The sequence below is a fragment of the Neorhizobium galegae genome (genome assembly GCF_021391675.1).
GTDB lineage: Bacteria > Pseudomonadota > Alphaproteobacteria > Rhizobiales > Rhizobiaceae > Neorhizobium > Neorhizobium galegae_B.
This window is the reverse complement of the sequence record NZ_CP090096.1, coordinates 57672-115342: the sequence shown is the minus strand read 5'-3', so window position 1 is coordinate 115342 and position 57671 is coordinate 57672. Positions and strand designations below refer to the sequence as shown.

General features: G+C 61.2%; 47 protein-coding genes and 2 pseudogenes (2 of these 49 cut by a window edge). 24 read left to right on the top strand and 25 right to left on the bottom strand.

What is annotated here, in order from left to right; all coding sequences use genetic code 11:
- From LZK81_RS23375 to LZK81_RS23340, 8 genes are all read right to left on the bottom strand, one after another.
- Positions 1 to 1045, bottom strand: partial view of a hydantoinase/oxoprolinase family protein gene (locus tag LZK81_RS23375; protein ID WP_233957462.1) — the 5' portion only. 1004 nt of this gene lie to the left of the window's left edge; 1045 of the gene's 2049 nt are visible here — the first part of the coding sequence; its start codon is at positions 1043 to 1045; its stop codon lies beyond the left edge, outside the window.
- Positions 1032 to 2918, bottom strand: a complete 1887-nt coding sequence (locus LZK81_RS23370; protein WP_233957461.1) for a hydantoinase B/oxoprolinase family protein — start codon at positions 2916 to 2918, stop codon at positions 1032 to 1034. Before LZK81_RS23370 ends, LZK81_RS23375 begins: the two co-directional genes overlap by 14 nt.
- Positions 2915 to 3922, bottom strand: coding sequence for an NADPH:quinone reductase (locus LZK81_RS23365; RefSeq protein WP_233957460.1), 1008 nt, complete (start codon positions 3920 to 3922; stop codon positions 2915 to 2917). Before LZK81_RS23365 ends, LZK81_RS23370 begins: the two co-directional genes overlap by 4 nt.
- Before the next feature lie 12 nt (positions 3923 to 3934).
- Positions 3935 to 4939 carry an ABC transporter ATP-binding protein gene (locus tag LZK81_RS23360; RefSeq protein WP_233957459.1) on the bottom strand — a complete coding sequence of 335 codons (1005 nt, stop codon included), beginning with the start codon at positions 4937 to 4939 and terminating at the stop codon, positions 3935 to 3937.
- Complete coding sequence (locus tag LZK81_RS23355; protein WP_233957458.1) at positions 4936 to 5952, bottom strand: ABC transporter ATP-binding protein; 1017 nt, start codon at positions 5950 to 5952, stop codon at positions 4936 to 4938. Before LZK81_RS23355 ends, LZK81_RS23360 begins: the two co-directional genes overlap by 4 nt.
- Positions 5949 to 6863: an ABC transporter permease gene (locus LZK81_RS23350; RefSeq protein WP_233957457.1), complete on the bottom strand. Its 915-nt coding sequence runs from the start codon at positions 6861 to 6863 to the stop codon at positions 5949 to 5951. The genes LZK81_RS23355 and LZK81_RS23350 overlap by 4 nt, the downstream gene beginning before the upstream one ends.
- Positions 6856 to 7833, bottom strand: a complete 978-nt coding sequence (locus LZK81_RS23345; RefSeq protein WP_046605852.1) for an ABC transporter permease — start codon at positions 7831 to 7833, stop codon at positions 6856 to 6858. The genes LZK81_RS23350 and LZK81_RS23345 overlap by 8 nt, the downstream gene beginning before the upstream one ends.
- Before the next feature lie 120 nt (positions 7834 to 7953).
- Positions 7954 to 9606, bottom strand: a complete 1653-nt coding sequence (locus tag LZK81_RS23340; RefSeq protein WP_233957456.1) for an ABC transporter substrate-binding protein — start codon at positions 9604 to 9606, stop codon at positions 7954 to 7956.
- 283 nt (positions 9607 to 9889) lie between these two features.
- On the opposite strand from LZK81_RS23340, the gene LZK81_RS23335 reads away from it, so the two are divergent.
- The 11 genes from LZK81_RS23335 (at position 9890) to LZK81_RS23285 (ending at position 23643) form a co-directional block, all read left to right on the top strand.
- A complete protein-coding gene (locus LZK81_RS23335) occupies positions 9890 to 10690 on the top strand; it encodes an IclR family transcriptional regulator (RefSeq protein ID WP_046600652.1) in 801 nt (266 codons plus the stop codon).
- Positions 10691 to 10868: 178 nt separating this feature from the next.
- On the top strand, positions 10869 to 12590 hold the full coding sequence (locus tag LZK81_RS23330; RefSeq protein WP_233957455.1) for a M28 family peptidase: 1722 nt from the start codon (positions 10869 to 10871) through the stop codon (positions 12588 to 12590).
- A gap of 409 nt (positions 12591 to 12999) precedes the next feature.
- Complete coding sequence (locus LZK81_RS23325; protein ID WP_418936517.1) at positions 13000 to 14952, top strand: SARP family transcriptional regulator; 1953 nt, start codon at positions 13000 to 13002, stop codon at positions 14950 to 14952.
- A gap of 39 nt (positions 14953 to 14991) precedes the next feature.
- Complete coding sequence (locus LZK81_RS23320) at positions 14992 to 16014, top strand: phosphatase PAP2 family protein (protein ID WP_233957453.1); 1023 nt, start codon at positions 14992 to 14994, stop codon at positions 16012 to 16014.
- A 33-nt stretch (positions 16015 to 16047) separates the two neighbouring features.
- Positions 16048 to 17745, top strand: a complete 1698-nt coding sequence (locus tag LZK81_RS23315; protein ID WP_233957452.1) for a S8 family serine peptidase — start codon at positions 16048 to 16050, stop codon at positions 17743 to 17745.
- A 267-nt stretch (positions 17746 to 18012) separates the two neighbouring features.
- On the top strand, positions 18013 to 19461 hold the full coding sequence (locus LZK81_RS23310) for an aKG-HExxH-type peptide beta-hydroxylase (protein ID WP_233957451.1): 1449 nt from the start codon (positions 18013 to 18015) through the stop codon (positions 19459 to 19461).
- A gap of 64 nt (positions 19462 to 19525) precedes the next feature.
- On the top strand, positions 19526 to 20242 hold the full coding sequence (locus LZK81_RS23305) for a ThiF family adenylyltransferase (protein ID WP_233957450.1): 717 nt from the start codon (positions 19526 to 19528) through the stop codon (positions 20240 to 20242).
- Positions 20239 to 21150, top strand: a complete 912-nt coding sequence (locus LZK81_RS23300) for a class I SAM-dependent methyltransferase (RefSeq protein ID WP_233957449.1) — start codon at positions 20239 to 20241, stop codon at positions 21148 to 21150. The genes LZK81_RS23305 and LZK81_RS23300 overlap by 4 nt, the downstream gene beginning before the upstream one ends.
- 880 nt (positions 21151 to 22030) lie before the next feature.
- Positions 22031 to 22267, top strand: a complete 237-nt coding sequence (locus LZK81_RS23295; RefSeq protein WP_233957448.1) for a hypothetical protein — start codon at positions 22031 to 22033, stop codon at positions 22265 to 22267.
- Between the two features lie 93 nt (positions 22268 to 22360).
- Positions 22361 to 22723 carry a hypothetical protein gene (locus tag LZK81_RS23290; protein ID WP_233957447.1) on the top strand — a complete coding sequence of 121 codons (363 nt, stop codon included), beginning with the start codon at positions 22361 to 22363 and terminating at the stop codon, positions 22721 to 22723.
- Positions 22692 to 23643, top strand: a protein-coding gene (locus tag LZK81_RS23285; RefSeq protein ID WP_233954196.1) for an IS630 family transposase whose coding sequence is annotated in 2 segments (ribosomal slippage) — positions 22692 to 23027 and positions 23029 to 23643 — 951 coding nt in all. Because the reading frame shifts where the segments join, the coding sequence is not laid out codon by codon here. Before LZK81_RS23290 ends, LZK81_RS23285 begins: the two co-directional genes overlap by 32 nt.
- Before the next feature lie 206 nt (positions 23644 to 23849).
- Here the strand turns inward: LZK81_RS23285 and LZK81_RS23280 are convergent.
- The 5 genes from LZK81_RS23280 to LZK81_RS23260 are packed head-to-tail and all read right to left on the bottom strand — an operon-like array spanning position 23850 to position 28914.
- Positions 23850 to 24587, bottom strand: a complete 738-nt coding sequence (locus LZK81_RS23280; protein WP_046605861.1) for an ABC transporter ATP-binding protein — start codon at positions 24585 to 24587, stop codon at positions 23850 to 23852.
- Complete coding sequence (locus LZK81_RS23275) at positions 24584 to 25429, bottom strand: ABC transporter ATP-binding protein (RefSeq protein ID WP_233957446.1); 846 nt, start codon at positions 25427 to 25429, stop codon at positions 24584 to 24586. Before LZK81_RS23275 ends, LZK81_RS23280 begins: the two co-directional genes overlap by 4 nt.
- Complete coding sequence (locus LZK81_RS23270; RefSeq protein ID WP_233957445.1) at positions 25416 to 26318, bottom strand: ABC transporter permease; 903 nt, start codon at positions 26316 to 26318, stop codon at positions 25416 to 25418. The genes LZK81_RS23275 and LZK81_RS23270 overlap by 14 nt, the downstream gene beginning before the upstream one ends.
- Positions 26315 to 27343 (bottom strand): ABC transporter permease, encoded by a 1029-nt coding sequence (locus LZK81_RS23265; protein WP_233957444.1) that lies wholly within the window; start codon positions 27341 to 27343, stop codon positions 26315 to 26317. Before LZK81_RS23265 ends, LZK81_RS23270 begins: the two co-directional genes overlap by 4 nt.
- A gap of 26 nt (positions 27344 to 27369) precedes the next feature.
- Positions 27370 to 28914: an ABC transporter substrate-binding protein gene (locus tag LZK81_RS23260; RefSeq protein WP_418936531.1), complete on the bottom strand. Its 1545-nt coding sequence runs from the start codon at positions 28912 to 28914 to the stop codon at positions 27370 to 27372.
- A gap of 411 nt (positions 28915 to 29325) precedes the next feature.
- Here LZK81_RS23260 and LZK81_RS23255 point away from each other — a divergent pair, with 411 nt between their 5' ends.
- On the top strand, positions 29326 to 30294 hold the full coding sequence (locus LZK81_RS23255) for a mannonate dehydratase (protein ID WP_233957442.1): 969 nt from the start codon (positions 29326 to 29328) through the stop codon (positions 30292 to 30294).
- Positions 30295 to 30404: 110 nt separating this feature from the next.
- Here the strand turns inward: LZK81_RS23255 and LZK81_RS23250 are convergent, their stop codons facing one another.
- Both LZK81_RS23250 and LZK81_RS23245 read right to left on the bottom strand, forming a co-directional pair.
- Entirely contained in the window at positions 30405 to 31970 is a 1566-nt protein-coding gene (locus LZK81_RS23250) for a PQQ-dependent sugar dehydrogenase (RefSeq protein ID WP_233957441.1), read from the bottom strand.
- Positions 31970 to 32407, bottom strand: a complete 438-nt coding sequence (locus LZK81_RS23245; RefSeq protein WP_233957440.1) for a DUF2231 domain-containing protein — start codon at positions 32405 to 32407, stop codon at positions 31970 to 31972. Before LZK81_RS23245 ends, LZK81_RS23250 begins: the two co-directional genes overlap by 1 nt.
- Before the next feature lie 345 nt (positions 32408 to 32752).
- Here LZK81_RS23245 and LZK81_RS23240 point away from each other — a divergent pair, with 345 nt between their 5' ends.
- Positions 32753 to 33004: a glycine zipper family protein gene (locus LZK81_RS23240; RefSeq protein WP_233957439.1), complete on the top strand. Its 252-nt coding sequence runs from the start codon at positions 32753 to 32755 to the stop codon at positions 33002 to 33004.
- Positions 33005 to 33273: 269 nt separating this feature from the next.
- Here the strand turns inward: LZK81_RS23240 and fhuB are convergent, their stop codons facing one another.
- The 4 genes from fhuB to LZK81_RS23220 form a co-directional block, all read right to left on the bottom strand.
- Positions 33274 to 35274, bottom strand: a complete 2001-nt coding sequence (fhuB, locus tag LZK81_RS23235; RefSeq protein WP_233957438.1) for a Fe(3+)-hydroxamate ABC transporter permease FhuB — start codon at positions 35272 to 35274, stop codon at positions 33274 to 33276.
- Positions 35258 to 36142: an iron-siderophore ABC transporter substrate-binding protein gene (locus LZK81_RS23230; RefSeq protein ID WP_233957437.1), complete on the bottom strand. Its 885-nt coding sequence runs from the start codon at positions 36140 to 36142 to the stop codon at positions 35258 to 35260. Before LZK81_RS23230 ends, fhuB begins: the two co-directional genes overlap by 17 nt.
- A gap of 64 nt (positions 36143 to 36206) precedes the next feature.
- Positions 36207 to 38360: a TonB-dependent siderophore receptor gene (locus LZK81_RS23225; protein WP_233957436.1), complete on the bottom strand. Its 2154-nt coding sequence runs from the start codon at positions 38358 to 38360 to the stop codon at positions 36207 to 36209.
- Between the two features lie 162 nt (positions 38361 to 38522).
- Positions 38523 to 39407, bottom strand: coding sequence for a helix-turn-helix domain-containing protein (locus LZK81_RS23220; protein ID WP_233957435.1), 885 nt, complete (start codon positions 39405 to 39407; stop codon positions 38523 to 38525).
- A gap of 264 nt (positions 39408 to 39671) precedes the next feature.
- On the opposite strand from LZK81_RS23220, the gene LZK81_RS23215 reads away from it, so the two are divergent.
- Positions 39672 to 40487, top strand: coding sequence for an ATP-binding cassette domain-containing protein (locus tag LZK81_RS23215; RefSeq protein ID WP_233957434.1), 816 nt, complete (start codon positions 39672 to 39674; stop codon positions 40485 to 40487).
- A 260-nt stretch (positions 40488 to 40747) separates the two neighbouring features.
- Here the strand turns inward: LZK81_RS23215 and LZK81_RS23210 are convergent, their stop codons facing one another.
- Together LZK81_RS23210 and LZK81_RS23205 are read right to left on the bottom strand one after the other, a co-directional pair.
- Positions 40748 to 41464 (bottom strand): response regulator transcription factor, encoded by a 717-nt coding sequence (locus LZK81_RS23210; RefSeq protein ID WP_233957433.1) that lies wholly within the window; start codon positions 41462 to 41464, stop codon positions 40748 to 40750.
- A complete protein-coding gene (locus LZK81_RS23205; RefSeq protein ID WP_233957858.1) occupies positions 41461 to 42699 on the bottom strand; it encodes a GAF domain-containing sensor histidine kinase in 1239 nt (412 codons plus the stop codon). The genes LZK81_RS23210 and LZK81_RS23205 overlap by 4 nt, the downstream gene beginning before the upstream one ends.
- A 237-nt stretch (positions 42700 to 42936) precedes the next feature.
- On the opposite strand from LZK81_RS23205, the pseudogene LZK81_RS23200 reads away from it, so the two are divergent.
- The 6 genes and pseudogenes from LZK81_RS23200 (at position 42937) to malQ (ending at position 50608) form a co-directional block, all read left to right on the top strand.
- Positions 42937 to 43954, top strand: a pseudogene (locus tag LZK81_RS23200) (ABC transporter substrate-binding protein).
- Between the two features lie 93 nt (positions 43955 to 44047).
- Positions 44048 to 45511 (top strand): sugar ABC transporter ATP-binding protein, encoded by a 1464-nt coding sequence (locus LZK81_RS23195; protein WP_233957432.1) that lies wholly within the window; start codon positions 44048 to 44050, stop codon positions 45509 to 45511.
- Positions 45508 to 46449 carry an ABC transporter permease gene (locus tag LZK81_RS23190; RefSeq protein WP_233957431.1) on the top strand — a complete coding sequence of 314 codons (942 nt, stop codon included), beginning with the start codon at positions 45508 to 45510 and terminating at the stop codon, positions 46447 to 46449. The genes LZK81_RS23195 and LZK81_RS23190 overlap by 4 nt, the downstream gene beginning before the upstream one ends.
- Positions 46446 to 47393, top strand: coding sequence for an ABC transporter permease (locus LZK81_RS23185; protein WP_233957430.1), 948 nt, complete (start codon positions 46446 to 46448; stop codon positions 47391 to 47393). Before LZK81_RS23190 ends, LZK81_RS23185 begins: the two co-directional genes overlap by 4 nt.
- 25 nt (positions 47394 to 47418) lie before the next feature.
- Positions 47419 to 48336 (top strand): SMP-30/gluconolactonase/LRE family protein, encoded by a 918-nt coding sequence (locus LZK81_RS23180; protein ID WP_233957429.1) that lies wholly within the window; start codon positions 47419 to 47421, stop codon positions 48334 to 48336.
- Between the two features lie 376 nt (positions 48337 to 48712).
- The gene (malQ, locus tag LZK81_RS23175) at positions 48713 to 50608 is read left to right on the top strand and encodes a 4-alpha-glucanotransferase (RefSeq protein ID WP_418936530.1); all 1896 of its coding nucleotides are present in this window, start codon (positions 48713 to 48715) and stop codon (positions 50606 to 50608) included.
- A gap of 321 nt (positions 50609 to 50929) precedes the next feature.
- Here the strand turns inward: malQ and LZK81_RS23170 are convergent, their stop codons facing one another.
- The gene (locus LZK81_RS23170; protein WP_037079265.1) at positions 50930 to 51133 is read right to left on the bottom strand and encodes a cold-shock protein; all 204 of its coding nucleotides are present in this window, start codon (positions 51131 to 51133) and stop codon (positions 50930 to 50932) included.
- 301 nt (positions 51134 to 51434) lie between these two features.
- Between LZK81_RS23170 and pstS the strand changes: the two genes are divergently transcribed.
- The 3 genes and pseudogenes from pstS to LZK81_RS23155 all read left to right on the top strand — a co-directional run.
- Positions 51435 to 52520 carry a phosphate ABC transporter substrate-binding protein PstS gene (pstS, locus tag LZK81_RS23165; protein WP_233957427.1) on the top strand — a complete coding sequence of 362 codons (1086 nt, stop codon included), beginning with the start codon at positions 51435 to 51437 and terminating at the stop codon, positions 52518 to 52520.
- 100 nt (positions 52521 to 52620) lie between these two features.
- The gene (locus LZK81_RS23160) at positions 52621 to 54354 is read left to right on the top strand and encodes a Na/Pi cotransporter family protein (RefSeq protein WP_233957426.1); all 1734 of its coding nucleotides are present in this window, start codon (positions 52621 to 52623) and stop codon (positions 54352 to 54354) included.
- A gap of 120 nt (positions 54355 to 54474) precedes the next feature.
- A pseudogene (locus LZK81_RS23155) lies at positions 54475 to 55494 on the top strand (DUF808 domain-containing protein); the annotation flags it as partial.
- A gap of 60 nt (positions 55495 to 55554) precedes the next feature.
- On the opposite strand, the gene LZK81_RS23150 reads toward LZK81_RS23155, so the two are convergent.
- Positions 55555 to 56520 (bottom strand): magnesium and cobalt transport protein CorA, encoded by a 966-nt coding sequence (locus tag LZK81_RS23150; protein ID WP_233957425.1) that lies wholly within the window; start codon positions 56518 to 56520, stop codon positions 55555 to 55557.
- A 188-nt stretch (positions 56521 to 56708) separates the two neighbouring features.
- Between LZK81_RS23150 and LZK81_RS23145 the strand changes: the two genes are divergently transcribed.
- A complete protein-coding gene (locus tag LZK81_RS23145; protein WP_080955013.1) occupies positions 56709 to 57011 on the top strand; it encodes a YkgJ family cysteine cluster protein in 303 nt (100 codons plus the stop codon).
- 122 nt (positions 57012 to 57133) lie between these two features.
- Here the strand turns inward: LZK81_RS23145 and LZK81_RS23140 are convergent, their stop codons facing one another.
- Together LZK81_RS23140 and groL are read right to left on the bottom strand one after the other, a co-directional pair.
- Positions 57134 to 57397: a hypothetical protein gene (locus LZK81_RS23140; protein WP_105428071.1), complete on the bottom strand. Its 264-nt coding sequence runs from the start codon at positions 57395 to 57397 to the stop codon at positions 57134 to 57136.
- Between the two features lie 174 nt (positions 57398 to 57571).
- Positions 57572 to 57671: the 3' portion of a chaperonin GroEL gene (gene groL / locus LZK81_RS23135; RefSeq protein ID WP_233957424.1), read on the bottom strand. The gene runs 1535 nt beyond the window's last position; the window shows 100 of its 1635 coding nt (coding positions 1536-1635); its start codon lies beyond the right edge, outside the window; the stop codon is at positions 57572 to 57574.

The window sequence follows — 57671 nt, the reverse complement described above, 5'->3', positions numbered from 1 at the left end:
CGTCCGCCACCTTGGCGATCGAGCCGCCACCGGCGCCGATCGTCACCATGTCGACCATCGGCAGCGGCAGCGGCCATTCGCCGACCTTGCCGTGTTGGGTAAGGCCGATCTTGCCGTCCTTGATCAGGCAGATATCGGCGCTGGTGCCGCCGATATCGACGGTGATGATGTCCTTGATGCCGCAGGCGGCGGCAACAGACCGAGCCCCGACCACCCCGGCGGCAGGACCGGACAGCGCCGTGAGCGCGGGCGCCTGGCGGATGGTCGCCGCACCGGCGACACCGCCGTTCGACTGCATGAGAAGCAGCGGAGCCGCGACCTTCTCGTCGATCAGGCGCTGTTCCAACCGGCCCACATAAGTGGTGACGCCGGGCATGACGGTGGCGTTGAGGACGGTCGTCAGCGTCCGTTCGAATTCGCGCACCACGGGCAGCACGTCAGTCGAGGTGGTGACCGCAAGGTGCGGCAATTCCTCGCGCAGGATTTCGGCTGCGCGCTTCTCATGCACCGGATTTGCGAAGGCATGCAGCAGGCAGATGGCGACCGCCTCGACGTCCATGCCGCGGATCGCTTCGGCCGCAAGCCGCACGCTGTCCTCGTCCAGCGCATCCAGAACCGCGCCGCCGGCGGCGATGCGCTCGTCGATCTCGACGATGCGCGAGGCCGGCACGGGCCGCGCCGGCTTCACCCAGGTATAGAGGTTCGCCTTGCGGGGAATGTCCTGGCGGCCGATGTTCAGCACATGGCGGAAACCCTTGGTGGTGACCAGCGCCGTGCGGGCGCCCTTGTCTTCCAGGATCATGTTGGTGGCAACCGTGGTGCCATGCAGCACCTGGCCCAGCGAAGAGGCCTCGCGACCGGCGTCGGTGAGCGCCAGGCGAATGCCGTTCAGGAACGCCTCCGAAGGATCGGAGGGCACGCTCGGCGTCTTTGCCCGCCAGACCTTGCCGGTGGCACGGTCGAGAAGGGCGACGTCGGTGAAGGTGCCGCCGATATCGACTGCGACGGAAAGGGACGTATCGATAAAGGTCTCAGGCGAGGACATCGACATACTCCTGACGATGGAATGCACGGGTAGCGGGGCGATTGGCGCGAAGTGCGGCCGTAGCCGCCTGGTCAACCTTGGTGCCCTTCACGACAACCCCATAGAGACGTTCAGCGGACTCGGCGCTGACGAAACCGCCGAGCACGTCTTCGAGAATCGCATCGAGATTGCGGTCGAAAGGATGGCCGTAGCCCCCGCCCCCTCCGGTCTCCATGCGCAGCACGTCACCCTTGACGAGCCTGTTGCCGTCCGAAAGCGGCGGAACCATGCGCTGGTTTGGCCGGCCCGGATTGATGGTGACGCGGCCGGTGCCGCCGCCCATGCCGCCATTGATGCCCCAGGGCGGGTTCTTGACGCTGTCGATGCGCACGGCGAGCATCATGTCTTCCGCGAGGATCTCGTATTCGCGGATGATGCCGCAGCCGCCGCGGAATTTGCCGGCGCCGCCGCTGTCCTTGACGATGCCATAGGTGCGCAGCCGCACCGGATAACCGACTTCGAGAAACTCGACCGGATAGTTCTCCTGCGCCACGAAATAGACCGCGTCGATGCCATCCGAATCCGGCCGGGCGCCGTAACCGACGCCGATGCCGTCGGCGAGCAGGAAACGCTTCAGCTCGCCCGCGTCATCCTTGTAGTTGCCCCGCATGATGGTGATGACATAGGCCGAGTTGGAGGCCGGCGCCTTGCCGCCGGCCGTGTTGACGAGGCCATTGAGGGCCGACAGCACGCGCATCATGGTAAGGCCGCGCATGCCGAGCGAAGCCGGGAAGTTCGGCTGCAGAAAGGATCCCTGGCGCAACTTCACCGCATCCAGCGCCTGCGGACCGCCGGCATTGCAGACCTGGCCCGGATCGCCGCCGAGATAAAAGAGACCGAGCGCCATGCCCGGCACGCCGCGGTTCATCAGGAAGTTGACCGGACCGGGCGCCTGGTCATCGGACTCGGTCGCATCGAAGGTGAACTTGTCCTCGCCATTCGCCAGCTTCTCGCGGGTCAATGCGAGGCGCATCTTGAACGGGCCATTGCCATGGCCGTCGCTGTCGATCGCGTCGGTGAATTTATGGGTCCCGTAATCGAAGGTCTCGGCCAACTTGGAGCGCACCAGCTTGCGGGTGCGGGTGAGCAGCTGCGCCAGCGCATCCTCCACAACATCGGAGCCGAAGCGGTCGAGGATCTCGCCGATGCGCTTCACTCCCACATCGACGCTCGCCATCAGCGCCCGCATGTCGCCGATGCTCTGTTCGGGGAAGCGGGAATTGCGATGGAAGATCGACAGCGTCGCCTCGTTGGTGACGCCCTGGTTCATCAGCTTGGTGACGGGGATGATGATGCCTTCCTGGTAGATGTCGGTGGCGGCCGGGCTGATAGAGCCCGGATGCATGCCGCCGATATCGGCGAAATGCGCCCAGCTCATCACGAACGCGCAACGCTTGCCGTCCTTGAAGACGGGCGCCAGCAGGACCTGGTCGTTGGAATGCGAAACCGCGCCGCGCGAGCCGTAGCAGTCATTGTACCAGTAGAGATCGCCGGGCTTCATCATATCGGCCGGGAACTTGTCGAAGACCGGGCCGGTCATGTCGCCGAACACCGGCACCATGGAACCGACCGCCATGACGCCTTCGCCATCGAACAATGCGGTATAAAAGTCTTTCTTCTCGCGGATGAAGGCGGAGATGGCGGTGCGCTCGAGAAGCGCTTCCATTTCCGACTGGGCGGCGGCAATCGCGCCACGGATGATTTCGAGCGAGACGGGATCGCAGACGGACCCTTCCGGTTTTATCGCCCTGGCGGGCGTGCTTTCGCTTTCCTTGGGATTGTACATCTTGGAATCCTCGTTGGATGCTGTGGAATGGATCGAGCGGGTGCTCATTGGGCATCTCCGATCAGAACGACGACATTGCCGAGACTTCCCTGCTCGACGCGCTCATGGGCCTTGGCGATGTCCTCAAGGGGGAATGTCGCGCCGATGGCGACCTTGAGCCTGCCGGCATCGGCGAGCTCGGCGATCATCTTTTCACCCGCCAGCCGCTGATCCTCCGGGATCAGGAAACCCTGGATGAAGCGCAGGTTGGCGCCCTTGGCTGCGAAGGCGTAGTAGGGAAGCACTGGCGTCGGATTGCTGCTCGACGAATAGGAGGCGACAGTGCCGTTGCGTTTCAGGGTGGCCGCATCGAGTTCCAGGTTTGCCCCGAAATCGACCTCGACAATGCGATCGACGCCCTGCCCATCAGTCAGTTCGAGAATACGGGCCGATACGTCTTCCGTCTTGCGGTGGATCATTGCGAAGGCACCGGCTTCCTTCACATGCGCCTCAGCCTCCGGACTGCTGACGGTCCCGATCACCCGCGCGCCACCGGCAGCCGCCATCTGCACCGCGAAATGGCCAACTGCACCGGCCGCACCGTTCACGAATATCGTCTGGCCGGTGACCGGACCATCAGCAAAAACCGCGCGATAGGCGGTCATGGCAGGCACGCCGAGATTGGCGCCATCGGCGAAACTCAGGTTATCCGCGAGCCTCACAGCCTGATGGGAGGCAATGGCGATGAATTCGGCGGCGGTGCCGAAGGCGCGGCCAGCTTCGCCGTATCCGCCTTGGGCATTCCACATCCAGACCCGTTCGCCGATGCGGCCTTTATCGACGCCCGCGCCGACATCGATGATCTCGCCTGCCCCATCCGTATGCGGAACGATCAGCGGGTGATCCATGCCCATGCCGCGCCAGCCGCCGCGGCGTTTCACGTCGGCCGGATTGATGCCGGACGCGTGCACGCGCACCAGCACCTCGCCGGGACCGGCGACCGGTGCAGCCATCTCGCCGACGGAGAGAACCTCCGCGGCGGGACCGGTGCGTGTGTAGGAAGCGGCGAACATCAACAACTCCAATCAGTACAGATGGCAGGCGACAGTGCGGGTGCCGACCGGCTTCGGCAGAGGTATTTCGGACGCGCAGCGCGCATGAGCTGCCGGACAGCGGTCGCGAAACACGCAGCCGGAGGGTGGATTACGCGGGTCCGGCGCGCCGCGGCCGATCGGCAGCGGATCGTGGCTCTGGTCCGGGTTCGGCACCGGAACGGCGGCGACCAGCGCCTTGGTGTAGGGATGCAGCGGTTCGCGGACGATATCCTCGGTCGGCCCGTCTTCCATGATCCGGCCGAGATACATGACGATGGTCCGCTCGCAGACGTAACGCACCAGCGCCAGATCGTGACTGATATAGATGGCGGTGAGACCAAGCCGGTCGCGGACGTCGCGGAAGACATTGAGCACGCCGGCGCGCACCGAGACGTCGAGCATCGATACCGGCTCGTCGGCCACCACGAATTCCGGCTGCAGAATCAGCGCCCGCGCCATGACGACGCGCTGCAGCTGGCCACCCGAGAGGTGGTGCGGATAGCGGTCGAGGAACTGCGCCGGCTCGGGCAGCTTCACCAGTTCGAGTGCCGTAATGATCCGGCCCTCGCGCTCGCGCTTCGGAATGTCGGCGTTTTCCAGCGGCTCGGCCAGCGTCTGGCGGATGGTGAAGCGCGGATTGATCGCGTCGAACGGGTTCTGGAAGATGAGCTGCGCCTTGGAGCGGAACTTCTTGAGCCCGCTGCCGCGCACGGCGCCGATCTCCTCACCGTCGAAATGGATCGTGCCGCCGGTCTTTTCCTCGAGCTTCAGCAGCAGCCGGCCCATGGACGTCTTGCCACAGCCGGATTCACCGAGCAGGCCGACGCTTTCGCCCCGCCGGATATCGAAGCTGACGCCATCGACCGCCTTCACCACCGTCGACTTGCCGCGCATCGCCGCGAACGCACCGCCGACAGCATAATGCAGCTTGGCATCGAAGACCGAGACCAGGACATCCGGTTTCTTGGTGACGGTTTTTTCGGTGGCGGGGTTCATGCCGGGGCCATCCATGTCTCCGTCTTGGCGGATTCGATACGCAAGGCAGCACTCTCGTTGGCGCGGTGACAGAGCACCGGATGATCCGGCGCAACCTCGATGACCGGCGGCTCGGTGCCGCAGATGTCGAGCGCGAAAGGACAACGCGGCTTGAACCGACAGCCGGCCGGCGGATTGGCAAGGTTCGGCGGCGCACCCTCGATCGGTGTCAGGATGCCGGAGGCTGCTCCCTGCAGATCCGGGAAAGCGTTGCGCAGGCCCATCGTGTAGGGGTGCGAAGGCGCCGTCAGCGCCGCCTGCATTGTGCCGGATTCGGCGACCTTGCCCGCATACATGACGACCGTGCGGTCGCAGATATAGGCGACGACCGAAATGTCGTGGGTGACGAGGATGACCGAGACGCCGAGCCGCGTCTGCAACTCTTTCAACTGGTCGAGGATCTGCCGCTGCACGATGACGTCGAGTGCCGTCACCGGCTCGTCGGCGATGATCAGCTTCGGGTCGAGCGCCAAAGCAAGCGCGATCGCAACACGCTGGCGCATGCCGCCGGAAAACTGGTGCGGATAGTCGTTCAAGCGGTTCGCATCGATGCCGACCATCTCGAACAGTTCTTCGGAACGGGCACGCGCCTGTTTCCGGTTCAGGCCGCCGCGGCGGCGCAACACTTCGTCGAGCTGGTATTCGACCGTATAGACCGGATCGAGCGAGTTCATCGCGCTCTGCGGCACGAAGGCGATGTCGCGCCAGCGCAGCGCATTCATCTCCTTTTCGGGGATTTTTGCGAGATCCTTGCCGTCGAACAGGATCTGCCCGCCGGTAATAGCGGCATTTTCGGCAATCACCCGCGTCAATGCGCGGGCAACCGTCGTCTTGCCGCAGCCGGATTCGCCGACGAGGCCGGTGATCGAGCCGCGCGGAATGTCGAAGCTCGCGCCATCCACGGCATGGACGAAATTGCGCCCCACCTGATAGCTGACCCGGAGGTCTCGAACGGAGAGAAGGGGTTCGCTCATCGGCTCAACTTCGGGAAGAGGATGTTTTCATAACCGCGGGTGATGAAGAAGCCCGCGCTGACAACGAGGATGATGCAGATGCCAGGAGGCACGAACCAGTAAAAGGCCTGCTTGGCGAGCGCCTGGCTCGCAAAGGCATCCTGCAGCATGTAGCCCCAGCTGATCGAATCCGGATCGCCGAACCCCAAGAAGCTGATCGACGCCTCGGTCAGGATCGCCCAGCCGATGGCGATCGATCCGTAGAGGAAGGAGAGCGGCAGGATGTTCGGTGCGATATGGCGCAGGATGATCTTGAAGTCGGAAGACCCCGCCACCCGCGCCGCCTCGACATAACCGCGGGTCCTGAGGGTCAGCACCTGGCTGCGGATGACGCGGGCGGTATCGCGCCACAGAACCAGCGCCATGGCGATCACCACGTTCCAGATCGACGGCCGCAGGAAGGCGGCAAGCACGATGACGAACGGCAGGAAGGGAATGCCGAAGGCGATGTCCGCAAGCCGCATCAGGATGGCATCCACCCAGCGGCCGAAATAACCGGCGACAAGGCCGATGACCGAGCCGATCAGCGCCACCATGAAGGCGGCCGTGATGCCGATCAGCAGTGCCGAGCGGCTGCCATAAACGAGCTGCGAGAAGATATCCCGGCCGAGGCTGGTGGTTCCCATGATGAAACCATCCTGCCCCGGCCGGAGATCCGCCGCGAGATCGTAGGCTGGGGTATAGAGAATTTCGGTCGGATCATGCGTGGCGATCTGATCGGCGAACACCGCGACGACGACGAACACCAGATAGATCAGGAGACCGGCGACCGCGAACGGGTCGTTCATCGGCAGCCTCAGCGCGCGAAACATCCGGGCAATAATATTGGGGCGTCTCGGCTTGATGATGGCGGGTGCGGCGATCTCAGGCATGGGAAATCCTTGGATCGAGGAAGGCATAGAGCAGGTCGGCGAGCAGATTCATGAAGATCACCACGAGCGCGATCATCAGGAAGGCGCCCTGCGCCAGCGGATAGTCGGAAGCCGCAACCGCGTTCACCAGCTCGCGGCCGAGGCCGGGCCAGGAGAACACCGATTCCACCACGACATTGCCCTGCAGCTGATAGCCGACGGCGATCGCAAACGAGGTCATCACCGGCAGCAGAGCATTGCGGGCCGCATGGCGCACCACCACCGTCCAGTTCGACAGCCCCTTGATGCGGGCCATGGTGACAAAGTCTTCCTTCATCACGTCGAGCATGTTGGAACGCATCAGGAGAAGCGGCAGGCCCTGGCTGTAGATCGCCAGGGTCGCTGCCGGCAGCGCCAGATGGGCGAGGAAATCGCGCGACGTATAGAGGTCGAGAAAGCCGGAATATTCATTGCCGGGAGCGCGCGTGCCGCCGGCCGGCAGCCAGCCGAGCGAAAACGAGAAGATCGCCAGCATCACCATGCCGAGCCAGAATTCCGGCATGGCGCGGGTGGTGAGTACCAGCGGAATGGCCGCCTGCTCCACCCAGCTGCCGCGGCGCCAGGCGAGATAGGCACCGGCGAGAATGCCGAAGACGTAAGCGACGATCAGCGAGGAGAAGGTGAGGATCAGCGTGTTCGGCAACAGGATCCAGATCCGCTGCCCGACCGGCTCGCGGTAGCGAAAGCTCTGGCCGAGCTCGCCCTGCAGAAGGTTGCCGAGATAGATCAGGTACTGGTGCCAGAGCGGCTTGTCGAGGCCGAACTGGGCCATCAGCTGCTGCTGCTGCTCGAGAGTAAAGGTCGGGTCGATATAGGCGGCCATCGGATTGCCCGGCATCAGCCGGAACATTAGAAACAGGATGGTCACCACCGCCCATAAAACAAGAGCGAGCTGCAGCAATCTGCTGCCCACAGCCTTGAAATTCTTCATCGGAAAAAATTCCTTCTCTTGGCTCGGCGCCTCCTTTGGGAGGAAAGGCGAGGCTGCCGATGTCAAGCGTCAGGCAAAAATGGGAGGCGGCGCCGGGAGAGATCGCCGCCTCCGTGAGGATTACTTGGCGGCGACGGTTTCCTTGGTGTCGCCCGGATAGCGAAGCTTGCCACCGTCCAGCGTATAGCCGGCATCCTTCAGGGTCTTGGCCGCAACGGCCTGTCCGGCCTTGAAGCTGTCGACCACCGACTTGTCATGCCAGTACTCGAGCGCCGGAGAGACGATGGAGTTCGAGGCGACCGCGAAACCGCGATAGGCGGCCTTGACGATCAGCTGGCGGTCGACTGCTTCGGAAAGCGCACGACGGAAGGCCGGGTCGTTGAAGGGCGGACGGCGTTCGTTGAAGGCGATGTAGCGGAAGCCCATGTCGACGGTGGAAACGACTTCCAGGTCGCCATCCTTTTTGGCGGCGTCGATGAGCACCTGCGGATCGCCGGTGAACTCGCCCATGAAGTTGATTTCACCCGAGCGCAGCATGCCGAGGGCAGCTTCCGCGTTCGGCACGATACGCAGGATCCAGCGATCGACCTTCGGCGCGGCGAAGTGGTCCTTGTTGGCGGCAAGCGTGACGGACTCGTTCTTGGCCCAGCTGGTGAACTTGAACGGGCCGGAGCCGATCGGCATCTGCTCCTGATAGCTTTCCGCAGTCTCCGGCTTGGTGGCCAGATCCTTGAGGATCGGCTCCCAGATATGCTTCGGGATCAGGTTGACCTTGGCAAGGCTTGACGTCACGAAGGAAGCGGCCGGCTTCTTCAGCTTGAAGGTGATGACGTCGCCATTGATGGTGATCGCATCGATATTCGTCGCGAAAGGCTTGTACATCGGGGCTTCGCCGCCGACTGCCGCTTCGAACGAGAACTTGACGTCTTCCGGGGTGACCGGCTTGCCGTCATGCCACTTCATGCCGGACTTCAGTTTCACGTCGACCGTGGTGCCGTCCTTCCAGGTGAAGCTTTCGGCGGCCCATGCCTTCGGCAGGCCATCCGGGCCGACGCGCAGCAGGCGGTCCCAGACGAGTTCGGTGATCCAGCTGTCGACGCTGCCCGAGATATAAAGCGGGTTGATTGCCTTGATATTGTCGGACGAATTGATGATCACGTCCTTCTTGGGCCCAGCCGGCTCGATGCCGAGGAAGGTCCAGGTGTTGCGGATGCCGATGCCGCTCTGATTGACGACCGATTCCGGCTTCCAGACTGTCTTGTCGAAAGCGAAGGTCGACTTCGGATGCACCAGCATCATGTAGGGTTGATCTTTCGACAGGATCTCCTGAGCCTTGAAGACCAGCGCCTTGCGCTTGGCCGGATCGATCTCGCCGCGCTGGGCTTCAGCGGTCGCGTCGTAATCCTTGTTCAGGTAGCCCGCGAAATTGTAGCCATCCTTGGCGGTCGAGGAATGGAAGAGGTTGAAGATGAGCTCGTCCGGATCGGAGCGCTCAGGCCGGCCGACCATCTGCCAGGCGGTCGAGTCCCACTGGTCGCGCTTGTACCAGACTTCGTCGGACATCTGTTCCCAGGGGATCGCCCGGACTTCGACATCGAGGCCGAGCTTGCGCCATTCCTGGGCGATCAGCTGGACGGACTGGAATTCCGCCTGCTGGCCGGCCTGCGGACGGGACAGGACGGTGATCTTGCGGATCGGATCGCCGGCCCATGCGGGCAGAGCGATGGCCGTCACCACAAGAGCTGCGAATGCACTTCTCAAAACGGACTTCATCGTCGTTCTCCTCTGAATAGCTTGACTATTCTCTTGTTGGCAAAGGGTTTTCTCCCTCCGCATCGCAAATCCGAAATCGGCCTTCAAACACGTTTCCCGCGCATTCAAAACCGATACTCATTCCACAGAATTCTGCACGAGCGCCTTCGAAGGGTTTGCAACCCGGCCCTCAATGTTTTATTGTGTGAAACATCGTTTCGCATTGAGAGCGAGTAAAACACATTCCAAGAAGATTGCAAGAAGCTTCAAGCAATCCAAATCAGATGCCGGAGGAGACCATCCGATGACCGAACCAAAAGACTACAAGATCGCGGCGGTGGACCGGGCGCTTGCCCTTCTGGAAGCGCTTGCCGACCGCCCGGACCAGGGCGTCACGTCGCTTGCCAAATCGCTGGGGATGACCAAATCGCTGGTCTTCCGCCTGCTGCACACGCTGGAGGAACGCGGCTTCGTATCGCGTGATCCGGAACGCGCCGAATTCGCACTCGGCTACCGCATCGGCGTGCTTGGCGAGCGCCTCGGCAAGGACGGCGCCCTGCTTTACGCCGCCCGGCCGGTCATGGATGCGCTCCGCGACCAGACATCCGAGAACGTCAACCTTGTCGTGCGTGAAGGCCTGAAGACCTACGTTCTGGCGACCCGCGCCGGCCGCCATTCGATCCGGCTTTTCGCCCAGGCCGGACGCAACGGCCCGCTGCATGCGGGCGGCGGATCACTGCTGCTGCTGGCTTATGCGGATCCTTCGGTCATCGATGCGGCGCTCTCCCAGCCGCTCGAAGCCTTCACGCCCTACACGATCACCGACCGGGCGAAACTGCGCCAGGCCCTCGAACGCATCCGCGCCAACGGCTACAATATCGTCCTTAACGATCTCGACGAGGGCGCCTTTTCCGTCGCCGCCCCGATCACCGGCGCCGACGGCACCATCATCGCCTCGATCTCGGTTGCCGGCGCGGTCGCCCGTTTCGACGAGGAGCGGCGCGAAAGCCATTTGAAGGCCGCCCTCGACGCCGCTGCGGAAATTTCCGAGCGCCTTTCGATCCACGGCCCCGGCGAAAACGGCCTCGTGAAATCAAGGGCTTGAGGCCGGACTGAGCCCATCTCTACCTATCCGGAAATCGACGGGCGCTTTGGCGCCCGTTTTCGTCAGTGCGATTTCTAGCCCCTCGAAGCTGCTTGCGGGGCCCCCCAACCTCTGTTAGCGTTTTCAAGTTTTGTGAAACATCGTTTCACTAAATAAAACAAGTTGGGGAGTATCGGATATGAACGAGATCGAATCCGCCGTTCTGGGAGCGGTGAACCTGGATGAACCCTGGGCTCTGGTAGAGAGCTTTGCGACCTACAAGCGCGAGCATCCGACCGATGTGAACCGCGCCATGGACGAGGTCGCGGCGCGGCTCGCCAAGCACGGCGTCGAGGTCAAGATGCACGAAGCCGACCTTTTCCTCAGCTTACCCGGCCTCGCACGCGTCGAAGCTGGCGGGCAAACGTTCCGCGCCAAGCCGCCGTCCTATTCGCTGGATGCATCGAAGGGCGTGAAGGGCGAGATCGTTTATATCGCCAGCCTCCAGCCGAAAGCGATCTCGACCATGTTCGAGAAAACCGTCGACGGCACCGGCGAACTCGCCGCCAGGGTCCGCGGCAAGGTGGTTCTCTCGGAAGGTTTCGCCAATCCGGGTCTCGTTTCGCAGTTCACGGAACTCGGCGCGGTCGGCGTCATCGCCATCAATCCCGGCGTCGACATCCACTGGGGAACCTGCACCACCGTCTGGGGCACGCCCGACCTCGACGACCTGCCGCGCAAGCCGTCGATCCCGGCCGTAGCCGTCAACCGCGAGAGCGGCGATGCGCTGATCGAGCTTGCCAAGACCGGCACGGAGGTCACCATCTTTGCGGACATGGAAGAAGGCTGGTTCAAATCGAAGCTGCCGGAAGTCTTCATCAAGGGCACCGAGGAACCCGACAAATACGTCTTCCTGCACGGCCATCTGGACAGCTGGGATGTCGGCGTCGGCGACAATGCGACCGGCGACGCGACGCTGCTCGAAATCGCCCGCGTGCTGTGGGCCAACCGCGACAAACTGAAGCGCTCGATCCGCATCTGCTGGTGGCCCGGCCACTCGACCGGCCGTTATGCCGGCTCCACCTGGTTCTCCGACAATTTTGCGCTCGACCTTGACGAAAACTGCGTCGCCTCGGTCAATTGCGACAGCCCCGGCTGCCGCTGGGCGACCGAATTCATCAATCTCTGCATGATGACCGAGACGGAAGCCTTCCTCTCCGACGTCATCGAGGAAGTGGCCGGCAAGAAAGCCGAAGCCGAACGCCCGCACCGCGCCGGCGACTATTCCTTCAACAATATCGGCCTGTCGAGCTACCTGATGCTGTCCTCGACCATGACCGAGCGGGACCGCGAGGAGAAGGGCTATTACACGGTCGGCGGCTGCGGCGCCAACATCGCCTGGCACACCGAAAACGACACGCTGGAGATCGCCGACAAGGACATCATGCTGCGCGATATCAAGGTCTATCTGCTCGCCGTACTGCGCAATGCCAACGCAAAAATCCTGCCCTTCGACTGGCGCGCGACGGCAAAGGAATTCCTCCACACGGTCGACACCTACCAGAAGAAGGCCGGCAACCGCTTCGACCTTTCGCCGAGCCGCAAGGCCGTCGAATCCTTGGCCGAAGCACTCGCCGCGTTCTACGCCGGGATCGACAGCGGCAAGATCGAAGCGAAGAGCGCCAACCACGTGATCCAGAGGCTCGCCCGCATCCTGGTGCCGCTCAACTACACCCGCGAGCAGCGCTTCCGCCACGACCCGGCTTTGCCGATCCCGGAACTGCCCGCCATCTCGACGGCAGCCGATCTCGACAAGCTCGGCCCTGAAAAGCTCGGTTTCGCCAAGACCCAGCTCGTGCGCGGCCAGAATCGCGTAATCTCGGCGCTGCGCCAGGCCGAACAGCTGGTTCGCGCTGCCTGATCGTCAAAACCTGGACAAAAGCTCGCGCCGGGAGACTGGCGCGGGCTTTTTTGCTCACGGCTTCACGTCGACGACCTGGTATCTGTCATTCTCTCCTCATGGCCGTGCCCAAAATACCCTTGGCGGATTTAGCCTGACATCACCTGCCAGCGAGATCTGCAGGTGATTTCTGAGGAAGCGCAACGTGTTCAGGACAGCGATGCCCTTTTGGCCATAACGACGGGGCCGCCGTAAATAGTGTCCAGATTATTCGCAAAGCCCGCCGTCTCGGGTCAACGCAGTGATTCGCGAGCGAGAAATGCGAGACACCGCTTCGGCGCAACTCGTTGAGCCTCGACTTTAACGCTGTTTTGACGCTGCTTTGACAGCGGCACGCTAGGGCAGGTTTGCGGTTTCCAAGGATGTTTTCATGCTTCAATTCGTCAATGGCCACAACGCTGACATGCGCTGCCGAATCGCAAGTGCGCCTGTCGCACTCTTGTCAAGGGCCGCTTTTGTGTCAGACTGTCTGCTGGACGGGCAGCCCAGGTTCGATGAGATGATCGAGAGGGGCACAATACGAGTTGGGCCAATGGATCGCATGGATGCAAAACATGCAGTGTTCCGGATGTACCTGCTTGGCCCGTTCAGTCTCGTCGACAGCAAAGGGAAATCTGCCACACCCCGGTCCCAGAAGGCCCAGGCAATTCTTGCGATGCTTGCTCTCTCTGCGCGGGGATCCCGCTCGCGGGTTTGGCTGAGAGACAAATTGTGGAGCGACCGGTCCGAGGACCAGGCGGCCGCCAGCCTAAGGCAGGCCTTGCTGGATATTCACAAAGCCCTGGGTTCGTCCCGCGATCTCATCATCGCCGACAAGAACACCGTGTGGCTGGACATGGACCGCATCGCGCTCGACACCGATGAGATGCTGCGCAGCGAGCGCCTGGTCGACCAGATCACCGACGAACTGCTCGAAGGCATGGATATCCGCGATCCTGAATTCGAAGACTGGCTGACGGTCGAGAGACAGAACTGGTACCGACGCATCGAAGAAGGGCGCGTCGACGATGTGTTCGAACCTCGGCAGCAACCTCGCCGCGACGTCAGCACGCTATCAGCGCTCTTGCCTTTGACAGGCTTGCCTGACCAGCGCCCGACCAATATTCCCTCGGCAGCTGTGGGCACTGATCCGGACAAGCCGCCGTCGCCGGACAATATTCAGTGGACCATCGCTCTCCAGCCGCCGATCGTCATCGGCGCCGGAGATGGGGGGCAGATCGCGGCATTGCAGTTTCAGAACCTGCTCGCCAAGGCGATCTTCGACGGATTGGGGCTCGGCATTACCGATCTCTCCTTCGACCCGCATCTTGGGCAACCGGATCGAAAGATGGGTCTTCCACTGTGCCTTCAACTGCGGCTGACCTTCGATGGCAGTCAGGTGCTGGTGGAGCTGGCGATCAAGCATCTGCTCGACAACCGGATCATATGGCTTGGCAGCCGTATGATCGGACGCACCCAGATGGAGCGGTCCGAATACGGGGTCGCCGCGGCTCTAATCAGCCAGGCAGTCGACCAGTTGTCGCTGTTTCATGAGTTGAGCGCCGGCGACGGTCGCCTGACCCGCGATGGTCTCTTCGTCGATGCGGTCAACGCGATCTTCCGGCTTTCGAGAGGCGATCTCGAAAAGGCGGAAAAGCGGCTGCAGGAGCAGATTCAATATCAGCCGCGAGCGTCTGCCTTCGCCTGGCTGTCCTTCATCCGCACATTCCAGGTCGGCCAGCGCTTCAGCGCGCTGGATGCGCATGTGATCGAAGAGGCCCAGGCCTATGCGCGAAAGGCTCTTGAACTCGATCCGAATAATTCCGTCTCCCTGGCGCTGGTCGGACATGTCCACTCTTTCCTATTCCGGGAGTACGATTACGCAGCCGGTCTGTTCGAGAAGTCGATCCGTTTGAACCCGGCCTTGCCGCTGGGTTGGGACCTCTATGCCATGCTGCATTGCTATGCGGGGCAGCCGGAGAAGGCCAGCGCGATGGCGCGGTGGGTGCAGGAGCTCGGCGTCTACAGCCCTCATAAATATTATTTCGACACGACGAAATGCATCAGCGCCGGGTTGGCGGGAGACCACGTGGCGGCAATAGCCGCAGGCGAGGATGCCCTGCATTCCCGGCCGAACTTCAATAGCCTGTTGCGCTATCTCGCTTCCAGCCACGCTCACACGGGCAATTTGGAGGCTGCACACCAATATGTGGAACGGCTTGATAAGGTCGAAAACGGGTTTTCCATAACCTCGTTTCGCGGCACGGGCTATCCATTGCTCAACACCGGCGGTGGAAAGCTGTTGCTCGACGGCCTGATCAAGGCTGGCGCCAGAATTCGCTAAGGCAACATTCACGATGATCTCATTTGGGGAGGCTGGGGCATGGTAGGGGAAGCAAATTTGGAGACGCAATCAAAGATTGTGCATTTTTTGAATTCTTATAGATTTAGGGTTGAGCCTGATACGGTTCTCCCTTGCGAACCGAGGCCCGTCGAGGCCATTCCGGAGGAGATGGAGCCGTCTCCCTCCGTTCCGCCTGCGCTTGCCCCTCTGTCCGAGGAGGCCCTACCCATAGACGAGCCTCCGTTGATGATGGCGACAATGGCGGCGGCCTCGGTCCTCAACAAGAGCGTCGCAAACAAGTCGGTGCTCAACAAGGCCACGCTGAACAAGAACAAGAATAAAAACAAAAATAAGAACAAGAACAAAAACAAGTCGACGATGGACGGCGCGAGTCTCGGCGTATCGCAACTCATTCCGGCGTTCGAATTGCGCCGATTGCACCAGCAGCCGTCGCGCAACGCGTTCACGGCCGCGCGGCGTTTTACTTGGGAAATGCTCGACATCCAGCCGCCACCCGGTCCGGACTATACCCGACTGGAAGCGGCGGTGCTGCTTTCCATGCAGCGGCGCGATCGAGAGCGGGCAAGGCGATTGCCCGACATCCAGGCCGAGGCGACCATTTCCGTGTCGGAATTTACCCGCGCCTTGTATATCGAGGACATTGGCGGGTACGAACAGACCGAGGGCTTGTTTCAGGCGATCTTGACCGCCTGCGAATATGTCGGGCTTCTTTACAAGAGCCAGTTCAACAGACTTCGGCCGAACCAGTTCGAATCCCTGTTGCGACCGCTTCTGCCCGTGCCGGTGCACGAATCCTATCCCAGCAACCATGCCTTCCAGTGCTTTTCGATCGTATTCGCTTTCTCGACGATCCTGCCTGAACATCCGGCAACGGATGAACTCGCCCGTATCGCGCTGAACGTCGCTGAAAATCGCGAATGGGCCGGACTGCATTATCCGAGCGATACGCAAGCCGGCCGGGACCTGGCGCGGCGTTTCGCTCCATACCTCCATGATGCGTTCGGGCCGCTTTTCCAGGCGGTCCACGACGAATGGGTTTGAGGCCGATTTTATTCTTTGGGGAGAACGAAGATCATGACGTCCGCCGACATGGAAGCGCCGCAGGCCGCACCGATGAACTACTACTATCTCTGGCATCTGACGGCGTTGGGCGTCATCGATGCCGACTACGGTTCGCCGCCGATCGTACCGCCGTCCGAGAACGAGACTGCGGCGCGTCCGGTCCCTGACCCGGAGATCGGGGGAAGTGTCTGGGATACCATTGAGGCTGCCGGTTCTATCCATCCCGCCCGCGTGGCGCTGATCGATGTCGGGATAGCGCCCGATCATCCGAATTTGGCGACCCGGCTTGACCGTGAAGCCTCGATCGACCTTACGAGCCATCGCTACGGTTCGCGCGTCGCCGAAATCCTCGATGCGACCACATCCTTCGACCGTGAAGAAAAACAGGCGTTCTTCGCGGGGCTTGATATCGCGCCGTTGGGAAACCTCGGCCTATCCAACGATGATCGGGAATATCTCGACGACATTGTCGCGGAATATGCGGCTTCGCAGGGCGTCGTCCGACGGTTGTTCCACCCGGAGTCGCTTTTTGCTTCCCATGGCACCTGCTGTGCCGGCCTGATCGCCGGCGAGCCGGCCGTGACGACGCAGGATGGAGGTCCCTCGGCACTCCCCGAGGGCGTATTCTACGGTGCCGGCGGCACGCCATGCCCGAGCGCCAATCGCAACGTTCTTCCCTATTTCGGCGTGGATCCCTTCTCCCGGGTGATCTCGATCAGGACGTCTTTCGAGGACGATGTCCTGCAGTTCATCGCCGCGTTCCTCTACGCCTATCATCAGCGTGTCGATGTCATCGTCCTGCCACGCGGCTTGCCGGACCCGAAGCGCAGTCGGGTTATTCCGAAGAACGAATTGAAGGCCGATCTCGAACGCTGGAAAAATCAAATCGCTGCCGATCTGTTCGCCCGTATATCTCTGGCCGAGCAGGGCGGCGCCGAGCTGGAGCCGAAAACCCCGCAAAAGGGATCAAACCCCGATAGGGCGTGGCATATCCTCAAGCAGCTCATCGTCGCCATCAGCCATCATATTCCAATCGTTTGCGCCGCGGGAAACAGCGGCGAAAGTCAGTTGATCTATCCGGCCAATCTGGCCGCCGATGACAACGGGATAATCGCCGTCGGCGCGGTCACGGTCGAGGGTTACCGCTCGGGATACAGCAACTACGGAGAGGGGCTTACGGTCGTCTCGCCATCCGATGACGGCGAAGTCTTCAATCGTCATCAGTTGCGCGTCGACCGCCTGTCCCCTTTCGCCGCGCAACATGACCATGAGGCATTCGGGCTGCGGGAATATAGGTATTCTCACTTCTCACTGCTGACGACAGACCTTCCCGGCGCATTCGGTTACGACCGGGGTGCGGATCCATGGTCGTCCATGGTGCCGTCCGCAGCCAATCCCGGCATTGGTGGAGGTTACTACACCACGTTCGGCGGCACGTCGGGAGCCTCCGCACAGGTGGGGGGCATATGCGCCCTGATCCAGCGGGCACATAAGAGCCAGAACGGTGGCGATGCACGGCTCTCCGGCCCTTCGGTCAAGTCGATCCTGCAGTCCACGGCCCGGCTGGATGCGATGGTAGCGCCGGGAATACGCGCACTGACCGCCGACTGCATGAATGCGGATGGCGAAGATGCTCTCGATATGAGCTATTTCTTCGGGTTCGGCCTGCCCGATGTCCCGGCAGCTATCGCCGCCGTATTGTCTCCGTGAGCCGATTCTCGGCGAGGATCACCAGGATTGAAGCCCCCTAGAAAAGGGGGCTTTTTTTGTCGGCGAAGCTTCCTTTTCACGGAAGTTTAACGCGGTGCTGGCGTGCCGATGACGGGTCCACAAGAAGCTCCTCTCAACGGAAGACTAGACGAGATCGTGGTTTCAAGCCGGAGGCCGTTGGTACGGCCGGTTCTGGCGGCAGCTAATCTTCCCTGAAGTGGCGCGCCTCATGACGAGGTTCGAAGCGTCCGGGTGAGGAGAGCTAAGATGTCTGCTTATCAGATCGAGCCGTTGGCGGATCAGGCGAGAGCTTTGCTCCGGCGCAATCCGCTCTTTTCAAGGTCCGGTTTCGTGAATGCGGCTGCAACGGGCAATATGCTGAAACAGCGACCCCGTTATGCCCGAATTCTTGCCGCCGCTTCCGAGCTGCCGGGTTGCGGAGAAAGGGTCGAGGCGCTGGCCCGTTATTTCCCGGGCCTTGCTGATGGCGGATATCATGATGCCGACGCGTTCCTGCCCACCGCAGCCTTCCTGCCCGTGCGAAGCGACCCTTACCGGTCTCCCGCGCTGGCGGCTTGGATGGATGAGCTTCAGCGGGGGCTGGAAAGCTACGTCGACGGCGCCAGTTCTGAAGTTGTGGACCACAGCCTGCAGCCTCATCTTGTGGCTGAGGACCTTGCGCTCGAACGCCGTCCTGCCCGCCGGCTTGCCTGTGGTATCGGTCTCGTCCTGATCGACAGTCTGGAAGCGAGCCGCACCATGCGCAAGCGCATCGCTCATTGCCGGCCGTCCGATCCCGGCTTCGAGCATGCCCAGATGAGCGACCACGACCTGGACCGGATCGACGATCATCTCACCAAGGCAATCGAATTGATTTCGAGCGTCGATCCCGGTGGCTATCAACGGCTGACTGCAGGCCTTCACACACTTTATATCGGCACCCGGCGCGGTGCGATAAGCTCGTTCTCCAGCTCCGGCGACCTGCCGGGGAGTGCCGTCGTGGTCCTGTCGCAGGAAAAGCTGGACGCCGAAGACTATCCGGCGACCGCCGCTGAGCTTCTGCGCGAAGCGGGGCATGTCCTGCTGCGGCTGTATACGGCGGCTGCGCCGTTATCGCTGCCCGCCGAACTGCGATACGTATCGCCATACACACACAGTTTACAGACGCTCGAAAGCATCGTGCATACGGCCTACGCCATTCCCTGGGAGTGCGCTGTCCGCATCGCATGCTTGCCTTTCAGAGCACCGCCTGAGCACCGTGCGCGGGAAGCAGCTTTTGTCATTGCGTATGCTGCCCGCCTAATTCCGCTCATCGATATCGCCCGCGAGGGGATCGAGCGTCTGGGCGGCGATGTTCTTCTCGATCTCCGGGACATCGCCGTCATTCCTTCCTGGGGCGCCGCAATCTTGGCGCTCATCGACCGGCTTCTGGAGTGCGAGCCGCCGGCTCGGCGCAAGGCCTACTATGCCCAGCGCCTGTGTGTCGTGGATCGTCAGGCCTGGGATCTCGGGCAGGTGCTGCTGCGGGGGGAGCAGCCCATCGACCCGAGAATGGGCCGCCCGATGCTGCAGAGCAACGGCGATGGCCTGAGCCTCTGGTACGATGGCCGGCTCCATATGATCCGCAAAGCCGCCAGGCAGCCTCCCGATGAGTTTTCAATCCAAGATGTCGCGCTGGCGGGAACGTCAAGTTCGACGGTGATGGAGCATGCGTGATGGGTGGGCGCGGTTCCTGTGAATTCTCAGCAGTTCCCGACCGGTTCAAGCAAGGTAAACGATCATGAGAGCCTTCGAATATCATGCAGATCTCTTTGATGTCATTCACGAGACGGATTTCATAATTGTCGGATGCGGAGGCCTCGGCTCCCAGATTGCCTCCCAGCTCGCAGCGCTCGGGGCTCGCAATTTCTTCCTCGTGGACGGCGACCGCATCGAAGAGAGCAGCCAAAAACGGATGACCTGTGGGACGGCGGAAGATACCGGTCGATTAAAGAGCGACCGGTTGGCAACTTATCTCGCCTCCCGCTTTTCCGCCGCGGTTGCAATCATGACCCAGTTCGCCGATGGGGCGGAAGCTGCCCGGCTCACTCTGGCCCGGACACGTAAACCTTTCCTGATACTTGCAGAGGACGATGTCTCCCTGGCCCGCCAATTCCTGGCGGAATATCGCGCGACGGCGCCGGAGCCTCCGCCTTACCTGCATGTCGGCCAGGTTGGACCGTTTTGTGTCGCCGGGCCACTGGTGGCGCAGCCGGATGATGCCTGCCCTTTCTGCTGCTCGACATCGCCGGCATCGGTCGACACGGGGGTCGCAGCGCCGCCGTCGCCGGCCGACAACGCCCTGATCGCTTGTTTTGCGGTTTCGCAGATCGCCATCGAACGCCTTACCCACCGCAGTTCATTGCGCGGCCATCGCTGGCTCTTCAATCCGGCCACGGGCCATGCCTCACTCCATCCTGTTTCCAAGAACCTCGATTGCAAGGTGTGTCAGCCATGAAGCCCCTCTCTTCCCAGGACTACTATTTCTCGATCGTCGCAGCTTTGAAACAGAAGAACGTACCGCCTGGCGGGGAAACAATGATGGAGGCGATCCTTGCCGCCTTTCCCAGCGGTTCGCGCAAGATCGTCGACTTTGGCTGCAATACAGGCTGGATCAGCCGCAGGGTTGCACGGGCTTTTCCGCAAGCCGAAGTGATCGGTGTGGACGAAAATCCGGCGATAATCGAGGTCGCGCGAGAGGTCGCACGGCGGGAGGAGTCGACGGCGATATTTTCCTGCGTCGACATTGCCGCGCTCCCGGACATCATATCGGAGGCAGATGTCATCATCTGCGGAGGAAGTGCTGCCTTTTTCGAGCGGCCGCTGGATCTCTACCGAATGGTGGCGAGATGCCTGAGGCCCGGCGGTCTCCTGATGGATTGCCACTATGTCTACGACGCCGATGCGCCTCCTTCTCTTCGCCAGGAGGAGAAAGAAACGTTCGGCCTGGGGTGGCTGCCTGACGGACTGGACGATATCGTATCCGTTCACGAAGACGCGGGATTGAGCGTCGGGAAGATCAAGCGGCTGCCTCGGTTCCATTTCGAAGACAGCGCTGCAGCCCGGCTGGCGCGCGATATCCTGCACACCGTTCCAAAGATGCAGGAACTGGCGGAAGCGATGGCGAAACGCCGCCGGCTGATCAGCAAGCTGGCGCATCACCGACACCCTTATCTGCTGGTAGCGCGCGCCGGCGAACAGATCGTCGCCGAAGGCGTGACGCACCACAAACGCGCGGAAGTCCCGATGGCGTTCGAAGCGGTCACGTCCAATCGCCATGCTTCCGTTCGCCGCCCGACCGTGGTCGGATGCAGCTTTTGGAGGGAGGCCGCAACGGCGGTTGGCCTGCGAAGCGCATATTCATAAAGCCGGGATCGACATCGACCCAAATTATCTCCCACGCATTCCTGAAAACAGCAGGGGCGCTCAGACAACGTCCGTCGTGAAAGCCAAGCTTTTACGACCGGAATGTTGCGATAAAATTTCGATCTTTGGCAACGGTTGCACAGTTAGTCACGTCGGTAGAGCCTCCGATCGAAGGTCCGGTGCGCATTCCATTTCAGTTGTAGCGACTCGTTTCCCATAGCATCCGCCTCTCAGGCACCGCCTGACATAATCACAATATCAAGCCCCTCACATTCTGCACGAGATGCACATCGGGAGGCCTTTAGGGCATCACGAGAGGCTGGCGCGTTGTTTTCGAGTATTACTGAAAATAATATGAGTTAATATTATGTTCTCCGCCGAGAATGGTGGCGTATAATGGCGAAACACTCTTCGTAATATTCGCGACTGTTACGATATCCTATCATGATATCCTTGTTTCGCTCGCTGGTACGCGAGATTCTAGTTGATGAGCCCTCTCCATTGTTTTCTCACCACCGTAATTTTTTACGGAAGTTTAACGCCGCGCTGGCGGGGCGATGACGGGTTCGAGAGAAAGTCTCATCACGAAAGACGGTGGAGAAACACAGTCCGGCTGGCTGGCATTGGCCGTCCCCGGCAGCACTCAACCGATCGGCAGGGGAACGCTCACAAACGCTTCGAGCCGGTGAGGCAGATCCTCATGCCTACTTTCGTTTCCGAAGGATGAAGAGCTCACGGGAGCTTCGGCAACACCGTTCAACGGGCCGAGAGGAGATCCTCCAGTCATTCGGAAAATCGATGACAGCGACTGCTGTCTCGCAGACTTAAAACCAAACACGACGTCCGCAGAAGCGGGTTTCGCCAAACAATGGAGTGAAAAATGACTGTGCCTATAGAGAAGATTGCCTTCCTCGTCGCCGCGGCGTGTATGGCTTCGTTTGCCGGACACGTCCTGGCCTATGACGGCCAGCGGTTGACTTCGGGAAACGAGGTTTCGTTCGCCGTCCCGGCGGATGCCGCCAAAACCGAGGCAAAGGCCGATGCCACGCGTGATGTGGCGCAGGTCCGGGCCCCGACCCGTCGCGACAACCGGCTTGCCGGCGACGAACGGCAATAGAGCCCAGAAGCAAAGCATTCAAACAGTTCATTCAAGACATCGATCGGCTGGGTCGCACCAGAAGTCGATCAGGCTAAACAAGGAACAACGACTATGAAAAACTCTGTCATCTCCACGATCCTCGCCACCCTGATGGTATCCACCTTTGCAGGCGGCAGTGCCTTTGCCCAGGAAGGCGAATATTATGAGGGCGCCTCTCCCGACCGCGACCATCTGGCGGTCACGGCGGATTCACTGGGCATTCCCTCGGTCACCCGTTACGGCTATCCGCAGCCGAAGCGCGACCGGCGTGTCGATATTCCGGCGTCTCCGACGATCGACAGCGGTGACTATTACGACGGCCTAAAGCGTGTCGCTGTTTTTGCGATTCATGGTTCTCAAATCAGTCCATCCGTGATTCCCTTTGATGTGAAGGGAGATCGCCATGGGCAAGTCACATCCGATTGCGTTGCGTGAGCGTGTCGTAGCGTTAGTGGAAGAAGGCCATGGGCATCGGGAGGCCGCCCGGCATTTTCGGGTGTCGCCGCGTTTCGTGAACGATCTGGTGATCCTGAAGCGCGAGACAGGTTCGCTTTCGCCGCGCCGGCAGGGGCACCTTGGCGGCGGTAAGCTTTCGGCACAGCACGCGTGGGTTGGAGAGCGGCTGGCACAGAATGGCGAACTGACGCTGGACGAGCTTTGCGTGGAACTTTGCGGACGTGGCGTCATCGTCCATCGCTCCAGTGTCGGACGGCTTCTGCATCGGCTTGGGTTGAGCCATAAAAAAAAGCCTGCAGGCCGCCGAGCAGTTGCGCCCGGAGATCGCGCGGGCGCGTGAACTGTGGACCGCACGGCGCAAGCCTTTCTTCAACAAAGGATTGGCCCGGCTGGTTTTTATCGACGAGACATCGACGAACACAAAGCTGACGAAGCGGTCGGGATGGTCTGCGCGAGGGCAGCGCTATCGAACGCATTCACCCTTCGGTTCGTGGAAATCCCAAACCTTCATCGCCGGGCTGCGATCCCATGGCATGGTTGCCCCCTGGATCGTTGACAGGCCGATGAACGCCCGCATCTTCGAGGCGTGGATAGAGACCCAACTCGCGCCGAACCTGTCGCCTGGAGACGTCGTCATTCTCGACAATGTCGCCTTTCATAAGAGCGAACGGGCCGAAGAACTGGTCAGGGCAAAGGGAGCCTGGCTGCTGTTTCTGCCGCCCTATAGTCCCGACCTCAATCCCATAGAGATGGCCTTCTCAAAACTCAAGACGCTGCTGCGAAAGCGGGCTGCCCGCAGCTTCGATGCCATCACGCAAGCCCTCGGCGAAATCTGCAATCTCTTCTCCGTCACAGAATGCAGAAACTACTTCAAAGCCGCAGGATACGAGGCAGATTAAACGCGACACGCTTTAATACGCGCCCGCTAATACCGAAGGTTCGAATATAGAGCGCCGGGATTTCCCGGCGCTTTTTCTGTCGCTGGTGGCTTGTATGGTTTTTCCCGCACGGCTTCGCCACCCACACCCTGAACCTGTCGCGCCGGTGCCAGTCGCCAGCCGAGCGATCTTCCCGTCCGAGAGACCGCCGGTTCGGAGTGGGTGGGCTACAAGAAGCTAGCGTCGAAGAGCTCGCGGGAATAGCTCGCGTGGGTCACGCCCGCCTGCAGATCCTGCCTGGTGAGTTCGTCGACAAATACGCCATTCTGCATGACGAGGACCCGATCACACATGTGGGAGATGACGGACAGATCGTGACTGACAAGGATGAACGTCAGATTGCGCTCCTCCCGCTGGTCTGCCAGGAGATTGAGTACCTCCGCCTGGATCGAGACATCGAGCGCCGAGGTCGGCTCGTCGAGAAGCAGGATCGGCGGCGACAGGATCAGTGCGCGTGCGATCGCTACTCGCTGACGCTGGCCGCCGGAAAGTTCATGCGGGAAACGGCTGGCGAAATGCGCCGGCAAGCCGACCTGTTGCAGTGCCTCCGCGACCCTTGTCCAACCGTCGCCAGCGCCCATCGACCTGATCGGCTCGGCGAGGGCGGTTCCGATGCGGTGGCGCGGATGCAGTGAGCCGTAGGGGTCCTGGAACACCATCTGGGCAAGCTTCAACTCGTCGCGTGTCCGCACCTTGCCGACCGGCTTGCCGTCAAACGATATCGATCCTGTCCATGCGCCCTCGAGACCGGCAAGCGAGCGCAGTACCGTCGATTTGCCGCAACCGGATTCACCGACGATGCCGAGCGTTTCGCCGCGGCTCACGGCGAAGCTGACACCGCGTACGACATGATTGCTTTTATCCTTGGAGCCATAGACGACATCGAGGTTTTCGACCTTGATCATGGATTGGTCTCCACTTCGATGGACTTGCGATCGAGGACTTTCAAACGCCTGACGGGATGTTTGGGATCCGGCATCGCGGCTATCAGGCCTCGGGTATAGGGATGCGCCGCATCTTCGAGCCTGCTCAGCGTTTCGACGACGCGGCCGCTATACATGACCAGAATGCGCTCGCAAAAAGCCGCGACCATGCGGATGTCGTGGCTGATAAGGATCAGGCCGGAATTGTTCTCCCGCACCAGTTCATCAAGCAGCATCAGAACGTCCTTGCGTACGCTGACGTCGAGCGCAGAGGTCGGTTCATCGGCGATCACGAGCTTGGGGCGTGCCAGAAGCATCATCGCAATCATCACGCGCTGGCCCATGCCGCCGGATATCTGGTGGGGGTAAAGAGACAAGACGCGATCGGGGTCGTTGATGCGCACTCTCGCCAGCATGTCGCGGGCGCGCGCGACGGCATCCTTGCCGCCGACGCCAAGATGCAGCTTTGCAGCCTCGGCAACCTGCTTTCCGATGGTCAGAACAGGGTTCAGCGAATAACGCGGATCCTGCATGATCAGGGCGATGTCTTTACCGCGAAGACCTCCCATCTGCCGTTCGGTCTTTTCCAGCAACGGGCTGCCGAGGAAATCCATCCGCTCGGCGGTCACGCCGGCGCGCTGCGGCAAGAGCCGCATGATGGCGCGGCCGGTGGTCGATTTGCCCGACCCGGATTCGCCGACGATGCCGATGCGCTCCCGCCCCACGTCAAAGCTGACATTGGAAACCGCCGGAATGGAGTTTCGGCCGAAGCGGACGTTCAGGTTGCGAACGGAGAGGACAGGCGTTTCATCAAGATCTGGCATGGCGCGGGTCCAATAGATCGCGAAGCGTGTCTCCGGCGATGTTGAAGGCAAGGCTGGTCAACAGAATGGCGACGCCGGGCATCACCGCGACCCACCAATAATCGAGCATGAATTTTCGCCCGCTGGAAATCATCGCGCCCCATTCCGGCAGCGGCGGCTGCGCGCCGAGACCGAGGAAGCCGAGGGAAGCTGCCGTCAGGATGATGCCTGCCATGTTGAGCGTCAGCCGCACGATCACAGACGGAATACACATCGGAGCGATATAGAGAAACAGGATGCGCAAGGGTGAGGCGCCATAAAGGCGGGCCGCCGCCACGTAATCCGCATTGCGCACGACGAGCGCTTCCGCGCGTGCGAGCCGGGCGATCGGTGGCCAGGCCGTCAGCGAAATGGCAACGATCGCGGTTCCCAAACCTGCCCCGAGAGCAGCGGCGAAAGCAAGCGCCAGGATCAAGGACGGAAACGACAGGACTATATCGGTGGCTCGCATCAGGATGGCATCGGTGCGTCCGCCGAAAAAGCCTGCGACAACCCCGATCACCAGGCCGATCGGACCGACAATCACCGAGACGGAGAGGACCGTCTGGATCGTGATGCGCGTGCCGTGGACGAGGCGGCTGAAGATATCGCGCCCGAATTCGTCCGTGCCGGCGAGATGCGCGAAGCTCGGAGGCTGAAGCGCGTCGCTCAATGTCTGGGCCGCGGGATCGTAAGGCGCGATCAGCGGCGCAAAGATCGCGACCACAACCAGGATAGCGAGGATGATGAACCCCATCATGCCAAGCGGTTCGTCGGCGAGCTTGTGCAGAATACGGGAGGTCGAGTTCCATATCCTGGTACCGATTGCTGGCGGCCGAATGATGGCCTCGTCCTGGACGATATTGCTCATCGTGCGGCCTCCCGGGTACGCGGATCAAGAAGCGCGTAGGCAATGTCTGCAACGAAGTTCAGCAGCATGAAGATGAAACCAACAATGATGGTCGCCGCGAGAATTGCGTTCATGTCGCCGATCATCAGGGCATTGGTCATGTACTGACCGATGCCCGGCCATGAAAATACGATCTCCGTCACCACGGCGCCTTCCAGGAGGTTGCCGTAGGAGATCGCGAGCACGGTGATCAGCTGAACGGCGATATTGGGCAGGACGTGGCTGATGACGGTGCGGACCGGACCGACGCCCTTGGCGCGTGCGGCGATGACATAGTCCTGATTGAGCTGCTCCAGCGTGAACGCACGGGTCATGCGCGTGATATAGGCCATGGCCATATAGGCAAGGATGCAGGCCGGCAGGATGATGTGCGACAGGGCGTTCCAGAATATCTCGGTCTCGCCTTCGAGCAGGGTGTCGACGAGCATCAGTCCCGTGGTCGGCTCGATCAGGCCTTCGTAGAAGACATCGACGCGGCCCGGCCCGCCGACCAGATTGAGGCCTGCATAGAAGATGACCAACCCCACGATACCGAACCAGAAGACCGGGATCGAATGTCCGACCAGCGCGAAGACTCGGGCGAACTTGTCGATCGCGCTATCCCTGAAAAGACCGGCCGCCAGGCCGAGAGGAACGCCGATCAGAGTGGAAATCAACACCGCGAGCGTCGCAAGTTCCAGCGTTGCGGGGAATGCCTGGGACAGGTCCTTGGTGACCGCGTTGCCGGTCAGGATGGCCGTGCCCATGTCGCCGTGCAGCAGTCCCCAGACATAGACGAAGAATTGCTGGTAGAGGGGCAAATCGAGGCCAAGCCTGACGCGCATGGCCTCGTAGGCTTTCGGATCGGCGAGTTCGCCGACAATGGCCCCGACCGGATCGGTCGGCATGACGCGGCCGATCACGAAGGTGACGCACAACAGGATGAACAGGCTGACGATCAGATGGAGAAGTCGTCGTCCCAGTTCGCCTAACGAAAGTTCCTTCATGATCGGCTGCCTGACCTGACGTTAAGTTACTTATCGGTCTTCGTGACACCTTCCAGACGTGTCGTCTGGCTCGGATGCCCGACATAGCCCTGCACACGGCTCGTCAGGACGATCGGTTCGTAGCGTTCGAAAAGCGGCAGAACAGCAGGCTTCTGGGCAACGAACATTTCCTGCATCTCAACGTAAAGCGCTCCGCGCTTCTTCGCGTCCGGCTCCATCGCTGCCTTGGCCGTGATGGCGGTCAGCTCGGGAATGTCCCAGCTGGAACGCCATACGAAGTTGCCGGCATTATTGGCCTTCAGCGAATTGTCCGGATTGCTCGAGAATTGCTCCATCGCGCCCAGAACATTCGGCATATAGGCCCCGGTTTGCGGGATCAGGAGATCGAAATCTCGCGCTCGGTGCGCGGCGATGATATCCGCACCATTGCCCTGCATGATATTGATCTTCACGCCGATCTGACCGAGCGACGCCTGGATCGCGGTTGCAAGATCGATGCGCGGCGTCTGGGCAATCGTCTTGAGGTTCAGCGTGAAGCCGTCCTTGTACCCGGCTTCTGCAAGCAAGGCCTTTGCCTTTGCCACGTCCAGCTTCCAATCCGGGCTCGGAATGGCGAATTCGAAATTTTCCGGAACGGGAACCGTGCGTGCCCGGCCGTATGGCCCCATGATCGCCTTTTCCATGCCCTTGTAGTCAATGCCGTAGGCAATCGCCTCGCGGACCTTCGGATTGGAGAGCGGTTCCTTGCCGGCGTTCATCGACAGGACATAGAACCCCCCTGTCGGGACGCGCTGGATTTCATAACCTTGCTTGCCGGTGAATGTTGCAAGGTCGGTTGCGGTCAGCGCGCTCGCGATGTCGATATCGCCACGCTCGAGCATCAGCCGCTCGACCTGACTTTCAGGCACATGCCGAACGACGACGCGGCGCATCTTCGGCTGTCCGGCGACGTAATTCTTGTTCGCGTCGAGGATGACGATCTCGTTCGGCGTCCACTTGTTCAGCGTGAAAGGGCCTGAGCCTGCCGAACTGGTGCGTAACCATGCATTGCCCCAATCGTCGTTGACGACATGGCTCTTCAGTTCCTTGCTGTCGACAACGCTCGCGATGACCATCGCCAGTCGATAGAGCAGGAGTTCCGACGTGACCTCGCCGGAAAGGTCTATGCGCACGGTCTTCTCGTCTGGCGCCGTCACCAGCTTTTCAACGTTGGCGCCGTTGTAGCCGACACGCTTGAGATTGGCGGCCGCGGCCTGGTCGAGTTTCAGGAGACGGGTGATCGAGTAGACCACGTCCGCGGAGGTGACCGGGTTGCCCGAGGCGAATTCCGCCTTCCGCAGATGGAACGTTATCCCCTTGTCATCGATCTCCCACTTTTCGGCGAGCTGCGGGGAAACCTTTCCAGAGCCGTCGGTGGAAACCAGGCGATCGTAGAGGTTTGCCATGATCTCGTTTGCCTTGGCTTCCGTCGCCTGATGAGGATCCAGCGAGAGAACCTGGGCAAGCGAGGTCGCAATGACGAGCTGGTTGGCCGGCGTCTCGGCAAAAGCTGCCGGCGTGCCGAAAGACATGACGGCAAAAGCCGCGCCGACGAGCAATCGGGTGCAAAGGTATTTCATTGAAACTCCTCCCAGAGTTGACCAAGGGCATTGCCGCTTGTTTTAAGCGTTGTATGATGACTTAGCGGACTTTCTGAGGGATGGCAAGCTTTGCCGAAATCGCCCATCAGGCTGGCTTCCGGACCTCCGGCAAGCCTTCCTGAAGATCTTCAGGGTAAGGTAGCCAAGGGTAACCGCTTGATAATTCGTGTTATCCACGCGATCCTCGCGGAGAGCCTGAAAGACTCTCTGCCGGCGGCGGGAAGCTGTCCCGGGATAAGTCCGTCCGCCCCGTCTGGGCGCCGGACTGCACGAAGATGCTCGACAGCCAATAAAAACCATAATAGGTCGTATGATATGTGAGAGGCTTGGGAGGATATTGAAATGTATGTTGGCACACAAGTTGGCGCGAGAGATGATGACGACTACCGCGTTTTCGCTCAATTGGGATTGAAACACATCTGCGCAGATCCGCCCGGCGCGCCGTCGAGCTGGAAACTGGAAGATCTCGAACGTCATCGCGACAAGATTGAAAGCTTCGGGCTCATCCTCGACATGATCCAGCTTCCGCTTCCGTCGCAGCCCATCGAGAAGGCATCCTATCCGGATATCCTCCTCAAGGGTCCCGATCGCGACCGGCAGATCGACGCGGTGTGCAGGCTGATCGAGGAAACGGCCAAGGCCGGGATACCGTCGGTGAAATACAATCTCAATCTGATCGGCATCCCACGTACCCAGATGGAACCGGGGCGAGGCGGGTCACTCAACGAGGCCTTTCGATGGGACAAGGCTGACCAGCAGGCTGAACCAGGCCTGGCGGGCGTGCTGCCCGAGGACGAAAACTGGGAGCGGATCGACTATTTTCTGGAACGCGTGGTGCCCGTCGCAGAGAGCAACAAGGTGCGGCTTGCCTGCCATCCGCATGACCCTTACACCCCGCCCGGCTACAAGGGCGTTACTCGCGTGCTCGGCACCGTCGAGGGTTTGAAGAAGTTTGTGCTGATGCGCGAGAGCCCCTATCACGGTCTCAATTTTTGCCAAGGCTCGATCGGTGAAATGCTGGACGATCCCAGGCAAGAAATCGACGATATCATTCGCTGGTTCGGGACACGCGGCAAGATCTTCAATGTCCACTTCCGTAATATCGCGGGCGGAAAGCTCTCCTTCATGGAAACTTTTCCGGACGAGGGCGACATGGACATGGTGCGCTCTCTCAAAATTTATAAAGAGGTCGGCTATCGCTACATGATCATGCCGGATCACGTTCCCACGATAAGCGGCCGCGATCCCACGGGCGTAGCCTTTGCGTTTTGCTACGGCTATATAGCGGCCTTGCTCGAAGCAATGAGATAGTGACTTTGACGGTCACTCATACGCCACGTCGTTGATCGAAGCTGCCGGCTCGGCGGCTCCGATCCCGAAGCGTTGCAGCAGGGTTCTGTCCTTGATCTGCTGCTAAGTCGTCAAGGGCCCGTCGCGGGAGCGATCTGCATCTGGGCGGGCACGAGCTTATCCGGTTGGCCGGAAAGCGGCTCCTGACCGGTCAGGCGTTCGTCGGCTGAAGTGGGAGGCCGCGCGGGTGTCGTAGTCGACGCGGTGATTTCCGCTCCGATACCGGATGCTCCGTCGGGAAGCCTGCCGGTTTTCGCGGGCGACGACAGTTGCTGATTGCTAGACACCTGGTCCGTGCCAATCGGCTGCGGCGTGACCCGACCGTCGGATGAAGCAACGCGCCAGACGGTATTGCCGGCGTCATCGGCAACAAGCAGCGCTCCCGTCCCATCGATCCCGACGCCGACCGGCCGTCCTTTCGCCTGATTGCCCTGGATGAAGCCTGTGACGACATCCTGCGCCTTGCCAGATGGCTTGCCGTTCTGGAACGGTACGAAGATGACTTTGTAGCCATTGAAGCTGTCCCGGTTCCAGCTGCCGTGCTCGCCGATGAAGGCGCCGTTTGCGTATGCGGCTGGCAGGGCGGAATTCATCGAGAAAGTCAGTCCGAGCGCGGCGACATGGCTGGACAGGGCGTAGTCCGGCTGGATTGCCTTTTCGACCATGTCGGGACGTGGCGGATGAACGCGAGCATCGACGTGGTTGCCGTAGTAGCTCCACGGCCAACCGTAGAAGGCGCCGTCCTCCACCGAGGTCATGTAATCAGGAACGAGGTTCGGGCCGAGCTCGTCGCGTTCGTTGACGACGGTCCAGAGCGCACCCGTTTCGGGGTTGAAGGAGAGACCGTTCGGGTTGCGCAGACCCGAGGCGAAAACGCGGGCGGCGCCGGTCTGCCGGTCGACCTGCCAGATCGCAGCACGGCCTTTTTCTGCTTCGAAACCGTTCTCGACGATGTTGGAGTTCGATCCGACCGAGACATAAAGCGTCCGGCCGTCAGGGCTGAGGGCCAGATCTTTTGTCCAATGATGATTGATCGGACCGCCGGGCAGGGGCGTCAGCGTTTTCGGCTGCGCGGTGATCTCGTTCCGGCCGAGTTCGTAGGGGTAGGCAAGGATGGCGCTCGTCGTGGCGACATAAAGCGTATTGTCTATCCAGGCGAGGCCGAAGGGAGAATCGAGCTTCTTCAGGAGGTCGTGGCGTTCATCGACCATGCCGTCGCGATTGGTGTCACGCAGCAGGGTGATGACATTGCTTTCTTTCTGTTCACCGCCGTGGGCGATCGACATGACCCAGTCGCGGATGAAATCCTTCGGCCGCGAGATCGGCTCGCCGGCCGGACCGCGGGACTGGACGACGAGCACATCGCCATTTGACAGGGTATGGACGGTGCGGGGATTGGCAAGGTCCTTGGCATAGGCGGTGACCTTCAGGCCATCCGGAACGGTAGGCGTCTCGCCGTCCTTCCAGCCGACCACTTCCGCGACCTTCACATCGGGTATCAGGGAAGGAGAGGGGTCAGGCAGAAACGGGTTCGGGCCGATCTGCTGGGACAGATCGAATCTGGCTTCCTGCGCCGATGCGCCGAGCCCGAGGGAAAGCGACAGAACCGAAGTGCCGAGAATAAGGGACCTCATCATCATATTCTCCAGGCCAATCTGGCATATTTGCGGGCGGAAACAGCGGCTGCCACCAGGCAAAGCACAAATGTAAAGGCAGAGAGCGTCAGTCCATAGGGGACCACGGCGGTCCATCCGTCGCCGGCATGGACGAGGCTGTTCAGGACGGCAAGGGCGAGGATGATCAGGTAGAGAAGCGCGGACGGGAAAGCTGGCCGCAGTGGACGGGTGCGGGGCCGCACGAGGTCTATGAGGCCAGCCAGGATCGCAATCACGCCGAACACCAGGCCGGCGCACAACAGCCATGCGGAGAAGTTCTGCCACATGAGGTTGTTGCTCTGCCAGAAGGCGATATCGGTCGCGAATGCAAGCGTGAAGCAGACAAAAGGGAACGGGACGAAAAGCGACTGTATCGGATAGGCGGCCGCGTCTCGATCATTGGAGGAAAGTACAGCCATGGCATGCTCCCAGAGGCAAGAGCGCAAAACATGCCATTCAACCCGCGGAAGCAGGGGATGGTTCCGTTCCGGTGTTGCGCCCTTGAATCGGAAGTCTTTTTCGCCTGCAGAGTCCTGTCACCCGTTGTGGCAGGGCAGGATTAATGGCTCGCGTCGGCAAGCCTTGAAGAAGCAGCAGCCTTCGCCGGCGGAGCCGCCCCCAATTGCTTTGGAACTTTCGGCATCGGACTTGGTTCGGGGAACTTAGCGCGACGTTCCAGCCAAAGCCGACACTCGGCGTGTCGCGCCGCCATGCCCAAGGAAGCAAGCCAGTCTATCAGCGAGAAAACTGGAATGGAGGTTCAAATGAAAAATTTTATCGTCATCGGATGTGTCGGGTTGTGCCTCACAGCTTGCACGTCGACTGAACGGGGGGCGGGAATCGGCGCTGCCACAGGTGCTGTCGTCGGCGGCGTGGCAACGGGCAACGTTCGCGGCGCCGCGGTTGGTGCGGCCGTGGGTGGCGTGTCCGGGGCCTTGATCGGGAATGTCGCGGGGCAGCCCGGCCGCTGCTACTACCGCGACCGCGACGGGAACCGCTACGTCGATCGATGCTGAGGTTTCTCCCTGACGCAAGGCCGCGGATACGGAGCGGAGGCCTAAGCAACGGGAGATGGCAATGGAAAGGGCTCTCCGAGCCACGAAGGTTCTGCAGGGAGACGATCTTCGAGCGACGCCCAGGGAGTGCTCGGTCGTCGCGGTCCCGCTTCATGCTGGACGACGGCCAAGGCAATGCAGCACGCGATAGCGATCTTTCAACAGATAGCCGAGGGGCACAGGGCTCGCCAAACATTGATGGCTGCCGGATAGCGTGAAGCGTTCGGCCATTATGGGGAGCGGTCCTTTCCTCCAAGCAGCCAGAGAAGATAAGGCCCGCCGATCAGCGCCGCGAAGAGGCCGACCGGGACCTGATAGGGATAGATGACGACCCGCGACAGCCAGTCGGCCATCATGAGCACGCCAGCGCCGATCAGTATTGCCGCGGCAAGCTGGTGATGCGGCTTCTGGAAACCGATCAGCCGGGCGAGATGCGGCGCGATCAGTCCTGCCAGGCTCAAGGGGCCAACGAGAAACGAGGAGATCGCCGTCATCAATGCCGCAAGGACGGCGAGCACAAGGCGGGACGGCAGGACGCGAAGGCCGATGCTGCGGGAAAGGCCGGTGCCGAGCGGCAGTATGGCGAGCCAGCGGATCATCAGGAAAAGCGGTGCCGTCAACACTACGAGTGCGATCATCGCCGTCCAGGCTTCGAAGGCGCCGGCGCGATTGGTCGAGCCGGACATCCAGGTGAGCAGGATATAGCTGCGCATGTCGCCCTGGGCGAGCACCATGCTGACGATCGCCATGCAGAAGGCGCTGATGGCGATGCCGGCAAGCAGCAGCCGTTCGGCCGAAAACCCGGAGCGGCCCGCAATCGCGATCATCACCAGGAACGCGGCAAGCGAGCCGAGCGCCATGCCGAGAAGCATGATTGCAGGTGACGGGAAGCCGAACAGGAAGAGAGCGACCGTCAAGCCGGCACCGCCGCCGCTCGAAACACCGAGCACTTCGGGACTGGCGATCGGGTTGCCGGTCACGCGTTGCATGATGAAGCCGGCTGCTCCGAGCATGGCGCCGGCACCGCCGGCTGCCAGGATACGCGGCAGGCGGAAGGGCAGAAGTTCGGAAAAGAGCGGGCCGAGTGCAACGCTCCAGCCGTGATCCGTCGGGCTTAGCGTTAGTACGAGGGCGAAGATGATGACAAGCGCGGCTGCCAGAAGCGACAGCGCGGCAGCAGGCTTTCGAAGCTGCCGCGAGGCGGCATCGGCCGTTGCGGTCACGGTAGAAAACCCGTGGACGCGCGGCAGGAGCAGGAGAAGCAGTGGTCCGCCGAGCAGAGCGGTTGCGGCACCTGTCGGCACGAGATCGGAAAAACCCGGCCCCAGCAGCTGGGTCAGGCAATCTGCGAGGAAAAGCACTGCGGCGCCTGCGAGAGGAGCGGCCATCATCACCTGTCCGGTTGTGCGCGCGCCGCAGAACCTGGCCATGGTGGGTGCCGCAAGCCCCAGGAAGCCGATGATGCCGACCGTTGCCGTGACCGAGGCAGACAGCCAGACGGCGAGGACGAGGATCGAAAACCGGACCCCATGCAGCGCGACGCCGAGGCTTCTGGCACTGGAATCGTCAAGAGCCAGGACATTCAGCGGTCGCAGCAGAAGTGCCGCGGCGAGAATGCCCGCCGCCAGCCGCGGCGCGAGCGAGATGACGCCACTCCAGTCCTGCTGGTTGAGCGCGCCCGCACCCCAGATATGGATCGACATGGCGTATTCGCCGCGCGCCAGAACCAGCGTCACGCTGAGCGAAGCCGCGATCAGGCTGACGATCATGCCGGAGATCGCCACCGTGACGGGATCCAGCCCGCGCCGCCAGCTCAGCGCCAGCGCGATCGCCACCGCGGCGAAACCACCGGCAAAGGCGACCAGCTCGCGGGAGATGCCTGTCATAAGTGGCAGAAAACCGAGGCTGAGCGTCAGCGCCAGTTGTGCACCCGAGGCGATGCCGAGGGTCGAGGCATCGGCGATCGGATTGCGCAATACCCGTTGCAGCAGCGCGCCGGAAAGACCGAGCGCTGCCCCGGCGATCAGCGCAATCGCGGCACGAGGCAGAAGACTGTTCCACAGCAGGATCGCATCGAGCGCCGCAGCGGTGGTCGCTGCCCCGGGAACGTGCGGGCGAAACGCCAGAAGCAGGGTGAAAGAGACAACGCAGGCGACGCCGAGCACCGCGGCAGGAAAAAAGTGGGGCAGGCCCGTGCGCATGGGCGCATGAAGGCTAACCGTTTCGGACATGGGAAAACCCTTCCGCCAGGAAATCGGCAAACCGGCTTGCGGCCGGCAGAGCCCCATAGGGATTGATTGATCCGACCGTCAGCACGCGATTTTCACGCACTGCGGGCAGGGCCTTCCAGAAAGCGCTTTCGGCCAGAGCTTCAAAGGCATCCTCCGGATGCGGGGGAATGAGGACGATCCAGGCGTCGGGCATGGAAGCCAGTGTCTCGATGCCCATCGGCGCCATGGCCGAATAACTGGTCGCGCCCGTCCAGGCATTGGCCAGCCCGACGCGTTTCAGCACCTCGCCGAACATGCTGTCGGAACCGAAGACCCGGTAATGGCGCGCATCGCCAAGATTGATCGGCAGGACGGGGCGCCCGTCACCCCTGGCGAAGAGGTTCTTGTAGCGATCGAGCCGGGCAGCGAGCTCCTCGACCATCCTGCGGGCTGCGGGCCGCCGCAGCCGCTCGCCGATCGCCAGCGTCGCCTGTTCGGCAAGGAGGTAAGGGCTTTCGCCGGGTTTGTAGATCGGATGGCTTTCGACCGACGCGATGCGGCTCATCAGCGGATCGGCCCAGGCGTAGAAATTCGAGTTGAGGATCAGGTCCGGGCGAGCGAAACGCAGCACCTCGAAATTCGGCGTGCCGCGCAGGCCGAGATCGGCGACGCCGTCGGGGACATCGGGTTTGATCGCAACCTGGCGGAACTGGTGAAGCTCGGTCGCCGCCACGACATTGGCGCCGATCGCAAGCAGCGTTTCGAGAAGTGCCCAGTCGAGCGTCGCAACCCGCGACCCCACGTCCTGCGCCCGCGGAACGCGCGCCGCCGCCAGGACGGCGGCGGCTGAAAGCATGGTTCTGCGGGTGAATTGCGGCACTCTCGGCATGTCTCCCAAGGCACAGGAAGGCCCCAAACAGGCCTTCCTGAAAAACTTGTCTCAGATTGTCAAATTACCAGACCTTGCTGATCTTGAAGTTGACGGTGCGTGCCTCGCCGTAGCCGCAGAAATACTGCGTGTTGCAGCCTGCGACATATTCCTTGTCGAACAGGTTGGTGACGTTCAGGGACGCCTTCCAGTCGTTCTTCTCGTAGCGGATCGCCGCGTCGAGGACGGTCGCATCCGGAACGCGCAAGGTGTTCTCATTGTCCGCCCAGGACTTGCCGCGATAGCGGACGCCGGCGCCGAAGCCGAGCCCTTCCAACGGCCCTGCCGGAACGGTGTAGTCGAGCCAGAGCGAACCAAGAACGTCGGGCACGACGTTGGGCGTCTTTCCGATCAGCGTCGGATTGTCCTTGGTGATCTCGATATCCGTATACGACGCTGCGGCGATGACCTTCCAGTTCTCGTCCAGATTGAACTTGCCTTCCACTTCGACGCCCCTTGAGCGGACTTCGCCGAGCTGGCTGGTTACCGGGCCGGTGGTGATCGTGTAGTTCTGCTTCGTGATGTCGAAGACGGAGGCCGTCAGGCTGCCGTCGAGCCAGGTCGGCTCGTACTTGACGCCTGCCTCGAACTGGTAGCCTTCCTCGGGCTTCGGCGCCGCGCCGCCTGTCAGGCCGACGATCGGGCTGAAGAAGGTAGCGGCGCTGACATAGGGCGTCAGGCCGTTGTCGAACTCGTAGGCCAGGCCCGCGCGGCCGCTCCAGGCACGGTCGTTGCTGGAATAGTTCGCCGTTCCTGCCGGCATAAGATCATCGATCTCGTTGTGGACGTAGTCGTAGCGGCCGTTGAAGGTGGCGATCCAGCCATCGCCGAACTTGATCTGATCCTGCGCGTAAACGCCGACCTGGTTGATCGTGTAGATCTGGTTGACGTCACGGTTGAGCGGCGGCAGAACCACACCATAGGCAGGGTTGGCGGGGTCGAAGGCAGGGACAGATCCGAAGGCGCTCGCAAACTGGTCGGTATGCAGGCGGTAATACCGATAATCCAGGCCCGCCATGATCTTGTGCGATGCGCCGCCGAAATCGAATCCGTTTTCGATCCGGTTGTCCACGTTGAAGGCATCTGCGGTCGAGGTGATATCTTCGCTGTAGCGGCCGACCACCGCATCCGCCTGGTTGAGGTCGAACGGATAGACATACTGTTCGCGCTTGAAGAGATGCCCGTAACGCAGGTTCTGAGTGAACTTCCAGCCGCCTTCGAACTCGTGCTCGAACTCGTAGCCGACCATTTTCTGAACGACCGTGCCATCGTCGAAGTTCGGGTCGCCAAGGAACATGTCGCGCGGGATCTTGCCGTAGCCGGCGTCGACGACCGTGCCGCCGTAGGGCAGCAGGCCGTTGGTCGTGTGGACCTGGTCGAGGCCGCTGATATTGGCCCAGACCGTCAGGCTGGTGCCTGCATCCGGCGAGAAGGTGAATTGCGGCATGATGAAGCCGCGCAGGTCCTCGCTATAGTCGGTATAGTTGTCGCCACCGGCGATCTTGCCGGTCAGGCGATAGCTGAAGGTGCCGTCCGGGGTGACCTTGTCGGAAATATCGAAACCGAAGAAGGCGTTGCCATTCGTGTTGATGCCGGTCTCGGTGTGATAATAGGGCTCGTCGGTCGGGCGCTTGCGGATCAGGTTGACGACGCCGCCGGCATTGGCGCCGCCGAGCAGGACGGAGGCCGGCCCCTTGAGGACCTCGACGCGCTCCAGCATGAACGGATCGAGCTGGAAGCCGCCATAGGCGTGACTGGTGAGCGCGAGACTGTCGAAGAAAACGCCCGTCTGCGAAGCATTGAAGCCGCGAACATAGATCCAGTCGGTGTCGGGGTCCGAGCCGTAGGGCTGGCCGAACACGCCGGGCGTATAGAGGAGCACCTGGTCGATCTTGCTGACGGTGCCGCGGTCGGCCATTTCTTCCCGGCCAATGACCGACACGGACTGCGGGATTTCCTTGAGCGGCGTATCGGTCTTGGAACCGGTCGTCGACTGCCTCGCGACATAACCTTTGACCGGGCCGGTTCCGTCGCCTTCGCCCTCGCCGCGAATGACGATCGGCGCCAATGTCGTATCGGCGTCCTGGGCATGAGCCGCCCACGCGCTGCAAAGGGCAATAAACGCCACACTTGCGCCCAGGCCGAGCCTTGCCCCCAAGGCTGTTTTTCTCTTGTTCATTCCAGGCCCCACTCACACGAACTTTTCGCCGCTCGCAGGAAGCGGCATTGCAATAAGGTGAGCAGTTAACTCATATTTAAAGTTTCGGCTTGGTTCGATCGGCGACAATTGAATGCTTTTGGGCAAATTCAGAAGGAGTGAGCAAATATTTGCAGAAATGCATCACTGCTGCCTGGCCTTCCGCCAGCGGGCCGGAGTGGTCCCCACATGTTTGCGGAAGACCCTGGTGAAATGCGCCTGGTCCGAGAAGCCGGTTTCGGCGGCAACTTCGGTTAACGCGCAGACGTCCGACGCCAGCAGGGCTTTTGCGCGTTCCAGCCGGGCATTCATCTGCCAGTCGTGGGGCGCCATTCCGGTTGATGCCTTGAACGAATGGCTGAAATGCGATGGCGACAGTCCGGTCAGGTCGGCGAGTTCCTGCAGGCGGATATTGCGCATGCAGTTTTCGGTGATGAAATCCGTAGCGCGCCGCAACTGCGCTACTGCCAGCGTTCCTCGCCGCCGGGGCGGTACCTTTACCATCTTCAGGACATCGATGACGAGCGCCAGGGCGAGCCCGTCCCCATAGAGATCATGCAACGGCTCCGGATTGGAAATCTCGGCGGCGATCAGTCCGGCCAGCGCCATGACACGCTGGTCGGAGAACAGCAACTGGGGATCCTTGAGCTTTTTGGGGTTGATGTCTTCCATCAGCCGGCGGCCGAGGATGTCCGCGTCGAAGTGGATATCGAGGTGGCGCACATACTGCACGTCGGCAATGTCCATCCAAAGGTCCATGTCGGCGGGAATGTAGGAGATCGGGCTCTGACTGCTGTCCTGTGGCGCGCCGCGGGATTTCGGGGAAAGCTTTACGACAGGACGCCCGCGGCCGCGCTGATCGAGCAGGATGAACAGTCGCGGGTCCCGCGCCACGTAATGGCCGCCCGCATAGGCTGCGCATTCCACATCCCAGAGGTCGGCGGTGATGCCGTTCCAGTAACGGCGCCTCAGCCCTCCGATGACCGAAAAACCCTCGATCCTGTTCTGCATCCGCGGTTGAAAGATCATGCAGCTACCCGAATAAATAAACTTGCATATTTTTATCAACTTTAATGCGGCGTATCAATCCCGCGGGCATTGCAGATGCCGCATCATCCCAATCTGCGCGGCACGAAAGTGCAAATACACACAGTGCAGGGGCTTTGGCATGGGGCTTGGTCGGCGGCAATGCGACCAACGGCACGACAAAGGACGTCGGTTGACCGGAGCGTCAGATTCGAAGAAACATGAGTCTAGTTTTCCGGTTTGAAAGACGACGTACGGATGGTAACCATGCCGCTGAACCCAAACGAGCGTGAGATCGCCAAGGCAAATCTCCCTCTCCTGTCATTGAAGGAGGCGAGCTTTGCAATCGAAGGCCGCGTCCTCTTACATCCGCTGACGCTCGATCTTCGGGCAGGCAGGTCGATTGCTCTGATCGGTCACAATGGCTCCGGCAAATCGACGATGTTGAAATTGATCGGCCGGCAGCAGGCGCTGAGCGCGGGCACTATCCAGTTCGAGGGCAAGCCCCTTGGAGACTGGAGTGCGCGGGAATTCGCCCGCCGGCTCGCCTATCTGCCGCAACGGACGCCGGCAGCGCCCGGCATGTTGGTCAAGGAACTCGTGGCGCTCGGGCGTTATCCATGGCACGGCGCGCTCGGCCGGTTCAGCGCCATCGACAGGCAGAAGGTGGAGGAGGCAATCGAGCTCACCGGTATCGGCTCTTTTGCAGAACGCATGGTGGACAGCCTGTCGGGCGGCGAACGCCAGCGTGCCTGGCTTGCCATGCTTGTGGCACAGGATGCCGCCTGCCTTCTGCTCGACGAACCCATCTCCGCGCTCGATATCGGCCATCAGTTGGAAGTCCTGTCCTTGACGCACGATCTTTGCCGCGAAAAGGGCATTACCATCATCACCGTGCTGCACGACGTCAACATGGCCGCCCGCTTCTGCGATGAGATCGTCGCTCTGCATTCCGGCCGGCTGATTGCCCACGGCACCCCGCAGGAGGTCATGACGACCGAGGAACTGGCTCGCATCTACGACGTCCGGATGGATATCATATGCCAGCCCTCAAGCGGCCGGCTGGTGGCGCTGGCCCAGTAATTTCATATGCAGTCAGCCCTGTAGAGGTTGCCGTTAGGCAGCAATCCTCAGGAGCCGGCGCACATGCCCCGTCATCGTGACATGACTTCGAAATAGCGGCAGCCATAACAGCTGCCGCACGATCTCACTCGTTCTTTACGCCCGGCATTTGTCGTGGACGAGCAACCGCATCAATCCGCTCAAGGCGCTGAATCAGTGGATCGCAGAACTGCCACCGGCACCGAAACGCTGTGCTGCGATTGGCAATTCAGCCCCGATGCCTAATTCCCGCGCGCGCTGCGCAATTCCCGCTCGCCTCTTTCGAGCGCGCTGGCATTCAGCACCTTACGGAGCAGGGCGACGGCGACCGCGCGCATGCGAAGATTGTACCAGCCCTCTGGCCCATTGCCCGGCTCCTCGTAGACGTCCAGTTTTTCATAGAGCTGCTGAAGGCGGTTCTGGACACTTCGTAACGAGAGTTTTTTCCGCTGGGCTATCGCCTTGTCGGTCAGGCCGAGCGCCACATCCACCAGGATTTCGTATTCCGCGTCGCTCAGGCCATGCGCAGTACCGAGGCTTTTCTGCTGGATGCCCCGGACCTCGCGGTCGATAACACATTGCGATTCAATGAAGACGCCGCGCAATGCGAGCTTCAACCGCTCGTCGGAGGTGGATTTCAGCACGTATCCGTATGTCGCACCTTCCGGAACGATACGCGCCACGCCACGCACATAGGCCTCATCGGAATAGTTCGACCAGAACAGGATCTTGGTATCCGGCCGTTCGCGCCAGATGGTGCGGGCGGCCTCGATGCCGTTGCGTTCGCTCATCTGCAAGTCCATGACCACGTGCTCGGCCCGGGATTGGCGCGCCTGCACCTCACCGGCATGGCCGTTTTCCGCCTCCAGGACCGTGTCGCATTCCGGCAATGCTGCCCGCACTGCCTCGTGCAGGTAGGACCGGTGCAGCGGGTCGTCTTCAACGATCAAGACTTTCATGCCGATTTCTCCGCAACATGCCTGCGTTCCATCGACAGCACGACCTTGGCCGTCGTGCCGCTCCCGCCGGGATTGCCGGCGATCTCGAATTTTGCCGAGATCAGCCGTGCTCGCGTCTTCATATTGCCTATCCCGTGCCCCGCCTTGTCGCGGGCGTTGCGCAGGCCGCTTCCGTCGTCGCTGATCTCGATCGACAGCGCGTCGCCCTGGATACGCAGATGTACCAGGATCGTCTTCGGTTGCCCATGACGGATCGCATTGTTGACTGCTTCCTGGACGATGCGGAACAGCGCGGTCGCCACGGTCCTGTCGAGGTCGAGCAATGCTCCACCCGTCTCGTCGACCATTCGCCAGGCGACGGGCAGGCCGCTTTCGCGTACCGAGCGTTCCAGGTGGTTCTCGATCGCCTCTGCCACGCCGAAAAGCTGCAGCACGGTCGGCTTGGCCTCCTCGATGATCTGGCGAAGGTCGTGCATGCATTGCTGCAGGGTGCGGCAGAGCGGTTCGAGCGCATCACCATGCATATCCGGAAGTCCTGAAAGCCGCTCCATGCGCCGCGCGAGCCGTGTCAGGTCGGCGAGCGTCTGGTCGTGAAGGTCCATGCCGATTCGCTGCCGTTCGGCCTCCAGCGCCTCGGTCAGCTTCAGCGCGCCCAGCCGCAATCCCTCTTCGCGGGCGCGGGCCTCCGTCTCGACGATCGCCGAGCGTTTGGCCTGTTCGGCAGCCCTCAGCGCAAAGAAATAAGGTGCCAAAAGGTCGGCGATCGAGCGGGCGTTCTCGACATCCTCCATCGAGTACTTGTCGTGCTCATGGCTGGAGCAGCTCAGGGCACCAATGATATCACCCTGGACCTTGAGCGGCACATGCAGCCGGCTTCTCAGGGACAGTTCGATTATCGGGCTCGAAAACGCGCCGTCGAAATGAAAGCGCGGATCGGCACAGGCATCCGGCGAAAGCAGGAAATCCACCTCGCCGGACAGGAGCGTACGGATCGGGCTACCGGTCAGCAGCGCCGGAGGCTGTTGGCTCCAGGCGGTCGCAAGCCCGCTCTCGTAGGCGATGTGGTATTTCCCGTCCAGCATCTTGATGCATACGTCGAGATGATCGTGCGGAATGATATGGCTGATCTCAGCCGCCACCGCCTGGATGATCGAGTTGAAATCGAGTTGGCCTGCCAGCAGCCGGGAAATTCCGAGATAGCGGTCAAATAACGCATTTGGCGCCGGATTGAGCATGACGGACATCCTCCAGTCCTCCAATTATTAGACGCCTCGCTGCTGCTCTTGTCTTGCGGGAACCCGCAAATTTTGCGCGAATACCCGCAAGGAGGTTGCTTGTATGCGCCTATACAACATCTGATTTCTCCTCCATGCTCGCTTTACTGAGCAAACGGGGCTCAGCGCAATCACTATCTTCGGACAACCGTTGAGGAGCGGCCCGAAGAACCCGTCGAGAACTCTAGGGAGGAAATCATGATCATCAGGAAGATGCTTTTCGCATCTGTCGCTATTGCTTGCGTTGCTGGGCCGGTCTCCGCCCTGGCCGATACTTCTGGGCAAAAAGATCGCCCTTTCCAACAATTATGCCGGCAATTCCTGGCGTCAGGCCATGTTGACAAGCTGGGACAAGATCACCAAGGAGGCCGTCTCCAAGAAGATCGTCGCAGCCGCCGATCCGTTCACGACGGCCGAGAACCAGGCGACCGAGCAGGCCGCCCAGATCCAGAACATGATCCTGCAGGGCTATGATGCGATCGTCATCAATGCAGCGTCGCCGACTGCGCTCAATGGCGCCGTCAAGGAGGCCTGTAACGCCGGCATCACCGTCGTGTCCTTCGACGGCATCGTGACCGAGCCGTGTGCCTGGCGCATCGCGGTGGATTTCAAGACGATGGGCGAAAGCCAAGTCGAATATCTCGCCAAGAAGCTGCCGAAAGGTGGGAACCTCCTGGAGATTCGGGGTCTCGCAGGGGTTTCGGTCGATGACGAAATCCATGCGGGCATCCAGGCTGGCGTTCGGAAAAACCCGCAGTTCAAGATCGTCGGTGCCGTCAACGGCGACTGGGCGCAGGACGTCGCGCAGCGCGCTGTCGCCGGCATCCTTCCGAGCCTTCCGGAAATCACCGCCGTCGTAACCCAGGGCGGCGACGGTTACGGCGCGGCCCAGGCATTCGCCGCCGCCAATCGTCCCACTCCGACCATCGTCATGGGCAACCGCGAGGACGAACTCGTCTGGTGGAAGCAGCAGAAGGACAAGAACGGCTACGAGACGATGTCCGTCTCCATCGCTCCCGGCGTTTCGACGCTCGCCTTCTGGGTGGCGCAGCAGATCCTCGACGGCAAGCAGGTGAAGAAGGACCTCGTGGTGCCCTTCCTGCGCATCGACCAGGGCAATCTCGAGACCAATCTCGCCGGCACCCAGAAGGGTGGCGTCGCCAACGTCGAGTATTCGCTGGAAGACGCCCAGAAAGTTATCAGCGCAGCCAAGTAAGCTGATCCTCCCCAAGACAGGATGCGGCGCCGTTGCGCGCCGTATCCCGATCCGCGCCCGGCCGCCTCCCGAACTGTCGACGACGTGTTTCGCATGAATGAAGTGACAACAAGACAAGAGGTAGTTGCCGCCCGCGGCATCAAGGTGACCTTCGGCGCCGTCAAGGCACTGGACGGCGCCGACCTTGTCATCCATGCTGGCGAATGCGTCGGATTGGTCGGACATAACGGTGCCGGCAAATCCACGATCGTCAACGTCATCAACGGCGGCCTGAACCCACATGCAGGCGAAATCAGCTATGGCGGTGTCCGCGCCCAGCACGGCATCTCGACCGCGCGAGCCAATGGCCTTCGCTGCGTTTTCCAGGAACTGTCGCTTTGCCCCAACCTGACCGTCAATGAGAACGCCCGCATCATGCACGCGGAACTCGCAGGCTGGAACTGGCGCAGCAGGGCGGGCGCCCTCGTCAAACTGCAGCTGCAGGACATTTTTCCCGGCCACGGCATCGATTGCGACAGCACGATCGACGACCTCTCGATCGCCGAGCGACAGATGGTCGAGATCGCCGTCAGCTTCGCCGGCCTGAACCAGAAGCCGAAACTCGTCATTCTCGACGAACCAACCTCTTCGCTCGACGCGGGGCTGGCGGCGCAGCTGATGGCCTATATACGGAGGTTCGTCGGTGAGGGGGGCGCGGTCCTGCTGATCTCGCACATCCTCGGCGAAATCCTCTCCACCTCGGACCGCATCGTGGTGATGAAGGACGGCCAGGTCGTCGCCGACCGCTCCGCATCGGAGTTCAGCAAACGCAGCCTCGTCGAAGCCATGGGCAACGTGGCGCGCGAAAAGGAGTGGCAGCGCACGGGCGACAAGCGCAACGGGGCGCCGGTGCTTGCCATGCCAGCGCGACGGGGTCACGGCCTTGCCTTCGAAGCCCATCGTGGCGAGATGATCGGCCTTGCCGGCCTCGGAGGCCATGGCCAGACGGAAACGCTTCTCGATCTCTATCTTTCCCGCAACAGCAACTGGTGGCCGGCCCGCCGGAAGGAGATCGCCTTCGTTGCCGGCGACCGCAGCCTGAACGGCATATTCCCGCTCTGGAGCATCCTGAAAAACCTCAGCATCGCCTCGCTCGGCGATTTCTCCTCCCGGACCATCGTGGACCATGACCGCGAAGGCGCGCTCGGCAACGGCTGGAAGAAGCGCATCGAGATCCGCACGCCGGATATGGAAAACCGCATCCTGTCGCTCTCCGGCGGCAACCAGCAGAAAGTGCTGTTCGCCCGCGCATTGGCGACGAGCGCGAGGATCGTGCTGATGGACGACCCGATGCGCGGCGTCGATGTCGGCACCAAGCAGGAAGTGTATGACATCCTCCGCTCTGAAACGGCAGGCGGCCGCACCTTCATCTGGTATTCGACGGAAATGGACGAGATACGTCTTTGCGACCGGGTCTATGTCTTCCGGGAAGGAACGATCGTCGCCGAATTCGCGGGCGACGAGATCACCGAGAAGAATGTGCTGGAAGCCTCCTTCAGCGGAGGCGAAGCGGCATGAGGATATCCACCGGCACGATCCGCCTTGTCATCCCTGCTGTGTCGCTGGCACTGCTGCTCACCGCCGTCTTTTACATGCAGCCGCGCGCCATGAGCTATACCGGCCTGAACCTGCTCTTCAATCTCGCCGTGCCGATCGCACTCGCGACGGTGGCGCAGATGCTTATCATGGCGGTCAACGACCTCGACCTGTCGATGGGCGCCTTCGTCAGCTTCTGCGCCTGCGTGACGGCGACGTTCCTGCAAGACTCTCCGGCGATTGGGGTTCTGATTTTCCTTGGTGCTATTGCGGCCTACGCCGTGATCGGCATTGTCATCCACGTTCGAGAACTGCCCTCGATCGTCGTGACCCTCGGTATGAGCTTCGTCTGGGGCGGGCTTGCGGTCCTTATGCTGCCATCTCCGGGCGGCGAAGCTCCGGGCTGGGCGCGTTGGCTGATGACCTCCCGGCCACCCTTCGTGCCGATGGCGATCGTCGCCAGCATCGTCATCGCGCTGGTCACCCATTTCGTCATCATGCGCTCCTCCGCTGGCGTGCTGATCCGCGGTGTCGGCGGAAATGTCCGCTCGGTCGAACGCGCCGGTTGGTCGGTTATCCGCATCCGTGCGGGAACCTATGCGCTGTCCGGTTTCTTCGCCGTGCTGTCCGGCATCGCGCTCGTCGGTCTCACGACTTCGGCGGATGCCAATATCGCTCTGCGCTATACGTTGCTGTCGATCGCGGGTGTCATCCTCGGCGGCGGCGAGTTCGTCGGCGGCAAGGTCTCGCCGATCGGCGCCGTCATCGGGGCGTTGACCTTGACGCTCGCCGGTTCGTTCCTGTCCTTCATGCGCATTTCTCCCGACTGGCAGATCGGCGCTCAGGGAGCAATCCTCATCGTCGTGCTGGGGCTGCGCCTCCTCCTCAACCGGCTGGAAAAGCGGGAGAAGAGCCGATGAACGGCGCACGCCTTCTCCTCTCCAAACCCTGGATCTGGTCTTTCGTGGCCACGATTGCCGTCTGGATCGTCACCGTCCTCTTCACCGGCGGAGCAAGCTCGCTCGGTCTGTCGCAGGCGGCCCTTACTTTCGCAGCCTTCTCCGTCATCGTCGGCCTTGGCCAGATGTTCGTCATAACGCTCGGCCCCGGCAATATCGACCTCTCCGTGCCCGCCACGATGACGCTTTCCGGCACGCTGGCGCTGAAGCTGATGGACGTACAGGACGGCATGATCGTCGTCGGCCTACTGGTTTCGATCCTGCTAGGCTTCGGGATCGGCATCGCCAATTACGTGCTTATCAAGCTGCTGCGCATTCCGCCGATCATCGCGACGCTGTCCATGAGCTTCATCATCCAGTCGACGGCGATCTGGACGAACCGCGGCCTGCGCATCAAGCCCCCGGAGATACTGGCGGGCTTCACCACATCCAATCTCTTCGGCGTCCCCAATATCGCCATCGTCGCGCTCATCCTCTCTGTCATCGCCTGGATTCTCCTCGAGAAGACAATCTATGGCCGGTGGATCTCGGCGATCGGTCAAAGCACCTTTGCCGCCCGCATGACCGGGATTCCGGTCGACGGCACGCGGCTCGTCACCTACATTCTTTGCGCGGTCCTCGCCTCGATCTGCGGCTACCTGCTTGCGAGCTTCTCCGGCGGCGCGGCACTCAATATGGGTTCCGAATACCTGCTCATGTCGATCGCCGTCGTCGTGATCGGCGGTACTGCCGTCGCGGGTGGCAATTCCAACATTCCGGGCATATGGGGCGCCTCGCTCTTCATGTTCCTTGTCGTGTCGATGCTCAACACCTATGGCTTCGGCGCCGGGTTCCGCCTCATCCTCACCGGCCTTATCATCATCGCCGTCATTCTCCTCGCCGGCGGCCGTCAAGCCAACCGATGAACAAACCCCAATCGGACACATTCCCATGCCGCAGAAAACCTCCATCTACGAGATTCACGATGAAGCCTTCCGGCAGTTGATCGTCGGCAGCGCAGCGCTCGAGGAACTCTATTCCGACTGCCGCTGGGCCGAGGGACCGGTCTGGTTCGCGGACCTGAATTGCCTGATCTGGAGCGACATCCCAAACCAGCGCATGATGCGCTGGGCGCCGGAGGGCGGTGTTTCGGTGTTCCGCTCGCCATCGAATTTCGTCAACGGCAATACGCGCGACCGTCAGGGCCGACTGGTTTCCTGCGAGCACGGCGGCAGACGCGTGACTCGTACCGAGATCGACGGGTCTATCACCATTCTGGCGGACCGCTACCAGGGGAAGCGGCTCAACTCGCCAAACGACGTCGTGGTGCGCTCGGACGGCAGCGTCTGGTTCACCGATCCGACCTACGGCATCAAGTCCGACTACGAAGGTTACCGGGCCGAGCCGGAGCAGGATACACGTAACGTCTACCGCCTCGATCCGGTGAGCGGTGACCTTGAGGCGGCCGTCACCGATTTCGGACAGCCGAACGGCCTTGCCTTCTCACCGGATGAAACAAAACTCTACGTCGCCGACTCCGCCTCCAGCCACGACGTCAAGGCGCCACGGCACATCCGGGTGTTCGATGTCATCGACGGCAGGCGCCTTTCCAATGACCGGATTTTCTGCAGCCTGGACAACGGCCTGCCGGATGGTTTCCGTGTCGATGTAAAGGGAAACGTCTGGACGAGCGCCGGCGACGGCGTGCATTGCTTCTCGCCGGACGGAGTGCTGCTCGGCAAGATCCTTGTACCGCAGACGGTTGCGAATCTCACCTTCGGCGGCCCGCGCAGGAATAGGCTGTTCATCACCGCCAGCAAATCGCTCTATTCCGTATTCGTGGCGACTAACGGCGCAGCATTGGGCTAATTGCGTCGCTTGGCCTGGATAGTCCGGCTTTTGCTTGAGACGACAAAGCTGTCTGTACTCCTGTTCAAAGAGGCGACTTCCGCCGAGCGAAACTCCGCGCCCTAGCGCGTACCTGACTTCGCATCGGTTCGACCAGCTCGTATCCAGATATCTCGTCTGGGTGACCGGCGTGGTTGCGGGTCATTGGGATCGTGACCGCTCGCCAGCGCGATCGGAAAGGCGATTTCACTTGCGTAGGCCCCGTTCTTCGCTCGCCGCCGGAACACTTGGGCGCGGCGATAGTTCCATGGCGCCGGCTTCGTGATCTGCACGGGAGCCGGGAGAAAGGGAGCGCGATGGATCAGATCGATGGATTATTTCCTTGGAAGTCAGTTCGATGAGACGAGAGGGATCGAAGGCCCTGAATGAACAGGATGAGCTTGCGAACCAATACGGGGTGGAGGCGAAACGGCCGTCGCCAAGCGGCGAGGAAGTGCCTGTCTCGGAAATCGGTCGGCGCAAAATACTGTCGGCATTGAAGGCGCTTCCGCCTGCGCAGTCCTCTCAACTCGCTTCCGACCTCCCGAAATGTTTCCTCCCCGATTTCGCGAGCACCGATCGCGTCTGGGGACTGTCGTGCCAGCTTTACGAACTAAGGTCGGGACGGAACTGGGGTATCGGCGATTTCGCAGACCTCCGCTCGGTGATCGATCTGGCAAATGCCTGGGGAGCCGACTTTGTCGGCCTCAATCCTCTTCACGCCCCTTTTCTTGCCGCACCCGACCGATGCAGTCCCTACGAACCTTCGAACCGGCGGTTTCTCAATCCGCTCTATATCGCCGTCGACGGGGTTGAGGGTTTTACCGCGTCCCCGGAAGTGCAGGGCGAGATCGAGCAATTACGCCTTGCGCCGCTGGTGGATTACCGACGGGTGGCGCGCATAAAGCTCGATGTCCTGCGCAAAATCTGGCGGAGTTCGCGAGATTTGCGAAGGGAAAAGAGCGGCGACGATCGCGAATTCTCGAAGTTCCGTCGCGACGGCGGCGACGATCTCCGCCTTCATGCGCTGTTCGAAGCCATCTCCGAAGCCCAAGTCGTTTCGGGTGGAGAGGCGGGCTGGCATCGCTGGCCGCAACAATACCGTGATCCGAAAAGCGAGGCCGTGTCGCGCTTCGAAGAAGAACACGCCGATGAGGTGGAGTTTCACATATGGCTTCAATGGCTGGCGCATCGGCAGCTCTCGGAGGCTGCCGATCACGCGCAGGGCCTGGGGATGCGTATAGGGCTATACCTCGATGTCGCCGTCGGCGAAGCTCTCGACGGCTCCGGGACCTGGAGTAACCGCCAGATTTATGTCCAGGGAGCGAGCATCGGTAGCCCACCCGACCCGATGGCCGCCGGCGGGCAGGACTGGCAGCTGGCGGCGTTTCATCCGTCGGCGATTGCCGAAGGCGAGCCATCACCGTTCGAAAAGCTGATGTCCTCGGTCATGCGATACGCCGGTGCTGTCCGTATCGATCATGCCGCCGCCCTGCGCCGGCTATTTCTGGTGCCCGCGGAGAATGGACCCGATCAGGGAGCCTATGTCAGCTATCCTCAGCGGTCGTTGATCGCCACGCTGGCGGCGTTGTCTAAGAGATACCGCTGCGTGGTGATCGGCGAGGACCTCGGTAACCTGCCGAAGGGTTTGCAAGCCCAATTGGCAGCAGCAAATATTCTCTCTTATCGGATAATATCCTACGAGCAGACCAAGAGTGGGTTCAAGCTGCCCGAGGATTATCCGTCCCTCGCGCTTGCCTGTGTATCGACCCATGATCACCAGACATTTGCCGGATGGTGGAAGGCGGCAGACGTCGAGATGCGCATCAGCCACGGGCTTGTTTCCGGCGATGCTGGCCGCCAGCAGATCAGGGACCGGAAGAGGGAACGGCGACAGGTTCTGCGGGCATTCAAGACGGCCGGACTCCCAGACGCCGTGACGAGCGAAGCGACGGCACGCGAGAACGACATTCCGGCACTGGCTGTCATGGCGCACCGTTTCATCGCGAAGACGCCTTCGTTGTTCGTGGCAGTGCGATTGGCCGATGTGACGGACGAGAAACAGCCTACCAACGTGCCAGGGACCAGTGACACCTACCCGAACTGGAAACCCAAACTATCGATGACCCTCGAGGAACTGGCGGGGTTGGCCGATACCCATCCCATCATCGTCGCGGTCGGCGAGGAACGTCATCCTACACGCGCCGGTCGACCCGGTCAGGTAGACGTGCATAAGCAATCGATCCGGAGGTGAGGGGAAGACAATCACCATGTCTCGGAGCTTGGCAGCTCACGCTACTACTATCGCCGGCGCCCTTGAAAACACCGCGAGCGGGAGATCGGTGACACCATCGTTCGGCCGTCGACGCGGCCTGCTTGGCCAGGAGCATGCAAAGCGATTGTAAGGGAAGGACCTGCAATCCAACCCCACTGCTTCTCAGGCACGGCATCGTGCTTCGGCATCTGTGTTCAAAGAGGTGGGAGAGGCCGGCGGTCGTCAAGTGATGCGCCGGCATCTCACTGGCTTCGCCTTTTCGGCTCAACCCCGTTTTGTAGTCTAAACGCGCATTGCCGATTAGAGGGCGCTGACGTTTTCGGCTTTTGACTTTCCAGTCTTGCGGTCCTGGCCTAGCTCGTAGCTTACCTTTTGCCCCTCTCTCAAAGATCCGCCTCGTTCCAGTGCAGAGACATGCACAAACACATCCGCTCCACCATTCTCGGGCGTGATGAAGCCAAACCCTTTGTCTTCGTTGAAAAATTTGACAGTACCGGTAGGCATGAAGGCTCCTGATGTTTTGCACGGCCATTGCCGCGAGCGGGAGCCTATAGCTCATTCTCCCCGCTTTCAAGGCATGTGCGACTTCGTTGTTAAGTAGAGGGGCTTTGTTGGGTGTTTAGCGGCCAGGCCGAGGTTTTCGGAAGTGAGCCGTCATCAGGATGTTAACAAAGGTAAATACCTAAATTCCCGGGATATCTTTTTTGGATGGCGCATGGGGCGGGGCAGATCGCTGCAGAACAGCTGTGTCCGGCCGTCGGGCCATTCAGCCGGGTGCAGATAACGGCCATGAAGGGAATAACCGATGGAACGTTTCTTTCGACAGATGAGCGGACTGAGCGCGGCCACCGCCCATCTTCGCGGTCTCATCGCCATCGCTCTGGTGCTTTGCCCAACAGTGGTCATGGCCGATCCGATCCGCGGGGCTGGATCGACCTTTGCTGCGCCAATCATCGCCAGATGGGCCGAGAACTACGAGAAGGCCCGCATGGACGACGGCGATTTCAGTTCGCCGGACTGGACCGTCGACTATGAACTGGTGGGCTCCCTGGCTGGATTGATGCGCCTCGACCAGCCCGAACTCGACTTTGCTGCATCAGATGTGCCTGTTTCACATGAGGAATTGGCGAAGCATGGTCGTCAGCAGTTTCCGATCGTGCTCGGCAGCGTGGCTGTCGCCGTCAACCTCGACGGGATCGAGAAAAGCGGGATCAACCTTACCGGACCTGTTCTTGCCGACATCTATTTGGGAAAGATCAAGTCCTGGGCCGATCCTGCGATCAAGGCCGTAAACCCCAATATCGCGCTCCCCGACTTGGCGATTAGCGCCGTCACGCGCAAGGACGGCTCGGGTACCACCTTTATCTTCACGGAGTATCTGTCGTCCGTCAGCCCGGAATGGAAGGCCACCCATGGTGCGGGTACCCTGATCAAGTGGCCCGTCGGAGCCTCGGTGGAGGGCACCCAGGATCTCATACGCGCCGTGCAGGCGACCAAGGGCGCCATCGCTTATGCCGATTTCGGCCAGGTGAAACGGGCAACTCTCCCCTACGCGGCCATCGGCAACAAGGCGGGCAAGTTCGTGAAGCCGGGGCCGGAAGGTGTGCGGGCCGCCGCAAGCGCGGCCTCCTGGGATGAAGCGAAAGATTTCGCCGTGTCGTTGACCGACCAGCCGGCGGAGGGCGCCTATCCGATCGCCGGAGCAACGTTCGCAGTCGTTTCCAGGAAAATAGGACCGAACAGGTTCGGGCGGGTTCAAGACTTTTTCCGCCTCGCATTCGAAAGCGGTGGCAAGGACGCCGAGGCGCTGGGCTACGTGCCCGTGACGCCGCAAATGGTCAGCCAGATCGTCAAGTATTGGCTGAAGAAGGACACTGCCGCCAGCCAGTAGGCTGGTGCTTTCGTAGCCAGGTTTTTCACTCCCGGCTCCGGTCGGTTGCGAAAGGCCTCATCGCATCGTGCCGCCACGGCGTCAAAAGGGGTTAGGCGTTATGAATATTGATATCTTTAAGGATATCCTGGTTCCCGTCATCGGCGGCCTCGGTATTTTCATGCTTGGTCTCGAGTTCATGTCGAACGGCATCCAGGCACTCTCCGTCAACAAGATGCGGGCGTTCCTCGCCAAGGCTGCGGGTACGCCGATCAAGGGCGTAATCGCAGGTACGGTCATCACCGGCGTCATCCAATCCTCCACGGCCATGACCGTCATGGTCGTCGGACTCGTGAATGCGGGCGTCGTCGGCCTGCGGCCGGCCATCAGCGTCATCATGGGTGCCAACATCGGCACGACCCTTGGAAACGGCCTGATCGCCCTGCCGCTTGGTCCCCTCGGTCTGATCTTCGCCGGCACGTTCTCGCTGGTCTATTGTTTTGCCAAGAGCGAGAAGGTGCGCAACGTCGCACTGGCCTGCATGGGTTTCGCGCTGATCTTTTATGGCCTCAATCTGATGACGGGAGGCCTTCGGCCTCTGCGCAACATACCGGAGGTCATGGCCGTTCTGTCGACGTTGACGGCGGACTCCTATTATAACCTGATCAAATGCGTGCTGATCGCCGCCGGCGTCACCGCCATGATCCATTCCTCGTCCGCGACGATCGGCATCGTCATGGGTCTCGGCGCGGCCGGCGTCCTCGATTGGACGACGGCGGTTGCCTTCTCGCTGGGTGCCGATCTGGGGACCACGATCACCTCGTGGATCGCCTCCCTCAATCTTTCGAAGAATGCCAAACGCGCCGCCTACGCGCATATGTCCTTCAACATCATCGGCGTCTGCATCACCGTACCGTTGTTCTTCGTCTCGATCGACGTGCTGGCATGGGCGATGCAATGGTTCGGCGGCGATCCGGGTGTCGCCGTCGTGATCGAGGGCAAGGAAACGTTTCCGCTGGTTCCCGTGGCCGTCGGTCTCTATTCCACGTTCTTCAACGTCTTCAACACGGCGCTGCTGTTTCCCTTCGTCGGCGTGTTCGACCGGGTCCTGTCGCGGATCGGGCGCACGGATGCCGAGGATGCGGAGGACTATTCGACGCCGAAATTCCTCGACCGCAAGCTTGCCGGCAACTTTGCCCTTGCGGTTCCGGCAGTGCAGAAGGAAACCGCCCGGCATCTTCAGGCCGGCGCCATGTTCCTGGACATTGCCCGTTCCGCCAAGTCGGCACCCTCCGATCCGGGCGAACACTATCTCGCCACCGATATCCTCAGCCGCGATATTCGCGACTATACCGCATCGCTCATGAAGGAAGACTTGCCCTACGAGCAGCTCGATCTGGTGGCGAGCCTGATCGAGGAGGCGGATTTTACCGCGGCCCTGACGGAATCGATGCATCAGGTCGCCCGGCGGGTAAGGCGTGAAAAGTTCAGCAGCCAGGCCCAGGCGATCGTCGATGTCGCGTTGAACAAGCTGGGCACTGCCCTGCAGGAAATCATGCCCGATCACGGCGTCAGCCGTCCTGACATGCCGGCCGGCCATGTCAGCCTCCCCGAAGTCGAGGAACTGCGTGCCCGCACGCTGGCGCTCGGACCCAATGCCGGCGCTGCGGAACGCGGCACCATCCTTGCGCTGCTCGGTTCGATCGAACGGGCGCAGATCCTGATCCACCGGATCGATGCGGAGCGCAAGTCTGTGAACCGGCAGAGCATCCTGTCGCGCGTGCCGCGCCAGCGCGACGAACAGGCTCGTCCGGTCAGCAACGAGGGCGGGTTCAGCCCGATGCCCGCCGAGTAACGGACATTGCCGTCAAGATCTGCACGTGGCATCTTCGCGATAGAAGATGCCACGTCCTCGCGTTAAGGGATGACGGCTACCCGTTGCCGCTGCGCAATCTCTTAACCGACGGAGGCTCGAATGAGCGTTGGCTTGATCGCCCTTCTTGACGATGTCGCGGCCTTGGCGAAAGTGGCTGCCGCCTCGCTCGACGATATCGCCGGACAGGCGGCCAAGGCCGGCGCGAAAGCGGCAGGCGTCGTCATCGACGATGCGGCGGTCACGCCCCGCTACGTCACCGGATTTTCGGCCGAACGCGAATTGCCGATCATTGGCAAGATCGCGCTTGGTTCGCTAAAGAACAAGCTTCTGATCCTGCTTCCCGCCGCGCTCGTCTTAAGCCTTGCCGCGCCCCAGGCCATCACGCCGCTGCTGATGATCGGTGGACTCTACCTCTGTTACGAGGGTGTGGAGAAAGTCTACGAAATGCTGCTGCCGCATGCTGCTCACACCCACGAAACAGCCCTTGAAACAGCAAGCCTCGGCGCCCGGTCGCTCGAAGACGAGAAGGTTGCCGGCGCGATCAAGACGGATTTCATCCTCTCGGCCGAAATCATGGCCATTACGCTCGCCGCGGTGCCGTCGGGCAGCGTCATCACGCAGGCCTTTATCCTTGCGGTCGTGGGATTGAGCATAACGGCCATGGTTTATGGTGGCGTGGGGTTGATCGTGAAGGCCGACGATCTGGGTCTGATGATGGCGCGTGCGCAGACGGCGCCGCCGATGGGGTCGTTCGTGCGCGGCATCGGACGAGGGCTTGTCACCGGTATGCCTTATTTCCTGAAAATGCTGGGTATCGTGGGAACGGCCGCGATGATCTGGGTCGGCGGCGGCATCATCGTTCACGGGCTCGAGGCTTATGGTCTCGGTGGTCTTGCGCATCTGATCCATGATGCCGGGGAGGTGACCGCGCATGCGATCCCCGTTCTGCCTTCCGTGCTGCGCTGGATCGTCGAAGCGGCAGGAGCGGGCATCGTCGGTATCGTCCTCGGCTTTATCACGATCCCGGTCGCAAGCTACGTTATCTCGCCGATGTGGCGATATTTCAAATCGCTCCTGCCGCGTCGCCTGCGCAAGCAGGCATTGGTGGACGAAAAAAGTGAATGCTGGGCATCGGCAGCAATGATCGATGGGCGGACGGGCGCGGCATCGTTGAAGGCATCAGATCCAGCGAGCGCGCTTGAACCGTATGAAAAGCGCGATGCACATGACGGCGATGACTGCCAAAACGACAAAATAGCCGTAGCTGGTTTTCAGCTCCGGCATATTGTCGAAATTCATGCCGTATATGCCGGCGATCGCCGTCGGAACCGCGAGAATGGCGGCCCAGGCCGCCAGTTGCCGCGTGATTGTGCCTTGTCTTTGCTGTTCCAGCAGATTGCTCGCCTCGAAAACGGACGTGATCACGTCGCGTAAGCTTGCGACCATCGTCTCCACGCGGTGCATGTGCTGAAGTGCATCCCGGAAATAAGGTTTGGCTTCCCTGTCAAGCGACGGCAAATCGAGGTGATAGAGTTTTCCGCAAAGGTCGAGCATCGCGTCCAGCACCCGCTGAAACAGGATGATTTCCCGCCGCAGCTTGAAAATGCGCTTGATCTGGTTGCGGTCCAGAAATGCATCGAGCATCTTTCTTTCCATGTCGAGCACGGAATCCTCGATCGTGCGGACAATGGGAAGATAGCCGTCGATAATGAAATCGAGAATGGCGTGCAGGATGTAGTCGGTACCATGGCACAGCGTCAGCGGCGATGTTTCCAGCCTGCCGCGCAGCTCTTGATGTCCGCGCTCCGAGCCATTGCGGACCGTTATGATATAGCGCTTGCCGACGAAAATCGCTGTTTCCCCATAGGTGATGTGGTCGGCTTCCAGCTGCGCCGTCTTCGCGATGACGAACAACTGATCGTCATAGACGCTGAGCTTCGGCATCTGCAGCGGACTGAGCGCGTCGGCGATCGAGAGTTCGTGCAGGCCAAAACGGCTTTGCAGCATCAAAAGGTCGTCGCGGGTGGGCTTGTGCAGGCCGATCCACACGAATTCGTTGTCCATTGCGGGGATCGCCGCCTCGTCGAACGGCACGGCTTCAACTCGCCGGCCGTCGCGATAGAGAAAAGATGCGGCGACGCTCATGCAGCCTCCTGGATTACCATGATCATGCGGCGCCCTTCGGGCATGCCTTGCGATGTGATACCCGCAATCTCACGACCCTTTTGTGACTATGCGACACCGACCGCCAGGTTTGCCGGATCGTGGTCAAGCATCATCACCTGTGACGCACCTTTGTGGAGTTTCGGTCGGCGCCGTGATATGAGACGGCTATGACCTTATCGAACGATTTTGATTGCCAGTCATGCGGTGCGTGCTGTTCGTTTTCCGCCGATTGGCCACGATTCTCCATGGAAAGCGAAGCCGCCCTCGATCTGTTGCCGGCACGTTTCGTCGCTGCGGACGAAGGAGGAATGCGTTGTGAAGGATCCCGTTGTTCTGCATTGTCAGGGCAGGTCGGCGTCGGCACATCCTGCATGGTCTACGATATCAGGCCTGACGTTTGTCGCGAGTGCCTTCCGGGAGACGATGCCTGCTTGATGGCGCGTGACGCTTTCGCATTGAATTCCGCGTAGAGTTCGCCGACATTTCTGTCCCGTCCCGGCGATCGGATGCAGACTATCCACCGCGTCTCAGGTGGTCCACCGGCCGATCCCCGAGGCGTAGGTACACGGGTCGGTCCTAAATCGCCAAAAACCTACATCTGCGACATGTCATCCAGCAGGTTCTGAGCCAGTTCGCTGATGGCGGTTTCCGCTTCTTCCAGGCTCCAGCCGACGTTTTCGGCGCGTTTTGCAAGGCCGGCCAACACGGGCGGCAGATTGCCGCCAGCCGTCGCCACGATATCGTCCGGCGTCAGTCCCTTTGCAAGCTGAAGAAAGACTTGCTCCAGGGCTTCCTGGCAACCGATATCCCTGTCCGGATAGGGTTCGGAACTGCGCGGCCTGTTCAATACAACCATATGACCCTCATCTTACACCGCCGCCTGAGCGGTTGGCGAACAACTGCGGCCCAGGCCGCGTCCGCCGCCACCAGGACGGCCCATCGATATTTTCTGCATATACGAATGAAGGGCCCCGATCGATCGGGGCCCTTCATTGCAGAAGACGTGATCGAGTTCCCGACGGGAACTCGTTTACATCATGCCGCCCATGCCGCCCATGTCAGGCATGCCGCCGCCGGCTGCATCCTTCTTCGGCAGGTCGGCAATCATGGCTTCCGTCGTCACCAGCAGG

Coding starts and splice junctions, on each gene's coding strand:
- LZK81_RS23220 (WP_233957435.1), bottom strand. CDS start 39,407: ATGATCTTTCAACCGCGGATGCAGAACAGGATCGAGGGTTTTTCGGTC.
- LZK81_RS23255 (WP_233957442.1), top strand. CDS start 29,326: ATGTATGTTGGCACACAAGTTGGCGCGAGAGATGATGACGACTACCGC.
- LZK81_RS23240 (WP_233957439.1), top strand. CDS start 32,753: ATGAAAAATTTTATCGTCATCGGATGTGTCGGGTTGTGCCTCACAGCT.
- LZK81_RS23180 (WP_233957429.1), top strand. CDS start 47,419: ATGCCGCAGAAAACCTCCATCTACGAGATTCACGATGAAGCCTTCCGG.
- LZK81_RS23305 (WP_233957450.1), top strand. CDS start 19,526: ATGAGAGCCTTCGAATATCATGCAGATCTCTTTGATGTCATTCACGAG.
- LZK81_RS23250 (WP_233957441.1), bottom strand. CDS start 31,970: ATGATGAGGTCCCTTATTCTCGGCACTTCGGTTCTGTCGCTTTCCCTC.
- LZK81_RS23280 (WP_046605861.1), bottom strand. CDS start 24,587: ATGATCAAGGTCGAAAACCTCGATGTCGTCTATGGCTCCAAGGATAAA.
- LZK81_RS23230 (WP_233957437.1), bottom strand. CDS start 36,142: ATGCCGAGAGTGCCGCAATTCACCCGCAGAACCATGCTTTCAGCCGCC.
- LZK81_RS23365 (WP_233957460.1), bottom strand. CDS start 3,922: ATGTTCGCCGCTTCCTACACACGCACCGGTCCCGCCGCGGAGGTTCTC.
- LZK81_RS23300 (WP_233957449.1), top strand. CDS start 20,239: ATGAAGCCCCTCTCTTCCCAGGACTACTATTTCTCGATCGTCGCAGCT.
- malQ (WP_418936530.1), top strand. CDS start 48,713: ATGAGACGAGAGGGATCGAAGGCCCTGAATGAACAGGATGAGCTTGCG.
- LZK81_RS23295 (WP_233957448.1), top strand. CDS start 22,031: ATGACTGTGCCTATAGAGAAGATTGCCTTCCTCGTCGCCGCGGCGTGT.
- LZK81_RS23270 (WP_233957445.1), bottom strand. CDS start 26,318: ATGAGCAATATCGTCCAGGACGAGGCCATCATTCGGCCGCCAGCAATC.
- LZK81_RS23360 (WP_233957459.1), bottom strand. CDS start 4,939: ATGAACCCCGCCACCGAAAAAACCGTCACCAAGAAACCGGATGTCCTG.
- LZK81_RS23140 (WP_105428071.1), bottom strand. CDS start 57,397: ATGGTTGTATTGAACAGGCCGCGCAGTTCCGAACCCTATCCGGACAGG.
- LZK81_RS23290 (WP_233957447.1), top strand. CDS start 22,361: ATGAAAAACTCTGTCATCTCCACGATCCTCGCCACCCTGATGGTATCC.
- LZK81_RS23225 (WP_233957436.1), bottom strand. CDS start 38,360: ATGAACAAGAGAAAAACAGCCTTGGGGGCAAGGCTCGGCCTGGGCGCA.
- LZK81_RS23150 (WP_233957425.1), bottom strand. CDS start 56,520: ATGAGCGTCGCCGCATCTTTTCTCTATCGCGACGGCCGGCGAGTTGAA.
- LZK81_RS23355 (WP_233957458.1), bottom strand. CDS start 5,952: ATGAGCGAACCCCTTCTCTCCGTTCGAGACCTCCGGGTCAGCTATCAG.
- LZK81_RS23265 (WP_233957444.1), bottom strand. CDS start 27,343: ATGAAGGAACTTTCGTTAGGCGAACTGGGACGACGACTTCTCCATCTG.
- LZK81_RS23350 (WP_233957457.1), bottom strand. CDS start 6,863: ATGCCTGAGATCGCCGCACCCGCCATCATCAAGCCGAGACGCCCCAAT.
- LZK81_RS23335 (WP_046600652.1), top strand. CDS start 9,890: ATGACCGAACCAAAAGACTACAAGATCGCGGCGGTGGACCGGGCGCTT.
- pstS (WP_233957427.1), top strand. CDS start 51,435: ATGGAACGTTTCTTTCGACAGATGAGCGGACTGAGCGCGGCCACCGCC.
- LZK81_RS23320 (WP_233957453.1), top strand. CDS start 14,992: ATGGTAGGGGAAGCAAATTTGGAGACGCAATCAAAGATTGTGCATTTT.
- LZK81_RS23325 (WP_418936517.1), top strand. CDS start 13,000: ATGCTTCAATTCGTCAATGGCCACAACGCTGACATGCGCTGCCGAATC.
- LZK81_RS23370 (WP_233957461.1), bottom strand. CDS start 2,918: ATGAGCACCCGCTCGATCCATTCCACAGCATCCAACGAGGATTCCAAG.
- LZK81_RS23170 (WP_037079265.1), bottom strand. CDS start 51,133: ATGCCTACCGGTACTGTCAAATTTTTCAACGAAGACAAAGGGTTTGGC.
- LZK81_RS23160 (WP_233957426.1), top strand. CDS start 52,621: ATGAATATTGATATCTTTAAGGATATCCTGGTTCCCGTCATCGGCGGC.
- LZK81_RS23145 (WP_080955013.1), top strand. CDS start 56,709: ATGACCTTATCGAACGATTTTGATTGCCAGTCATGCGGTGCGTGCTGT.
- LZK81_RS23205 (WP_233957858.1), bottom strand. CDS start 42,699: ATGCTCAATCCGGCGCCAAATGCGTTATTTGACCGCTATCTCGGAATT.
- LZK81_RS23345 (WP_046605852.1), bottom strand. CDS start 7,833: ATGAAGAATTTCAAGGCTGTGGGCAGCAGATTGCTGCAGCTCGCTCTT.
- LZK81_RS23215 (WP_233957434.1), top strand. CDS start 39,672: ATGCCGCTGAACCCAAACGAGCGTGAGATCGCCAAGGCAAATCTCCCT.
- LZK81_RS23195 (WP_233957432.1), top strand. CDS start 44,048: ATGAATGAAGTGACAACAAGACAAGAGGTAGTTGCCGCCCGCGGCATC.
- LZK81_RS23310 (WP_233957451.1), top strand. CDS start 18,013: ATGTCTGCTTATCAGATCGAGCCGTTGGCGGATCAGGCGAGAGCTTTG.
- LZK81_RS23210 (WP_233957433.1), bottom strand. CDS start 41,464: ATGAAAGTCTTGATCGTTGAAGACGACCCGCTGCACCGGTCCTACCTG.
- LZK81_RS23185 (WP_233957430.1), top strand. CDS start 46,446: ATGAACGGCGCACGCCTTCTCCTCTCCAAACCCTGGATCTGGTCTTTC.
- LZK81_RS23315 (WP_233957452.1), top strand. CDS start 16,048: ATGACGTCCGCCGACATGGAAGCGCCGCAGGCCGCACCGATGAACTAC.
- LZK81_RS23340 (WP_233957456.1), bottom strand. CDS start 9,606: ATGAAGTCCGTTTTGAGAAGTGCATTCGCAGCTCTTGTGGTGACGGCC.
- LZK81_RS23190 (WP_233957431.1), top strand. CDS start 45,508: ATGAGGATATCCACCGGCACGATCCGCCTTGTCATCCCTGCTGTGTCG.
- LZK81_RS23260 (WP_418936531.1), bottom strand. CDS start 28,914: ATGTCTTTCGGCACGCCGGCAGCTTTTGCCGAGACGCCGGCCAACCAG.
- fhuB (WP_233957438.1), bottom strand. CDS start 35,274: ATGTCCGAAACGGTTAGCCTTCATGCGCCCATGCGCACGGGCCTGCCC.
- LZK81_RS23245 (WP_233957440.1), bottom strand. CDS start 32,407: ATGGCTGTACTTTCCTCCAATGATCGAGACGCGGCCGCCTATCCGATA.
- LZK81_RS23275 (WP_233957446.1), bottom strand. CDS start 25,429: ATGCCAGATCTTGATGAAACGCCTGTCCTCTCCGTTCGCAACCTGAAC.
- LZK81_RS23330 (WP_233957455.1), top strand. CDS start 10,869: ATGAACGAGATCGAATCCGCCGTTCTGGGAGCGGTGAACCTGGATGAA.